Annotated in this window: 47 protein-coding genes, 2 tRNA genes and 5 pseudogenes; 31 read left to right on the top strand and 23 right to left on the bottom strand. The window is 61.5% G+C overall.

Annotated features, from left to right (window positions below; all coding sequences use genetic code 11):
* From PMI38_RS05375 to PMI38_RS05355, 5 genes and pseudogenes are all read right to left on the bottom strand, one after another.
* A pseudogene (locus tag PMI38_RS05375) lies at positions 1–576 on the bottom strand (electron transfer flavoprotein subunit alpha/FixB family protein); the annotation flags it as partial.
* Positions 576–2528: a dimethylglycine demethylation protein DgcB gene (gene dgcB / locus PMI38_RS05370; protein WP_008091520.1), complete on the bottom strand. Its 1953-nt coding sequence runs from the start codon at positions 2526–2528 to the stop codon at positions 576–578. The gene dgcB and the pseudogene PMI38_RS05375, both read right to left, overlap by 1 nt.
* A 42-nt stretch (positions 2529–2570) precedes the next feature.
* Complete coding sequence (dgcA, locus tag PMI38_RS05365; RefSeq protein ID WP_008091519.1) at positions 2571–4631, bottom strand: dimethylglycine demethylation protein DgcA; 2061 nt, start codon at positions 4629–4631, stop codon at positions 2571–2573.
* 15 nt (positions 4632–4646) lie between these two features.
* The gene (locus tag PMI38_RS05360) at positions 4647–5177 is read right to left on the bottom strand and encodes a DUF5943 domain-containing protein (protein WP_008091518.1); all 531 of its coding nucleotides are present in this window, start codon (positions 5175–5177) and stop codon (positions 4647–4649) included.
* Between the two features lie 77 nt (positions 5178–5254).
* Positions 5255–6232 carry a dipeptidase gene (locus PMI38_RS05355; RefSeq protein ID WP_008091517.1) on the bottom strand — a complete coding sequence of 326 codons (978 nt, stop codon included), beginning with the start codon at positions 6230–6232 and terminating at the stop codon, positions 5255–5257.
* 286 nt (positions 6233–6518) lie between these two features.
* Here PMI38_RS05355 and PMI38_RS05350 point away from each other — a divergent pair, with 286 nt between their 5' ends.
* Positions 6519–6920 carry a lysozyme inhibitor LprI family protein gene (locus tag PMI38_RS05350; protein WP_043273081.1) on the top strand — a complete coding sequence of 134 codons (402 nt, stop codon included), beginning with the start codon at positions 6519–6521 and terminating at the stop codon, positions 6918–6920.
* A gap of 107 nt (positions 6921–7027) precedes the next feature.
* Here the strand turns inward: PMI38_RS05350 and PMI38_RS05345 are convergent, their stop codons facing one another.
* Positions 7028–7972, bottom strand: a complete 945-nt coding sequence (locus PMI38_RS05345) for a GlxA family transcriptional regulator (protein WP_008091514.1) — start codon at positions 7970–7972, stop codon at positions 7028–7030.
* 146 nt (positions 7973–8118) lie between these two features.
* Between PMI38_RS05345 and choX the strand changes: the two genes are divergently transcribed.
* The 5 genes from choX (at position 8119) to PMI38_RS05320 (ending at position 12171) form a co-directional block, all read left to right on the top strand.
* Positions 8119–9063: a choline ABC transporter substrate-binding protein gene (gene choX / locus PMI38_RS05340; RefSeq protein ID WP_008091512.1), complete on the top strand. Its 945-nt coding sequence runs from the start codon at positions 8119–8121 to the stop codon at positions 9061–9063.
* 122 nt (positions 9064–9185) lie between these two features.
* Positions 9186–10070: a 3-keto-5-aminohexanoate cleavage protein gene (locus PMI38_RS05335; protein WP_008091510.1), complete on the top strand. Its 885-nt coding sequence runs from the start codon at positions 9186–9188 to the stop codon at positions 10068–10070.
* Positions 10071–10088: 18 nt separating this feature from the next.
* A complete protein-coding gene (locus PMI38_RS05330; protein ID WP_008091507.1) occupies positions 10089–11054 on the top strand; it encodes an L-carnitine dehydrogenase in 966 nt (321 codons plus the stop codon).
* A 10-nt stretch (positions 11055–11064) separates the two neighbouring features.
* Positions 11065–11541: a thioesterase family protein gene (locus PMI38_RS05325; protein WP_008091506.1), complete on the top strand. Its 477-nt coding sequence runs from the start codon at positions 11065–11067 to the stop codon at positions 11539–11541.
* A gap of 372 nt (positions 11542–11913) precedes the next feature.
* Entirely contained in the window at positions 11914–12171 is a 258-nt protein-coding gene (locus PMI38_RS05320; protein ID WP_008091505.1) for a hypothetical protein, read from the top strand.
* Between the two features lie 119 nt (positions 12172–12290).
* On the opposite strand, the gene PMI38_RS05315 is transcribed toward PMI38_RS05320, so the two are convergent.
* Both PMI38_RS05315 and PMI38_RS05310 read right to left on the bottom strand, forming a co-directional pair.
* Positions 12291–13397, bottom strand: coding sequence for a GlxA family transcriptional regulator (locus tag PMI38_RS05315; RefSeq protein ID WP_008091504.1), 1107 nt, complete (start codon positions 13395–13397; stop codon positions 12291–12293).
* 494 nt (positions 13398–13891) lie between these two features.
* A complete protein-coding gene (locus PMI38_RS05310) occupies positions 13892–15268 on the bottom strand; it encodes an L-serine ammonia-lyase (protein WP_008091503.1) in 1377 nt (458 codons plus the stop codon).
* Positions 15269–15710: 442 nt separating this feature from the next.
* Between PMI38_RS05310 and PMI38_RS05305 the strand changes: the two genes are divergently transcribed.
* The 3 genes from PMI38_RS05305 (at position 15711) to choV (ending at position 18764) form a co-directional block, all read left to right on the top strand.
* Positions 15711–16658 carry a choline ABC transporter substrate-binding protein gene (locus PMI38_RS05305; protein ID WP_008091502.1) on the top strand — a complete coding sequence of 316 codons (948 nt, stop codon included), beginning with the start codon at positions 15711–15713 and terminating at the stop codon, positions 16656–16658.
* A gap of 82 nt (positions 16659–16740) precedes the next feature.
* Entirely contained in the window at positions 16741–17589 is an 849-nt protein-coding gene (gene choW, locus PMI38_RS05300; RefSeq protein ID WP_176517976.1) for a choline ABC transporter permease subunit, read from the top strand.
* Complete coding sequence (gene choV, locus PMI38_RS05295) at positions 17586–18764, top strand: choline ABC transporter ATP-binding protein (protein WP_008091500.1); 1179 nt, start codon at positions 17586–17588, stop codon at positions 18762–18764. Before choW ends, choV begins: the two co-directional genes overlap by 4 nt.
* 139 nt (positions 18765–18903) lie before the next feature.
* Here choV and hisF read toward each other — a convergent pair whose 3' ends face one another.
* The 5 genes from hisF to hisB are packed head-to-tail and all read right to left on the bottom strand — an operon-like array spanning position 18904 to position 21943.
* Positions 18904–19674 carry an imidazole glycerol phosphate synthase subunit HisF gene (gene hisF, locus PMI38_RS05290; RefSeq protein ID WP_008091498.1) on the bottom strand — a complete coding sequence of 257 codons (771 nt, stop codon included), beginning with the start codon at positions 19672–19674 and terminating at the stop codon, positions 18904–18906.
* A gap of 10 nt (positions 19675–19684) precedes the next feature.
* Positions 19685–20422: a 1-(5-phosphoribosyl)-5-[(5-phosphoribosylamino)methylideneamino]imidazole-4-carboxamide isomerase gene (hisA, locus tag PMI38_RS05285; RefSeq protein ID WP_003255731.1), complete on the bottom strand. Its 738-nt coding sequence runs from the start codon at positions 20420–20422 to the stop codon at positions 19685–19687.
* A gap of 27 nt (positions 20423–20449) precedes the next feature.
* A complete protein-coding gene (locus PMI38_RS05280; RefSeq protein ID WP_008091494.1) occupies positions 20450–20710 on the bottom strand; it encodes a DUF2164 domain-containing protein in 261 nt (86 codons plus the stop codon).
* Positions 20711–21349, bottom strand: coding sequence for an imidazole glycerol phosphate synthase subunit HisH (gene hisH / locus PMI38_RS05275; RefSeq protein ID WP_008091493.1), 639 nt, complete (start codon positions 21347–21349; stop codon positions 20711–20713).
* Positions 21350–21943 (bottom strand): imidazoleglycerol-phosphate dehydratase HisB, encoded by a 594-nt coding sequence (gene hisB, locus PMI38_RS05270; protein ID WP_008091492.1) that lies wholly within the window; start codon positions 21941–21943, stop codon positions 21350–21352.
* Positions 21944–22306: 363 nt separating this feature from the next.
* On the opposite strand from hisB, the gene PMI38_RS05265 reads away from it, so the two are divergent.
* From PMI38_RS05265 to PMI38_RS05250, 4 genes are all read left to right on the top strand, one after another.
* Complete coding sequence (locus PMI38_RS05265; RefSeq protein WP_008091491.1) at positions 22307–24538, top strand: AsmA family protein; 2232 nt, start codon at positions 22307–22309, stop codon at positions 24536–24538.
* On the top strand, positions 24535–25602 hold the full coding sequence (mutY, locus tag PMI38_RS05260) for an A/G-specific adenine glycosylase (protein WP_008091490.1): 1068 nt from the start codon (positions 24535–24537) through the stop codon (positions 25600–25602). The genes PMI38_RS05265 and mutY overlap by 4 nt, the downstream gene beginning before the upstream one ends.
* Positions 25599–25871: an oxidative damage protection protein gene (locus PMI38_RS05255; protein WP_008091489.1), complete on the top strand. Its 273-nt coding sequence runs from the start codon at positions 25599–25601 to the stop codon at positions 25869–25871. Before mutY ends, PMI38_RS05255 begins: the two co-directional genes overlap by 4 nt.
* A gap of 90 nt (positions 25872–25961) precedes the next feature.
* Positions 25962–26037 (top strand) — tRNA-Phe (locus PMI38_RS05250).
* A gap of 148 nt (positions 26038–26185) precedes the next feature.
* On the opposite strand, the gene PMI38_RS05245 is transcribed toward PMI38_RS05250, so the two are convergent.
* Entirely contained in the window at positions 26186–26479 is a 294-nt protein-coding gene (locus tag PMI38_RS05245; RefSeq protein ID WP_008091487.1) for an addiction module antidote protein, read from the bottom strand.
* Between the two features lie 244 nt (positions 26480–26723).
* On the opposite strand from PMI38_RS05245, the gene ppk2 reads away from it, so the two are divergent.
* Together ppk2 and PMI38_RS05235 are read left to right on the top strand one after the other, a co-directional pair.
* Positions 26724–27713 carry a polyphosphate kinase 2 gene (ppk2, locus tag PMI38_RS05240; protein ID WP_008091485.1) on the top strand — a complete coding sequence of 330 codons (990 nt, stop codon included), beginning with the start codon at positions 26724–26726 and terminating at the stop codon, positions 27711–27713.
* A 151-nt stretch (positions 27714–27864) separates the two neighbouring features.
* Positions 27865–28308, top strand: coding sequence for a hypothetical protein (locus PMI38_RS05235; RefSeq protein WP_008091483.1), 444 nt, complete (start codon positions 27865–27867; stop codon positions 28306–28308).
* Between the two features lie 170 nt (positions 28309–28478).
* On the opposite strand, the gene gabP is transcribed toward PMI38_RS05235, so the two are convergent.
* The gene (gabP, locus tag PMI38_RS05230) at positions 28479–29864 is read right to left on the bottom strand and encodes a GABA permease (RefSeq protein ID WP_008091482.1); all 1386 of its coding nucleotides are present in this window, start codon (positions 29862–29864) and stop codon (positions 28479–28481) included.
* A 651-nt stretch (positions 29865–30515) separates the two neighbouring features.
* Between gabP and PMI38_RS05225 the strand changes: the two genes are divergently transcribed.
* The 5 genes from PMI38_RS05225 (at position 30516) to PMI38_RS05205 (ending at position 34835) form a co-directional block, all read left to right on the top strand.
* Positions 30516–31289, top strand: coding sequence for an ABC transporter ATP-binding protein (locus PMI38_RS05225; protein ID WP_008091479.1), 774 nt, complete (start codon positions 30516–30518; stop codon positions 31287–31289).
* 13 nt (positions 31290–31302) lie between these two features.
* Positions 31303–32064 (top strand): ABC transporter substrate-binding protein, encoded by a 762-nt coding sequence (locus tag PMI38_RS05220; protein WP_008091477.1) that lies wholly within the window; start codon positions 31303–31305, stop codon positions 32062–32064.
* Between the two features lie 55 nt (positions 32065–32119).
* Positions 32120–32812 (top strand): ABC transporter permease, encoded by a 693-nt coding sequence (locus PMI38_RS05215; RefSeq protein ID WP_008091476.1) that lies wholly within the window; start codon positions 32120–32122, stop codon positions 32810–32812.
* The gene (locus PMI38_RS05210) at positions 32812–33501 is read left to right on the top strand and encodes an ABC transporter permease (RefSeq protein ID WP_008091474.1); all 690 of its coding nucleotides are present in this window, start codon (positions 32812–32814) and stop codon (positions 33499–33501) included. The genes PMI38_RS05215 and PMI38_RS05210 overlap by 1 nt, the downstream gene beginning before the upstream one ends.
* A gap of 128 nt (positions 33502–33629) precedes the next feature.
* A complete protein-coding gene (locus PMI38_RS05205) occupies positions 33630–34835 on the top strand; it encodes a methyltransferase (protein WP_008091472.1) in 1206 nt (401 codons plus the stop codon).
* Positions 34836–35053: 218 nt separating this feature from the next.
* On the opposite strand, the gene PMI38_RS05200 is transcribed toward PMI38_RS05205, so the two are convergent.
* Positions 35054–35326, bottom strand: coding sequence for a DUF3077 domain-containing protein (locus tag PMI38_RS05200; protein WP_008091470.1), 273 nt, complete (start codon positions 35324–35326; stop codon positions 35054–35056).
* Between the two features lie 4 nt (positions 35327–35330).
* Positions 35331–35600 carry a hypothetical protein gene (locus PMI38_RS05195; RefSeq protein ID WP_008091469.1) on the bottom strand — a complete coding sequence of 90 codons (270 nt, stop codon included), beginning with the start codon at positions 35598–35600 and terminating at the stop codon, positions 35331–35333.
* A 425-nt stretch (positions 35601–36025) separates the two neighbouring features.
* Here PMI38_RS05195 and PMI38_RS05190 point away from each other — a divergent pair, with 425 nt between their 5' ends.
* From PMI38_RS05190 to PMI38_RS05170, 5 genes are all read left to right on the top strand, one after another.
* Positions 36026–36586: a hypothetical protein gene (locus tag PMI38_RS05190; RefSeq protein ID WP_008091468.1), complete on the top strand. Its 561-nt coding sequence runs from the start codon at positions 36026–36028 to the stop codon at positions 36584–36586.
* A gap of 52 nt (positions 36587–36638) precedes the next feature.
* A complete protein-coding gene (locus PMI38_RS05185) occupies positions 36639–36881 on the top strand; it encodes a hypothetical protein (protein ID WP_008091464.1) in 243 nt (80 codons plus the stop codon).
* 124 nt (positions 36882–37005) lie between these two features.
* On the top strand, positions 37006–37212 hold the full coding sequence (locus PMI38_RS05180) for a helix-turn-helix domain-containing protein (protein ID WP_008091461.1): 207 nt from the start codon (positions 37006–37008) through the stop codon (positions 37210–37212).
* Positions 37213–37263: 51 nt separating this feature from the next.
* Positions 37264–37512 (top strand): hypothetical protein, encoded by a 249-nt coding sequence (locus PMI38_RS05175; protein WP_008091459.1) that lies wholly within the window; start codon positions 37264–37266, stop codon positions 37510–37512.
* A 98-nt stretch (positions 37513–37610) separates the two neighbouring features.
* Positions 37611–37686: transfer RNA gene (locus PMI38_RS05170), tRNA-Thr, on the top strand.
* Positions 37687–37772: 86 nt separating this feature from the next.
* On the opposite strand, the gene PMI38_RS05165 is transcribed toward PMI38_RS05170, so the two are convergent.
* Complete coding sequence (locus PMI38_RS05165; protein WP_008091457.1) at positions 37773–38225, bottom strand: DUF2442 domain-containing protein; 453 nt, start codon at positions 38223–38225, stop codon at positions 37773–37775.
* Positions 38213–38442, bottom strand: a pseudogene (locus PMI38_RS26435) (DUF4160 domain-containing protein). The gene PMI38_RS05165 and the pseudogene PMI38_RS26435 overlap by 13 nt, the downstream one beginning before the upstream one ends.
* Before the next feature lie 727 nt (positions 38443–39169).
* On the opposite strand from PMI38_RS26435, the pseudogene PMI38_RS27475 reads away from it, so the two are divergent.
* Positions 39170–39352: pseudogene (locus PMI38_RS27475) on the top strand (integrase domain-containing protein); the annotation flags it as partial.
* A 38-nt stretch (positions 39353–39390) separates the two neighbouring features.
* Here PMI38_RS27475 and PMI38_RS27470 read toward each other — a convergent pair.
* A pseudogene (locus PMI38_RS27470) lies at positions 39391–39759 on the bottom strand (hypothetical protein); the annotation flags it as partial.
* Between the two features lie 246 nt (positions 39760–40005).
* Between PMI38_RS27470 and PMI38_RS05155 the strand changes: the two are divergent.
* Together PMI38_RS05155 and PMI38_RS27045 are read left to right on the top strand one after the other, a co-directional pair.
* Positions 40006–41118, top strand: a complete 1113-nt coding sequence (locus PMI38_RS05155; RefSeq protein WP_008091455.1) for a DUF262 domain-containing protein — start codon at positions 40006–40008, stop codon at positions 41116–41118.
* A gap of 1 nt (position 41119) precedes the next feature.
* Entirely contained in the window at positions 41120–41833 is a 714-nt protein-coding gene (locus PMI38_RS27045; RefSeq protein WP_008091453.1) for a HEPN domain-containing protein, read from the top strand.
* 491 nt (positions 41834–42324) lie between these two features.
* Here the strand turns inward: PMI38_RS27045 and PMI38_RS05150 are convergent, their stop codons facing one another.
* The 3 genes from PMI38_RS05150 to PMI38_RS05140 form a co-directional block, all read right to left on the bottom strand.
* Positions 42325–43047 (bottom strand): anaerobic ribonucleoside-triphosphate reductase activating protein, encoded by a 723-nt coding sequence (locus PMI38_RS05150; RefSeq protein WP_008091451.1) that lies wholly within the window; start codon positions 43045–43047, stop codon positions 42325–42327.
* A 148-nt stretch (positions 43048–43195) separates the two neighbouring features.
* Complete coding sequence (gene nrdD, locus PMI38_RS27705) at positions 43196–43345, bottom strand: anaerobic ribonucleoside-triphosphate reductase (protein ID WP_008091449.1); 150 nt, start codon at positions 43343–43345, stop codon at positions 43196–43198.
* Positions 43320–45071, bottom strand: coding sequence for a ribonucleoside triphosphate reductase (locus tag PMI38_RS05140; RefSeq protein ID WP_008091448.1), 1752 nt, complete (start codon positions 45069–45071; stop codon positions 43320–43322). Before PMI38_RS05140 ends, nrdD begins: the two co-directional genes overlap by 26 nt.
* 223 nt (positions 45072–45294) lie before the next feature.
* On the opposite strand from PMI38_RS05140, the gene PMI38_RS05135 reads away from it, so the two are divergent.
* The 3 genes and pseudogenes from PMI38_RS05135 to PMI38_RS05125 all read left to right on the top strand — a co-directional run.
* Complete coding sequence (locus PMI38_RS05135) at positions 45295–45513, top strand: DUF3079 domain-containing protein (protein WP_008091446.1); 219 nt, start codon at positions 45295–45297, stop codon at positions 45511–45513.
* 132 nt (positions 45514–45645) lie between these two features.
* A pseudogene (locus PMI38_RS05130) lies at positions 45646–46017 on the top strand (winged helix-turn-helix domain-containing protein); the annotation flags it as partial.
* Positions 46018–46224: 207 nt separating this feature from the next.
* The coding region (locus PMI38_RS05125; protein WP_008091442.1) for a glutamate synthase-related protein at positions 46225–46879 on the top strand (655 nt) is incomplete at its 3' end.

Here is a 46879-nt window from a genome sequence, read left to right as displayed (position 1 = left end):
CAGTTCGCCGCCGCCGCTGCGGCTGTCGGGTAACAGCCAATGGCGCGGGGTGAACTGGTTATCCACAGCCCGCAGGCCCTGAACAAGTTGCTCCGGTGCATAACCTTCGAAGGCTTCGCCCTCGATGACCAGCAAGCGGTCGACGCCGGCTGTGGAAAAGTTGTTTTCCTTGTGCTCGTCGAACACCACGGCCAGCACGGCGCCGTCGCTGCCGGCCAGGCTGTGGGCCAGGCCGAGCAGATCGCGGTCGTGGCTGCTCAGGCGGCCGCCGACCATGTCCGGCACCACGGCGATGTAGAACGCCGGCGCTGGCACCTGGTGCAGCGGCAATTGCACTTCGGCAGCCGCACTGCGCCGCCCACCGACCCCGGTGCCCTGCTGGGCGCCGCTGCGGTCGATACGCTTGATGCCATTGGGGCCGATGAAACCGGCGGCGATGGCATGCGGGTTCTTGCGCAGCAGGCCGTTGGGGCCCATCCAGCGGGTTTGTTGCGTCTGCATCGCCGCATGCAGCGGATGCAGACGGTTACGGGCGATCCACTCGGCGCGTGGGTCGCGGCGGATGATGTCGCTCATCAGTGCACCTCCGCAGGTTCACGTTTGACCGTTGGCGACTTTGCGGTCGCGGCGGTTTCCTCTTCGATCAGCACATCGGCGACCAGCTCGGCGAGGTCCTTGATCTGTGGGCGCGGTTCGACCACGCCTTCGAGCATCGCTGTGCACTGCGGGCAGCCCACGGCCACCAGCTCGGCCTCGGTTTCGCGGATGTCGTCCATGCGCATGTCGGGAATACGTTGCTTGCCCGGGATGTCGGTGATCGGCGCACCGCCGCCACCGCCGCAGCAACGGGAACGGAAGCCCGAACGCTGCATCTCGCGCACTTCGATCCCCAACGCCTTGAGCACTTCGCGCGGGGCTTCGTATTCGCCGTTGTAACGGCCCAGGTAGCAAGGGTCGTGGTAGGTGACGCTGCCACCCTTGTGCTGGCCGAGGTTGAGCTTCTTGGCCGCGATCAGTTCGGCGATATAGGTGCTGTGGTGCTGCACCTCGTAGTTGCCGCCCAGGGCGCCGTATTCGTTCTTCAGCACATGGAAGCTGTGCGGGTCGCAGGTCACGATGCGCTGGAACTTGTACTTGGCCAGGGTCTGGATATTGCGCTTGGCCAGTTGCTGGAAGGTCGCTTCATCGCCCAGGCGCCGTGCCACGTCGCCACTGTCGCGTTCTTCAAGGCCGAGCACGGCGAAGTCCACGCCGGAGGCCTTGAGCACTTTGACGAACGAACGCAGGGTGCGCTGGTTGCGCATGTCGAAGGCTCCGTCGCCCACCCAGAACAGCACCTCGGTGGTTTTCACCTCCGACAGCAGTTGCAGGTTGAGGTCGGCGGCCCAGTTCATCCGCCCGCCAGGGGCGAAGCCGCCCGGGTTGTCGGTGGCGATCAGGTTGTCCAGCACCTCGGCGCCCTTGTTCGGGGTCGCGCCCTTTTCCAGGGTGAGGTGGCGGCGCATGTCGACGATGGCATCGACGTGCTCGATCATCATCGGGCATTCCTCGACGCAGGCGCGGCAGGTGGTGCACGACCACAGCGTCTCGGCGTCGACCAGGCCGTTGACGATCGGCTGGTGCGGGCTGCCGCCGTGCTCGCCGATCGGCTTGCCTGGGTAGGGGCTGCCGGCGAACTGCGCGTCTGTGCCACCGGCCAGGCCGATGACCATGTCCTGGATGAGCTTTTTCGGGTTCAGCGGTTGGCCGGCGGCGTACGCCGGGCACATGGCTTCACATTTGCCGCACTGCACGCAGGCATCGAAGCCGAGCAGCTGGTTCCAGGTGAAGTCCACCGGCTTTTCCACACCCAGCGGCGCGTTCGGGTCTTCCAGGTCCAGCGGCTTGAGGCCGGTGGAGCGGCCGCCGCCGAAGCGTTCGGCGCGGCGGTGCCAGGCCAGGTGCAGGGCACCGGCGAAGGCGTGTTTCATCGGACCGCCCCAGGTCATGCCGAAGAACAGCTCCGACACGCCCCACAGCACGCCCAGGCCCAGCACGGCGACCATCACCCAGCCACCGGTGTTGGCCGGCAGGATGCCTGCGACCGGCAAGGTGGCGATGAAGAAGCTTGCCGCGAATACCAGCAGGCTTTTCGGCAGGCGCATCCACGGGCCCTTGGACAGGCGCGAGGGCGGATTCAGGCGGCGTTTGAAGACGAAGATGGCACCGGTGAACATGATGACCGTGGCCACCAGCAAGGCGTAGCCGAGGATCTTGCTCTGCAGGCCGAAGCCGTGCACCAGGATCGCCAGCACGGCCGACAGCACGAAGCCGCCCGCGGTGGCCACGTGGGTCTTGGACATGTACTTGTCGCGCTCGACCACATGGTGCAGGTCCACCAGGTAGCGACGCGGCATCGCCAGCAGGCCGCCGAGCAGATTGACCTGCGATGGCCGGCCACGTCGCCACATGCGCACACGGCGCAGGGCGCCGAGCACCGCCAGGCCAAGGGCAGCGAACAGCAGGATGGGTAGAAGGGTGTTCAACATGGGAGGCTCCCACAGGGGTCTACGGCGTATATGTCCGCTGGATCAGAAATCCTTGCACAGGCGCAAGGCGTCGTAGATCGCCGCATGCACGTTGCGCTGGGCCACGCAGTCGCCGATGCGGTACAGCAGGTAGCCCTCGCCCGGCTGGCTGAGGATCGGCTGCGGCTTGATGGCGAACAGCGCCTCCACGTCGATCTGGCCCTTGTTGCGCGAACCGTCCTTCAACGCGTAGTACAGCTGCTCGTCAGGACGCACGCCGTTCTCCACCACGACCTGGTCGACCACGCGTTCTTCCTTGGCGCCGGTGTACTCGTTCTCGAGCACCGCCACCAGCTTGTCGCCCTCGCGGTAGACCTTCTCCAGCATCATGTCGCCGGTCATGATCACTTCTTTCGGGTACATGCTGCGGTAGTAGGTCGGGAAGGTCGTGCCGCCCATCGCCACGCCCGGCTTGATGTCGTCGGTGACGATCTCGACCTGGCTGCCCTTGTCTGCCAGGAAGTCCGCGGTCGACATGCCGGTGAACTCGCAGATGGTGTCGTACACCAGCACGTTCTTGCCCGGTGCGACCTTGCCGTCGAGTACGTCCCAGCTGCTCACCACCAGCCCTTCTTCAGCGCCCCAGTGCTCGTTCTGCTCGACGAACGGATGGCCACCGACCGCCAGCACGATGATGTCCGGGCGCAGGTCCTGGATGGTCGCCACGTCGGCGGCGGTACCCAGGCGCAGGTCGACTTTCAGGCGGGCGAACTCCAGCTGGTACCAGCGGGTGATGCCGGCGATCTGGTCGCGCTGCGGTGCCTTGGCGGCGATGGTGATCTGCCCGCCGATCTGATCCTTCTTCTCGAACACGGTCACGTCGTGGCCACGTTCGGCGGCCACACGTGCGGCCTCCATGCCGGCTGGGCCGGCCCCGACCACCACCACCTTGCGCTTGGCCCCGGTGGTCTTTTCGATGATGTGCGGCACGCCCATGTATTCACGGGAGGTCGCGGCGTTCTGGATGCACAGCACATCCAGGCCTTGGTACTGGCGGTCGATGCAGTAGTTGGCACCGACGCACTGCTTGATCTGGTCGACCTGGCCCATCTTGATCTTGGCGATCAGGTGCGGGTCGGCGATGTGCGCGCGGGTCATGCCGACCATGTCCACGTAGCCGCCTTCGAGGATGCGCGTGGCCTGGTTCGGGTCCTTGATGTTCTGCGCGTGCAGCACCGGGACCTTGACCACTTCCTTGATGCCGGCCGCCAGGTGCAGGAACGGCTCTGGCGGGTAGCTCATGTTGGGGATGACGTTGGCCAGGGTGTTGTGGGTGTCGCAACCCGAGCCGACCACGCCGAGGAAGTCGATCATGCCGGTCGCGTCGTAGTAGGCGGCGATCTGCTTCATGTCCTCGTGGCTGAGGCCATCGGGGTGGAATTCGTCACCGCAGATGCGCATGCCCACGCAGAAGTCGTCACCGACCTCGGCGCGCACGGCCTTGAGCACTTCCAGGCCGAACTTCATGCGGCCCTCGAAGGTGCCGCCCCATTCGTCGGTACGCTTGTTGACCCGTGGGCTCCAGAACTGGTCGATCATGTGCTGGTGCACGGCCGACAGCTCGACGCCGTCCAGGCCGCCTTCTTTGGCACGGCGCGCGGCTTGCGCGTAGTTGCCGATCACGCGCCAGATCTCTTCCACCTCGATGGTCTTGCAGGTGGCGCGGTGTACCGGTTCGCGGATACCCGATGGCGACATCAGGGTCGGCCAGTTGAAGCCGTCCCAGCGCGAGCGACGGCCCATGTGGGTAATCTGGATCATGATCTTGGCGCCATGCTTGTGCATGGCGTCGGCCAGGTTCTGGAAGTGCGGGATGATGCGGTCGGTCGACAGGTTGACCGACGCCCACCACTCCTGCGGGCTGTCGATGGCCACCACCGACGAGCCGCCGCAGATCGCCAGGCCGATGCCGCCCTTGGCCTTCTCTTCGTAATACTTCACATAGCGGTCGGTAGTCATGCCGCCGTCAGTGGCGTAGACCTCGGCGTGCGCGGTGCTGAGCACGCGGTTGCGGATGGTCAGTTTGCCGATCTGGATCGGCTGGAACATTGCTTCGAATGCCATGACGCTCTCTCCGGCTTACAACGGCTTTGTAACGAACAGGCCATCTTCGTGGCCTTCTTCCGACCCGCCATAGACCTGTTCGGCCACGGTGCGGATCTTGCTGCCGCGGGCAGCGAGAATCTGGTCCATGGCACCGGCGAACCAGCCGGTGAACATGTAGTCGACCTTGCGCCCGCACTTGCCATACACGTAGACGAAGGCCGAGTGCTTGAGCTTGACGCTGCAGGTGCCCTTGTCGAGGTCGATGTCCTGGATCTCGAACAGGCCCCAGCCACGTTGCGACAGGCGCTTCATGTAGTGCTCGAACACCGCCACACCTTCAAGGCCGTGGCACTCGGCTTCTTTCTCGCACCAGTGCCAGGCCGACTTGTAGCCGGCCTTGTAGAGGATCTCGGCGTAGGCGTCGGCGCCCAGCACTTCCTCGATGCCGATGTGGTTGTTGACGAAGAAATGGCGTGGCACATACAGCATCGGCAGGGCGTCGCTGGTCCAGACACCGGTCTCGCTGTCGACTTCGATTGGCAATTGCGGGGCGATCTTGGCCATGGAAACTCAACTCCATAAAAATTTTCATGTGGGTGCCCCGGCGTTGCTGGCAGGGGCTATCAGGCTTGGAGAGCGGCTTACTCGCCCCAGACGTCCTTGAGGACGTTGACCCAGTTCTCGCCCATGATCTTGCGCACTACACGCTCGGAGTGGCCGCGCTTGAGCAGGGTTTCGGTGAGGTTGGGGAACTCGCCGACGGTGCGAATGCCCAGCGGGTTGATGATCTTGCCGAAGTTGGTCAGGCGACGGGCGTAGCCCTTGTCGTGGGTCAGGTATTCGAAGAAGTCCTGGCCATGGCCCTGGGTGAAGTCGGTGCCGATGCCGATGGCGTCTTCACCGACGATGTTCATGGTGTACTCGATGGCTTCGGCGTAGTCGTCGATGGTCGAGTCGATGCCCTTGGCCAGGAACGGCGCGAACATGGTCACGCCAACGAAGCCGCCGTGGTCGGCGATGAACTTCAGTTCTTCGTCCGACTTGTTGCGCGGGTGCTCCTTCAGGCCCGAGGGCAGGCAGTGGGAGTAGCACACCGGTTTCTTCGATTCGAGGATGACTTCTTCGGAGGTCTTGGAGCCGACGTGGGACAGGTCGCACATGATGCCCACGCGGTTCATCTCGGCGACGATCTCGCGGCCGAAGCCCGACAGGCCGCCGTCACGCTCGTAGCAGCCGGTGCCGACCAGGTTCTGGGTGTTGTAGCACATCTGCACGATGCCCACGCCCAGCTGCTTGAACACGTCGACGTAGCCGATCTGGTCTTCGAAGGCATGGGCGTTCTGGAAGCCGAAGAGGATGCCGGTCTTGCCCAGTTCCTTGGCCTTGCGGATGTCGGCGGTGGTGCGCACCGGCATCACCAGGTCGCCGTTCTCGCGGATCAGCTTCTGGCTGGCGGCGATGTTGTCGACGGTAGCCTTGAAGCCTTCCCAGACCGACACCGTGCAGTTGGCCGCAGTCAGCCCGCCCTTGCGCATGTCCTCGAACAGTTCGCGGTTCCATTTGGCGATGATCAGGCCGTCGATGACGATGCTGTCGGCGTGAAGTTCGGCTGGGCTCATCAGGCTGTCCCCTTTTTATTCAGTTGGGCTGCGCCAAACCTTCTGCCGGCGCTTTGGGGCCAGCATATGCCTGCGGCTGGAAGCGCCCCGATGCAAAAACGACAGGGGGTTTGCCGAAAGCGTCAATGCGCGACATCAGGCCGTCTGGCCCGCCGTTCGGGGATGAGAGACAGTCTCGATAACGACCTGCGCAGGTCCTGCATGAACATTTCTTCAGGAAGCTATCGTCTTGCCTTTGGCTGAGCGAGAATCCCAGCCATTCGTCAGTCTGTTAAGGGGAAAACGGATGAAATCAATGGCATGGCTGGTACTGCTGGCCGTCGTCGGTGGGGCGCAGGCCGGTGAGGAAGAAAGCACGCCTTGCGACAACGTTGAAAGCGACCAGCAGACTTACGCCTGCGCGGCGTTCAACAAGCAGACCGCCGAACGTGAGTTGAAGTCTGCCTATGACGAGCTGATCCAGCGTATTCGCGACCAGTATGCCGATGAGGCGGATCAGGCCACGTCGCTCACCGGGCGCATGGATGCGGCCGAGAAGCTGTGGGCGCAGTTGCGCGATGCCGACTGCAAGGTCGAGACCTATGCCGAGAAGCCGGGCAGCAAGGCCTTTGAAGCGGCGTGGAATACATGCGTGGCGCAGCGTAGCGATGATCGCTCGGAGTATCTGCAGACCATCGGGCAGCAGTAGTCTGCACCGGCCTCTTCGCGGGACAAGCCCGCTCCCACAGCACCTGAGGGCTGTGGAGTACTTGTGGGAGCGGGCTTGTCCCGCGAAGAGGCCAGCCCTGACACACCTCAAACCGCCCGCGCCAACCGGTCCTCCCTGGGACACCGCTCGAACCGCACCCGATAACACCGGGTGAAATACGACGCCGACTCGAACCCGCACGCCACCGCCACCTCCAGCACGCTCATGTCGGTCTGGCGCAACAGCTGCCGCGCCTTGTCCAGCCGCAGGCGCAGATAAAAGCCACTGGGCGTGTCCCCCAGGTGCAGGCGAAACAACCGCTCCAGCTGCCGCCGGGTCACCTGCACCGCATCGGCCAGCACCTGGGTATTGAGCGGCTGCTCGATATTGCGCTCCATCTCGCCAATCACCTTCACCAGCTTCTTGTTGCTGATGCCATAGCGGCTGGCGATCTGCATGCGCTGGTGGTCCTGGCGCGGGCGGATACGCCCGAGCACGAACTGCTCCGACACCTGCACCGCCAGTTCGCTGCCATGGGCCTGGGCGATCAGGTCGAGCATCAGGTCGATCGAGGCGGTGCCGCCGGCACAGGTGATGCGCCGACGGTCGATCTCGAACAGTTCCTGAGTCGCCTGCAGCCGCGGGTAGCGCTCCTTGAAGGCGTCCAGCGCCTCCCAGTGCAACGTCGCCCGGTAGCCGTCGAGCAAACCCGCCTCGGCCAGCAGCATGGCCCCGGTGTCGATACCGCCGAGGATCACCCCGTCATGGTCGAAGCGGCGCAGGCCTTGCTGCAGCGCAGGGCCGAAGTGCGCCAGCGGGTCGAACCCTGCCACCACCAGCAACATGCGCCCGGGCGCTTCCTGGGCCAGCGCGCCATCGGCGTTCACCGACATGCCATTGCTCGCCTGCACCGGGCCACCGTCCAGGCTGAGCACGCGCCAGCGGTACAACGGGCCGCGAAAACGGTTGGCTACGCGCAGTGGCTCCAGGGCGCTGATGAAGCCCATGGCGGAAAAGCCCGGCAGCAAAAGAAAGTGGATGGTGTCCGGCATCGAATGCTCCACAGTGGAGGTGGTCGCTTGCGTGCAATTGTTGGTCGCCAGGGTGCGAATTTCCACCCCGCCAGCGGCGTAGCGTATCCACACGGTCCGCAGAGGCCGCCCACCATAACAATATGCACTGCCGATGGAGAGCCACCATGCACAGCTTGATCCGCCGCAGCCTGTTGTCCCTTGCCCTGAGCAGCATCGTCGCTACCCCGCTTTTCGCCGCAGAACCCGCGGCTTGCAAGAACGTGCGCCTGGGCGTGGTCAACTGGACCGACGTCATCGCCACCAGCGCCATGGCCCAGGTGCTGCTCGACGGCCTGGGTTACCAGACCAAGCAGACCAGCGCCTCGCAGCAGATCATCTTTGCCGGCATCCGCGACAAACGCCTGGACATGTTCCTGGGTTACTGGAACCCGATCATGACCCAGACCATCACCCCGTTCATCGATGCCCAGCAGGTCAAGGTGCTCGACAAGCCGAGCCTGGAAGACGCCCGGGCCACCCTGGCCGTGCCGAAGTACCTGTATGACAAGGGCCTGAAGACCTTCGCCGACATTCACAAGTTCGAGAAGGAGCTGGGCGGCAAGATCTATGGCATCGAGCCCGGTTCCGGGGCCAACACCCAGATCAAGGCGATGATCACCAGGAACCAGTTCGACCTGGGCAAGTTCCAGCTGGTCGAGTCCAGCGAAGCCGGCATGCTCGCCGCCGTCGACCGCTCGGTGCGGCGCAAGGAAGCAGTGGTGTTCTTCGGCTGGGCGCCGCACCCGATGAACGTGAACATCGACATGGCCTACCTGGGTGAAAGCCAGGATGCCCTGGGGCCTGACGAAGGCCGTGCCACGGTATGGACGGTGACCGCCCCGGACTATGCCGACCGCTGCCCCAACGCCCACCGCCTGCTGGCCAACCTGAACTTCAGCGCCGAGGACGAGAGCCGCATGATGCAGCCGCTGCTCGACCACAAGGACGCCCTGGCGTCAGCCCGCCAGTGGCTCAAGGACCACCCCGAGGACAAGGCGCGCTGGCTTGAGGGTGTGACCACCTTCGATGGCAAGCCTGCTGCGGACAACCTCAAGCTCACCGCCAACTGACAGGGCCTCATCGCCGGCAAGCCGGCTCCCACAGGATGTCCACTGAATCAGGGTTCTGCGCAAACCCTGTGGGAGCCGGCTTGCCGGCGATAGGGCCACCACAGATACCACAAGGAACCGCCATGAACCACGACGTCATCATCACCTGCGCCCTCACCGGCGCTGGCGACACGGTCGCCAAGAGCCACCTGGTCCCCGTCACCCCCAAGCAGATCGCCGAATCCGCCGTCGAAGCCGCAAAGGCCGGCGCCACCGTGGTCCATTGCCACGTCCGCGACCCGCAAACCGGCCGCTTCAGCCGCGACGTGAACCTCTACCGCGAGGTCATGGAGCGCATCCGCGAAGCCGACGTCGATGTCATCGTCAACCTCACTGCCGGCATGGGCGGCGACCTGGAAATCGGCCCAGGCGAAACCCCCATGGAATTCGGCCCAGGCACCGACCTGATCGGCCCGCTGGAGCGCCTGGCCCATGTCGAGGCGCTGCTGCCGGAAATCTGCACCCTGGACTGCGGCACCCTCAACTTCGGCGACGGCAACGCCATCTACGTTTCCACCCCCGCGCAACTGCGCGCCGGTGCCAAACGCATCACCGAACTGGGCGTGAAGGCCGAGCTGGAAATCTTCGACACCGGCCACCTGTGGTTCGCCAAGCAGATGATGAAAGAAGGCCTGCTCGAAGACCCGCTGTTCCAGCTGTGTCTGGGCATCCCGTGGGGCGCGCCGGCCGACACCACCACCATGAAGGCGATGGTCGACAACCTGCCGGCCAACGTCACCTGGGCCGGTTTCGGCATCGGTCGCATGCAGATGCCGATGGCCGCACAAGCGGTGCTGCTCGGCGGCAACGTGCGGGTCGGCCTGGAAGACAACCTGTACCTGGACCGTGGCGTGCTGGCCAGCAACGGCCAACTGGTGGAGCGCGCGGCCGAGATCATCACCCGCATGGGTGGCCGCGTCCTGTCCCCGGCAGAAGGCCGGGAAAAAATGAACCTCAAGCGCCGCTGATCCCTTCAGGAGACCGATATGCCCTTCATCACCGAGATCAAGACCTTCGCCGCCCTGGGTAGCGGCGTGATCGGCAGCGGCTGGGTCGCCCGCGCCCTGGCCCACGGCCTGGACGTGGTCGCCTGGGACCCGGCACCGGGTGCCGAGCAGGCGCTGCGCAAGCGCATCGCCAACGCCTGGCCTGCGCTGGAAAAACAGGGCCTGGCACCTGGCGCGGCGCAGGACCGTCTGAAGTTCGTTGCCACCATCGAGGAATGTGTCCGCGACGCCGACTTCATCCAGGAAAGCGCGCCAGAGCGCCTGGACCTCAAGCTCGACCTGCATGCGAAGATCAGCGCCGCCGCCAAGCCCAACGCCATCATCGGCTCCAGCACCTCGGGCCTGCTGCCCAGCGAATTCTACGAGTCGGCCAGCCACCCCGAACGCTGCGTGGTCGGCCACCCGTTCAACCCGGTGTACCTGCTGCCGCTGGTGGAGATCGTCGGCGGTAACCGTACCGCCCCCGAAGCCATCGAGGCCGCCAAGACCATCTATACCGCACTGGGCATGCGCCCACTGCACGTGCGCAAGGAAGTCCCGGGGTTCATCGCCGACCGCCTGCTCGAAGCGCTGTGGCGCGAGGCGCTGCACCTGGTCAACGACGGTGTCGCCACCACGGGTGAAATCGACGATGCCATCCGCTTCGGCGCCGGCCTGCGCTGGTCGTTCATGGGTACTTTCCTCACCTACACGCTCGCCGGTGGCGATGCTGGCATGCGCCACTTCATGTCGCAGTTCGGCCCGGCGCTGAAGCTGCCCTGGACCTACCTGCCGGCACCCGAGCTGACCGACAAGCTGATCGACGATGTGGTGGACGGCACCTCGGAGCAACTGGGCGAACGCAGCATCGCCGCACTTGAGCGCTATCGTGATGACACCCTGCTGGCGGTGCTGGAAGCGGTGAAAACCAGCAAGGCCAGCCACGGCATGTCATTCAGCGACTGAGGAGGCCACGATGCCCGCACTGATCACCTACCGCACCCCAGTCCAGGAGGACTGGGTCGACTACAACGGGCATCTGCGCGATGCCTTCTACCTGCTGATCTTCAGCTACGCCACCGATGCGCTGATGGAGCGCATCGGCCTGGACGCCGATAGCCGTGGCCAGAGTGGCCAGTCGCTGTTCACCCTGGAGGCGCACATCAACTACCTGCACGAAGTAAAGCTGGGCACTGAAGTGTGGGTGCAAACGCAGATCGTCGGGTTCGACCGCAAGCGCCTGCAGGTGTATCACAGCCTGCATCGGGCGGGGTTCGACGAGGCCTTGGCGGCCAGCGAGCAGATGTTGCTGCATGTCGACCTGGCAGGGCCGAAGTCGGCGCCGTTCAGTGAACGTAGCGTGGAACTGCTGCAAGGGCTGGTGGATGAACAGCAAGGTCTGCTTGCCCCTCAATTCACCGGCCGTGTGATTGCCCTTCCCGCGCAGTCCTGAAATACCGTATTCGCGGGGCAAGCCCGCTCCCACAGGTTTCCATGAGTTCTTGAGAACGGCAGTATCCCTGTGGGAGCGGGCTTGCCCCGCGAAAGGGCCGGCGCAGAAAAAAAATAGCCCCGGAAAGCCGTGAGCATCCGGGGCCAAGAGAGCGAGCAACATCCACTGTGCGTGAGCGAGGGTGACCAAACCCTCTGGTACCGTGAATGGCCCCAGTGTGCTGGCTTCCCCTGCAGGGGATTTAGCCGTAAACGACCTGTTCTTAGTCAAAGCAGCCATTGCGACATTCTGCCCTTGCGGGGCTGTCGTGCTCGTCACAGAATCGGTCGTGAATCAAGCAGCACTCTCTTCGCGATAAAAGGGACAACAGCCATGATGCATGCGGATTTGATTGATCAGGACGACCTGGCAGGCCACCTGCGCGCGCGCGGTTTCGACATCCCCGCCGGGGCCACTGCCGAGCAGGCCTGCGAGGCGGTGGTACGCGGGCTGACCGAGCCCAATGCCCGTGCGCTCAAGGGCATGGTCGAGCAGATGTATACCGGTAGTGCGACGATTTTGCCGGCGGTGCGCCAGGCGATCGAAAAGCAGCTTTTGCCAGCGTTGGCGAGTTTCAACAAGCGCGCTTGAACAACTCCCTATACCGGCCTCTTCGCGGGACAAGCCCGCTCCCACAGGTCTCCCGCTGAATCTGAGTCAGCGGTGATCCTGTGGGAGCGGGCTTGTCCCGCGAAAAAGGCGACTCGGTATCAGAGCCTCACACTGGCAAACGTCGACTCGTTGCGCGCCTGGCTCAGCGCCGCCATCGGGCCACTGTGCGGCGACAGGGCCATGGCCTGCGGAATCGGCATCATCGCCACCTGCTGCGCGGTGTTGGAACCGACTCGCTCATCCCGCGGCGGAATGCCGAAATACTCGCGGTAGCACTTGGAGAAGTGCGGCGTGGACACAAAGCCACACACCGACGCCACTTCGATGATCGACATCGGCGTCTGCTTGAGCAGCTGACGCGCGCGGATCAGGCGCAGCTTCAGGTAATAGCGCGACGGCGAGCAGTGCAGGTACTTCTGGAACAACCGCTCAAGCTGGCGCCGCGATACCGCCACATACACCGCCAGCTCATCCAGGTCGATCGGCTCTTCGAGGTTGGCTTCCATCAGCGCGACGATTTCCTGCAGCTTCGGCTGGTTGGTGCCGAGCATGTGCTTAAGCGGCACACGCTGGTGGTCCTGCTCGTTGCGGATGCGCTCGTAGACGAACATTTCGGAGATCGCCGCCGACAGCTCGCGGCCGTGATCCCGGCTGATCAGGTGCAGCATCATGTCCAGCGGCGCAGTGCCGCCGGAGCTGGTGAAGCGGTTGCGGTCGAGGGTGAAAAGGCGGGTGCTCATGTTCACCCGCGGGAAGGCCTCCTGCATCGCGGCCAGGCATTCCCAGTGCACGCTGCAGTCGAAGCCGTCGAGCAAGCCGGCACAGGCCAGCGCCCAGCTACCGGTGCACACCGCGCCAAGGCGACGCGACTGGCGGGCCTGGGCCTGCAGCCAGGTAACGTGCTCACGAGTGACCGAACGCTGAATGCCAACGCCACCGCAGACGATCACGGTGTCCATGGGCGGTGCATTGCTGATGGCTGCATCCGGGGTGATCTGCAGGCCATCGCTGGCCCACACCTGGCCACCGTCGACCGTCAGGGTATGCCAGCGATACAGCTCGCGCCCGGACAGCTGGTTGGCCATGCGCAGCGGCTCGACGGCCGATGCGAGGGAAATGAGGGTGAAGTTGTCCAATAGAAGAAACCCGATGGACTGGGGTGCTGTGCGGTTCTGGGTTGGATTCCCGGAGGTGTACGACGTCATCGCGATTTCTCCTCACACAAATGCTGGGTGTGCCACAGGCGGGCACTGATTTCTTGTTATGACCCCTCGGTCACTTTCCGGGGGTTTTGCCAATCTCAACGCAAACGCCGTGCCTGAAGTTGAACGGTCATTCGAAAAAAACTGAAAACGACGTCTTTACTGGGCTGATTCAGGCTCTTGCATGGATTGGTCAGTCGTCGCAAACCGCCGAGCTAGCGCGCCTGGTGTAACTGGTGAGCAATTTGGTGACACGCGCAGTGCAGGTTTCCCAGAAACGACACTCTTGAGTGTCACCGACAACGCCCGCACCGATAGCGACATCCGACGGCCGGCAGTGCTCCAGAACAGGGCGCCACCGCGTGTAGTGCCCCCTTTAGGAATGCGGCGACCCCTTCGCGGGGCAAGCCCGCTCCCAGAGGTACCACCACAGAACCCGGGGCCTGTGATCAACCTGTGGGAGCGGGCTTGTCCCGCGAAGGGGCCAGCCCAGGGTGTCAGCATTCGATGGCGCTGACGGCCAGGCCACCGCGCGAGGTCTCTTTGTACTTGTCGTGCATGTCGGCACCGGTGTCGCGCATGGTGCGGATCACCTGATCGAGGGAAATGAAGTGCTCGCCGTCGCCCCGCAGGGCCATCTGCACGGCGTTGATCGCTTTGACCGCAGCAATCGCGTTGCGCTCGATGCACGGCACCTGAACCAACCCGCCAACCGGGTCGCAGGTCAGCCCCAGGTTGTGCTCCAGGGCGATCTCGGCGGCGTTTTCCACCTGTGCCGGCGTTGCGCCCAGTACTTCGGCCAGGCCCGCCGCCGCCATGGCGCACGCCGAACCGACCTCACCCTGGCAACCGACCTCGGCACCGGAAATGGATGCGTTCTTCTTGCACAGAATGCCCACGGCGGCGGCGCCGAGGAAGAAGTCGACCACGTTGGAGTCGTCCACCACATCGCTGAAGCGCATGTAGTAGTGCAGCACCGCCGGGATGATGCCGGCCGCGCCGTTGGTGGGCGCGGTGACCATGCGCCCGCCGGCGGCGTTCTCTTCGTTGACCGCCAGGGCGAACAGGTTGACCCACTCCATGGCGCTCATGGTCGAGCCGATCACGTTGGGCTTGCCGATCTCTTGCAGGCTGCGATGCAACTTGGCGGCGCGGCGACGCACATTCAGCCCGCCCGGTAGCGTGCCTTCGTACTTGAGGCCGTTGTTGACGCATTCCTGCATCGCCTCCCAGAGCTTGTGCAGGCCGGCGTGGATCTCCTCCTCGCTGCGCCAGACCTTCTCGTTGGCCATCATCAATTGCGACACGCTGAGGTCGTTTTGCTTGCACAGGCGCAGCAGTTCGGCGGCGCTGTTGAAATCGTAGGGCAGCACCGTCTGGTCGGCATCCAGCACGCCACTGGCGGCCTGGGCGGCATCGACCACGAAACCGCCGCCCACCGAGTAATAGGTGTCGCGGTGCAGCTCGCCCTGCTCGCCTTCGGCAACCAGGGTCATGGCGTTGGGGTGGTACGGCAGGTTCTCGTCCAGCAGGCGCATGTCGCGCGCCCAGACGAATTCGATGGGCAGGCGGCCGTCCAGCAGCAGGGTGTCGGTTTCACGCAGGTCGGCGATGCGCGGGATGATCTGGGTCGGGTCGATGGCGTCCGGCCATTCGCCCATCAGGCCCATGATGGTGGCGTTGTCGGTGCCGTGGCCGATGCCAGTGGCCGAAAGCGAACCGTACAGCTGCACCTCGATCCGTTTCACCCGCTCCAGCTCGCCGCGTTCGCGCAGGCCCTGGACGAACAGGGCACCGGCACGCATGGGGCCGACGGTGTGGGAGCTGGAGGGACCGACACCGATCTTGAACAGGTCGAACACGCTGATGGCCATTGTCGCTTCACCTCTTGCTGGGCTTGTCTCTGCGCGCCATGCGCAGGGCGGGGCAACTGCTAGGCTGAAGCTGCGAGCCGCCACGAATGCACGCATCATCGGGGTTTTGCCGCCCTCCTCGCCGTCTGCAACCGACGTACTTTTGTCCAGCAGCGCCGCGCTGTTTTGCGCCGCCTGCGCGCCGCTTTCCAGCGCTCTGGTGACGCAAAAACGCGGCCGCGGAGGTGGAAAAATCCATATGCGACATCGCCCGTACTGGATACGACCCGTTGCGTACTGGTTACGACCCCACCAGTAGGCGTAAGCCCTGTGCTGGAGGATTATCGAAAGCGACTCGTATTGCACGGCCTCGCAACCTGCCCTCTGCAGGCCTGGTCGACCGGACCCTGAGAAAGCCCGGCGACCCTCGCGAACCCGAAGATAAAATCACAGGAGTCCATCCATGAAAGGTTCACCCTCGCTGTTGCTGGTTGCGATGCTCTCAGCACCGTTGCTGGCCCAGGCCGCCGAACCCGAGCAGTGCCAGACGGTACGCTTCTCGGACGTCGGCTGGACCGACATCACCGTGACCACCGCAACCACCAGCGTCGTGCTCGAAGCCCTGGGTTACAAGACCCACACCACCATGATCTCGGTACCGGTGACCTACAAGTCGCTGGCCGCCGGCAAGGACCTGGACGTGTTTCTCGGCAACTGGATGCCGACCATGGAGAACGACATCAAACAGTACCGCGATGCCGGCACTGTCGAGACGGTTCGCGCCAACCTGGAAAACGCCAAGTACACCTTGGCCGTGCCCCAGGCGCTGTATGACAAGGGCCTGAAGGATTTCGCCGACATTCCCAAGTTCAAGAAGGAACTGGACGGCAAGATCTACGGCATCGAGCCCGGCAACGACGGTAACCGCACCATCCAGAGCATGATCGACAAGAACGCCTTCGGCCTGAAGGACGCCGGCTTCAAGATCGTGCAGTCGAGCGAGGCCGGCATGCTGTCGCAGGTCGACCGGGCGGAGAAACGTGGCGAATCCATCGTGTTCCTGGGCTGGGAACCGCACCCGATGAACACCCGCTTCAAGATGCAGTACCTGACCGGGGGCGACGACTTCTTCGGACCCGACTTCGGCAAGGCCACTGTTCTTACCAACACCCGCAAGGGCTATGCACAGGAATGCAGCAACGTCGGGCAACTGCTGAAGAACCTGTCGTTCGAGCTCAAGGATGAAAGCACCATGATGGGCTATGTCCTGGACGACAAGATGAAGCCCGACGACGCCGCCAGGAAATGGATCAAGGCCAACCCCGGCAAGCTGGACACCTGGCTGGCCGGCGTTACCACCGTGGATGGCAAACCCGGCCTTGAGGCGGCCAAGGCCAAACTGACGCAATAACGCAAGACGCTATGGCAACACCGCGGGGCGGGCCCATGCCCGCCTCGGACTGATTTCAATCATTTGCAGGTGGAAGCTCGCTATCATGCTTATCGATCAGAAAATACCCCTGGGGCAGTACATCGCCTCATTCGTCGAATGGTTGACCCAGAATGGCGCCAGCTACTTCGACGCCATTGCGCAAGGCCTGGAATTCATGATCCATGGCGTCACCAGTGCCCTTACCTGGTTCAACCCGTTCGTACTGATTGCCTTGTTTGCCGCCCTCGCGCACCTGATTCAGCGCAAATGGGCACTGACGGTATTCGTCGCCCTCTCCTTCCTGCTGATCCTCAACCTGGGTTACTGGCAGGAAACCATGGAAACCCTGGCGCAGGTCACCTTCGCCACGGTGGTCTGCGTGGCCATCGGCGTGCCGCTGGGCATCCTCGCCGCGCACAAGCCGATGTTCTATACCGCCATGCGCCCGGTGCTCGACCTGATGCAGACGGTGCCGACCTTCGTTTACCTGATCCCCACCCTGACCCTGTTCGGCCTGGGTGTGGTGCCGGGGCTGATCTCCACGGTGGTGTTCGCCATCGCCGCGCCAATTCGCCTCACTTACCTGGGCATCTGCGACGTACCGCAGGAGCTGCTGGACGCCGGCAAGGCCTTTGGCTGCTCGCGGCGCCAGTTGCTGACCCGTATCGAACTGCCCCATGCCATGCCGAGCATCGCTGCGGGCGTCACCCAGTGCATCATGCTGTCGCTGTCGATGGTGGTGATCGCCGCCCTGGTCGGCGCCGACGGCCTGGGCAAACCTGTGGTCAACGCACTGAACACCGCCGATATCTCCCTGGGCTTCGAAGCGGGCCTGGCGATCGTGCTGCTGGCGATCATGCTCGACCGTATCTGCAAGCAACCGGAACTGCCGGTAAGGGGTGAGGCATGAGCATCATTCGCTTCGAAGACGTCGACGTCATCTTCTCCAACAAGCCGCGCGAAGCGCTGGCGCTGCTCGACCAGGGCAAGACCCGCGAGCAGATCCTCAAGCAGACCGGCCTGGTGGTGGGTGTCGAAAAGGCCAACCTGGACATCAACAAGGGCGAGATCTGCGTGCTGATGGGCCTGTCCGGTTCGGGCAAGTCGAGCCTGCTGCGCTGCATCAACGGCCTCAACACCGTGAGCCGCGGCAAGCTGTTCGTCGAGCACGAAGGCAAGCACATCGACATTGCCCACTGCACCCCGGCAGAACTGAAGATGATGCGCACCAAGCGCATCGCCATGGTGTTCCAGAAGTTCGCCCTGATGCCCTGGCTGACCGTTCGCGAGAACATCAGCTTTGGCCTGGAAATGCAGGGTCGCCCGGAGAAAGAGCGGCGCAAGCTGGTCGATGAAAAACTGGAGCTGGTGGGCCTGACCCAGTGGCGCAATAAAAAACCGGACGAGCTGTCCGGCGGCATGCAGCAGCGCGTGGGCCTGGCCCGTGCGCTGGCGATGGATGCCGACATCCTGCTGATGGACGAGCCGTTTTCGGCCCTCGACCCGCTGATCCGCCAGGGCCTGCAGGATGAACTGCTGGCGCTGCAGAACAAGCTGAGCAAGACCATCGTGTTCGTCAGCCATGACCTGGACGAGGCGCTGAAGCTGGGTAGCCGCATCGCCATCATGAAGGACGGGCGGATCATCCAGTACAGCAAGCCTGAAGAGATCGTGCTCAACCCGGCTGACGAATATGTGCGGACTTTCGTGGCCCACACCAACCCGCTGAACGTGTTGTGCGGTCGCAGCCTGATGCGCACGCTGGACAACTGCAAGCGGATCAATGGGTCGGTGTGTCTGGACCCGAGTATCGACTCGTGGCTGGACCTGGGCGAAGGCGGCTCGCTCAAGCGCGCTCGCCAGGGGCAGAACGGGCTGGATCTGCAGAACTGGGCGCCGGGGGAGGATGTGGATCTGCTGGAGCGTCGGCCGACGCTGGTGAATGCCGATATCGGCATGCGCGAAGCGCTGCGGATTCGTTATCAGACGGGCAACAAGCTGGTGCTGCAGGATAACGACAAGGTGGTGGGGATACTGGGGGATACCGAGCTTTATCACGCGTTGCTCGGCAAGAATCACGGGTGAAGCTATTGGGGCTGCTTTGCAGCCCATTCGCGGGACAAGCCCGCTCCCACAGGTCCACCTCTTTTCTCAAGAGCTGCATGTAACCTGTGGGAGCGGGCTTGTCCCGCGAATGGGCCGCAAGGCGGCCCCAATCACTGAATCAGCGAACGACGATCCCGCGCGAAGCCATATAGGCCTTGGCTTCAGGCACCGTGTACTCGCCAAAGTGGAAGATACTCGCCGCCAGCACCGCACTGGCATGCCCTTCCAGAATCCCGTCCGCCAGGTGCTGCAGGTTACCCACACCCCCCGAAGCAATCACCGGAATCCCCAACGCATCGCTGATGGCCCGGGTAACCCCCAGGTCAAAGCCGTTCTTCATGCCGTCCTGGTCCATGCTGGTCAGCAGGATCTCACCGGCACCCAGGCCTTCCATCTTCTTCGCCCACTCCACCGCATCCAGCCCGGTCGGCTTGCGCCCGCCGTGGGTGAAGATCTCCCAGCGCGGGGTTTCACCCGGCCCGGACACCTTCTTGGCATCGATGGCAACCACGATGCACTGCGAACCGAAACGGTCCGCCGCCTCACCCACGAACTCCGGGTTGAACACCGCGGCCGTGTTGATCGAGACCTTGTCGGCACCGGCATTGAGCAGGTTGCGGATGTCCTGCACGGTGCGCACGCCACCGCCCACGGTCAGCGGGATGAACACCTGGCTGGCCATGCGCTCGACGGTATGCAGCGTGGTGTCGCGGCCATCGACGCTCGCCGTGATGTCGAGGAAAGTGATTTCGTCGGCACCTTGCTCGTTGTAGCGACGGGCGATTTCCACCGGGTCGCCGGCATCACGGATGTTCTCGAACTTGACGCCCTTGACCACCCGGCCGTTGTCCACGTCCAGGCAAGGGATGATGCGCTTGGCCAGTGCCATGGTTCAGTCCTCAGCCTTGGTAGTTGTCGCAGAAGGCCTGGGCCTCGGCGACATCGAGGGTGCCTTCGTAGATGGCACGGCCGGTGATGGCGCCGATGATGCCCGGGGCCTTGGCGTCCAGCAGGGCCTTGATGTCGCCCAGGTTGTGGATGCCACCGGAAGCGATCACAGGAATGCGGGTGGCTTCGGCCAGTGCCTTGGTGAACGGCACGTTGCAGCCTTGCATCATCCCGTCCTTGGCGATGTCGGTGTAGACGATCGCCGAGACGCCATCGGCCTCGAAACGCTTGGCCAGGTCGATGACCTGCACCGAGCTCACTTCAGCCCAGCCGTCGGTGGCGACGAAGCCGTCCTTGGCGTCCAGGCCGACGATGACCTTGCCCGGGAACGCCTTGCAGGCTTCGGCAACGAACTCAGGCTGCTTGACCGCCTTGGTGCCGATGATCACGTAGCTGACGCCAGCCTTGACGTAGTGCTCGATGGTTTCCAGCGAACGGATGCCGCCGCCGATCTGGATCGGCAGGTTCGGGTAGCGCTTGGCGATGGCAGTGACTACCTCACCGTTGACCGGCTGGCCTTCGAAGGCGCCGTTGAGGTCGACCAGGTGCAGGCGGCGGCAGCCACCCTCGACCCACTTGGCGGCCATGCTCACCGGGTCGTCGGAAAATACCGTGGAGTCTTCCATGCGGCCCTGGCGCAGGCGCACGCAGGCACCGTCCTTCAGATCGATAGCGGGGATAATCAGCATCTTGGGAACCTGTCTATTTGTTGGGTTTCAGGGCTTCTCGAGTGCCCACAGGTCGCTTTCGATGCTCTCGAACCGCTCCTTGAGGTGCAGCTGAACATCGGCAATCGCCCTGTTGTAGTAATGGGGTGCAATCTCTTTGCTGAACACGTCGAGGACCTCGGCCACTTCGAACGACCCCAGCTGCAACTCGAAACGGTCTTCGAGAAAACGCTTGAGGGTATCGAGCGCCTCGCGCTCCTGTTCGGGGGCCAGGGTGATGACCGGGGCCTTGGTCTTCGACCTGCTCATTTACCAGCGACCGTCCCAGGCGACGAAGTTCTGCAGCAGCTGCAGGCCATGGGTATGGCTCTTCTCCGGGTGGAACTGCACGGCAAAGCGCGAACCTTCGGCCAGCGCAGCGGCGAAGTCGACGCCGTAGTGGCCGCGACCGACCACCTGCCCCGGCTTGCCGGCATTGATGTAGTAGCTGTGCACGAAGTAGAAGCGCGCACGCTCCGGGATGTCGTGCCACAGCGGGTGGTCGATGGTCTGGCTGACCTCGTTCCAACCCATGTGCGGCACTTTCAGGTGCTCGCCGTCTTCTTCCAGGCCCTTGCCGAAGAAGCGCACCTGGCCGGGGAACAGGCCGATGCAGTCGACGCCATCGTTCTCTTCGCTGTGGTCGAGCAAGGCTTGCATGCCCACGCAGATACCGAGGAACGGACGGTCCTGGCTGACTTCGCGGACCAGGCTGTCAAAGCCCAGGCGGCGGATCTCGGCCATGCAGTCGCGAATCGCGCCGACGCCTGGGAACACCACGCGGTCAGCCTCGCGGATCACCGCGGCGTCGCTGGTGACCAGCACCTTGCCGGCGCCGACGTGCTCCAGCGCCTTGGCCACCGAGTGCAGGTTGCCCATGCCATAGTCGATTACGGCTACCGTCTGCATTTACAGGCATCCCTTGGTGGATGGCATCTGCCCGGCCATCCGCTCGTCCAGGGTCACGGCCATGCGCAGGGCGCGGCCGAAGGCCTTGAACACGGTTTCGATCTGGTGGTGGGTGTTGTGACCACGCAGGTTGTCGATGTGCAGGGACACCAGGGCGTGATTGACGAAGCCCTGGAAGAACTCCTGGAACAGGTCGACATCGAAGCCACCGACCGTGGCGCGGGTGAAGGGCACGTGCATCTGCAGGCCCGGGCGACCGGAGAAGTCGATGACCACGCGCGACAGGGCTTCATCCAGCGGCACGTAGGCGTGGCCGTAGCGGAAGATGCCTTTCTTGTCGCCAATGGCCTGGGCGAATGCCTGGCCCAGGGTAATACCGACGTCTTCGACGGTATGGTGATCGTCGATATGCAGGTCACCCTTGCATTCGATATCCAGATCGATCAGCCCATGGCGGGCGATCTGGTCGAGCATGTGTTCAAGGAAAGGCACGCCGATATCGAATCGAGCCTTGCCACTGCCATCGAGGTTGATCGAGCACTTGACCTGGGTTTCCAGGGTATTGCGCTCGACGGAAGCCTTACGTTCGACCATCACCAGCTCCGCAAAATCATTGGGCGAAAAGGGCTCCATTATAGGCCCAGAACGCTCAAGCTTGGAACGCGGATGACATATGGCAGTGCAAGGGGCTGCTTTGCAGCCCATCGCCGGCAAGCCGGCTCCCACAATTAACCCCACTGCTCTCAAGGGCAATGGGGGTCCCTGTGGGAGCCGGCTTGCCGGCGACAGGGCCATCACGGCCTGCGCGGAACTGTCAAAAATCAGGCTGTCGAAACCAGCACTACCTGATCCATTAGTAGGAAATGCCCTGTATCTCTTGTCGGATTCTCAGGGCCCACCCCGGCGGCGCTATACTCAGCCGCTTGAAATTCAAAAACGGACTACAAGGACTCGCCCATGAAAGCGTTCGGCAAAATCCTGGGACTGGGGCTTCTCGGGTTGCTGCTGATCATCGTGGCACTGGGCTTTGCCCTGACCCACCTCTTCGATCCCAACGACTACAAAGACGAGATCCGCCAGTTGGCGCGCGACAAGGCCCATGTCGAGCTGACCCTCAACGGCGACATCGGCTGGAGCCTGTTCCCCTGGTTGGGCCTGGAGCTGCATGAGGCCAGCATCGCCACCCTGAACAAGCCCACCGAACCGTTTGCCGACCTGCAGATGCTCGGCCTGTCGGTACGCGTGCTGCCCTTGCTGCGCCGCGAAATACAGATGAGCGACGTGCGCGTCGAGGGCCTGAACCTGAACCTGACCCGCGACGAGCAGGGCCATGGCAACTGGCAGGACATCGGCAAACCGCTGCCGCCTCAGGGTGATGCCACTGCCAACGCACCGGCACCTGCGGAGCAACCTGCCGCACCGTCGGACGGCGGCACCGAACGCACACTCAAGCTCGACATCGACAGCCTGACCGTGAACAACGCCCGGGTGCAGTACACCGATGCCCAGAGCGGCAAGAGCTACAGCGCCGAAAGCATCCAGCTGAGCACCGGCCCCGTGCATGAGGGCGCGAACATCGCGCTCAAGGCCAGCGCCTTCCTCGGTGCCAGCCAACCGAGCCTCAAGGCCCGTACCGAACTGGCCGGCGAGCTGCGCTTTGACCGCAAGCTCAAGCGCTACAACTTCGAAGACATGCGCCTGTCGGGCGAGACCTCGGGCGAGCCAACCGGCGGCAAGACCGTAGCCTTCGCCGCCCAAGGCCAGTTGCTGGTCGACATGGCGGCCAACGTTGCCTCGTGGAACGGCCTGAAGATCTCGGCCAACCAAATGCGCGCACTCGGTGAACTGAACCTGCGCGACCTGGACAAGGAGCCGCAGCTCAGCGGTGGCCTGTCGATCGCCCAGTTCAACCTGCGCACCTTCCTCGACAGCATCGGCCACCCGCTGCCCGCCACCAACGACCCGGCCGCCTTCGCCAAGCTGGAGCTGGTGACCCGTCTGCAGGGCACGCCGAACAGCCTGACGCTTGCCGACCTGGCGGTAAAACTGGACGACAGCACCTTCACCGGCCGCGTGGCCGTGGAAGACTTCGCCAAGCAGGCCCTGCGCCTGCAGCTCAAAGGCGACAAGTTCGATGCCGACCGCTACCTGCTGGCCAAGAGCGAAGAGGCCAAGGGCGCCACAGCCGCGCGCCAGAGCGAAGTGCAGCAGCAAGAGGCCAGCGCCGTGGCCAGCCCAGGCAACTCGCCGCTGCCAAACGCCCCGACCCAGGTGGCCTGGAGCAATGACAAGCTGCTGCCGGTGGACCGCCTGCGGGTGCTCGACCTGCAAGCCGACCTGTCCTTCGGCTCGCTGACCCTCGACAAGCTGCCGATCAGCGACGCCCAGCTGCAGGCCACCGCTCAAGGGGGCCTGGTAACCCTGCAAAGCCTGCGCGGCGGCCTCTACAACGGCAGCTTCGACGCCAAGGGCAGTGTCGACGTGCGCCCAGCGGTGCCGCAGGTTGGCGTGAACACCAAGATCACCCGCGTGCCGGTTGAGCACTTCATCAAAAGCGAAGGCAAGGAGCAGTCCCCGCCGGTCAAAGGCCTGCTGACCCTCACCAGCGATCTCACCGCGACGGGTAACAGCCAGAAGGCACTGGTCGATACCCTCAACGGCAAGGCAAACTTCACCATCAATGATGGCGTGCTGGTCAACGCCAACCTGGAGCAGCAGCTGTGCCAGGCTATCGCCACCCTCAACCGCAAGACCCTCAGCGGTGAACCGCGCGGCAAGGACACACCGTTCGAAGAGCTGCGCGGCAGCCTGGTGGTACGCAACGGCGTGGCCAGCAACCCCGACCTCAAGGCACGTATCCCCGGCCTGACCGTCAATGGCCAGGGCGACCTCGACTTGCGCGTGCTGGGTATGGACTACAACGTCGGCGTGCTCGTCGAGGGTGACCAGCGCGCCATGCCCGACCCGGCTTGCCAGGTCAACGAACGCTATGTCGGCGTCGAACTGCCGCTGCGCTGCCGTGGCCCGCTGGAGCTTGGCGCCAAGGCCTGCCGCCTGGATCAGGACGGCCTGGGCAAGGTCGCGGCGAAGCTGGCCGGCAACCGCCTGCAAGACAAGATCGATGAAAAACTCGGAGACAAAGTGAGTCCAGAACTGAAAGAAACGCTCAAGGGGCTGTTCAAACGATGAACCCTGAGCAGTTCTCCAGCGCCGTGCTGGCCTGGTACGACCAGCACGGCCGCCACGACCTGCCCTGGCAGCAGGGCATCACCCCGTATCGGGTGTGGGTGTCGGAAATCATGCTGCAGCAGACCCAGGTCAGCACCGTGCTCAATTACTTCGACCGCTTCATGCAGGCCCTGCCGACCGTGCAGGCGCTGGCCGAGGCGCCGGAGGATGAAGTGCTGCACCTGTGGACCGGCCTGGGTTACTACACCCGCGCGCGCAACCTGCAGAAGGCCGCGAAAATGGTCGTCGAGCAGTATGGCGGCGAGTTCCCGCGCAGTGTCGAGCAGCTCACCGAGCTGCCCGGCATCGGTCGCTCCACTGCCGGGGCCATCGCCAGCATCAGCATGGGCATCCGCGCGCCGATCCTCGACGGCAACGTCAAGCGCGTACTGGCCCGCTACACCGCCCAGGCCGGCTACCCCGGCGAGCCCAAGGTGGCCAACCAGCTGTGGGCCACGGCCGAGCGCTTCACCCCGCAGCAGCGCGCCAACCACTACACCCAGGCGATGATGGACATGGGCGCCACGCTGTGCACCCGCAGCAAGCCCAGTTGCCTGATCTGCCCGCTGCAGCGTGGCTGCGAAGCGCACCTGCACGGTGAAGAAACCCGCTACCCCGAGCCCAAGCCACGCAAGGCGCTGCCACAACGGCGCACGCTGATGCCGCTGCTGGCCAACCACGAAGGCGCGATCCTGCTGTACCGCCGTCCTTCCAGCGGTCTGTGGGGCGGGCTGTGGAGCCTGCCCGAGCTAGATGACATCGAGCAGCTCGACGACCTCGCCTACCAGCACGGCCTGCGCCTGGCCGACAGCCGCGCGCTGGACGGCCTGACCCACACCTTCAGCCATTTCCAGCTGACCATCGAGCCATGGCTGGTGCGGGTCGACCCGCTCGGCGCGCACGTGGCCGAGGCCGACTGGCTCTGGTATAACCTCGCCACCCCGCCGCGCCTGGGCCTCGCCGCCCCGGTCAAGAAGCTGCTCAAACGCGCGGCCGACGAACTGATTGCAGGAGACGCCCGATGACCCGCACCGTGATGTGCCGCAAGTACAAAGAAGAATTGCCAGGCCTGGACCGCGCCCCTTTCCCCGGCGCCAAGGGCCAGGACATCTACGATCACATCTCGCAGCAAGCCTGGGCCGACTGGCAGAAGCACCAGACCATGCTGATCAACGAAAAGCGCCTGAACATGATGAACGCCGAGGACCGCAAGTTCCTCCAGGGCGAGATGGAGAAGTTTTTCGCCGGCGAAGAATACGCCCAGGCGGAAGGCTACGTTCCACCGGCCGAATGACCCCAGAAATCGTAAGCGACGGAATTAATTTAAAATTTTTTCAAAAAGTCGTTGACGAGCGGTCTGGAAATCTATTTAATTCACCTCGTCGCCCAGATAGCTCAGTCGGTAGAGCAGAGGATTGAAAATCCTCGTGTCGGCGGTTCGACTCCGTCTCTGGGCACCACCTTCAAGCTTCTGGTGGTTGCAAAGTTACCCGAAGCGACAACAAGAAACCCGCCTAGTGCGGGTTTTTTGTTGTCTGTCATTTTTGCATCGAGAACAGCAGATCCCTGACTGAGATCTACTGCCTCCCGATATGCCTACCCCGCCACTTAGGGGCGGACGACTTCAGCGTGCAGCTTCACTCCGAGCGCAGCCATGACCTTCATGATAGTGGCCAAGCTGGGATTACCCTCCGCAGACAACGCCTTGTAAAGCCCTTCACGTGTCAGGCCAGTGTCGCGCGCCAACTGAGCCATCCCACGCGCACGTGCGATATCGCCCAAGGCGGCAGCGAGCAGTGCCGGATCATTTTCTTCAAGGCAGGCCTCAAGGTACAAGACCATGTCTTCTTCGGTCTTCAAGTGGTCTGCGGCATCCCACTTGCTCAGCTTGATATCAGTCATGGTGGCCTCCTAAAGCTTGTGTGCCAGCGAACTACCTTCTGTAGGTATCGGTTTGGATGAAAGTTCGCCTGCGAAAAATGTAAACCATGGTTCACATCAGCTCAATCCACACCTGTTTCAAACTGTTTATGCATACCCTGCCACACCCCACCAATACCCCCCATCTTGACCAGCATCAAAAAGCCATCCCTCGCTCGACTCCACAATTGAAGGCGGACACTCGAACCCCCTCGCAAGGACCTCCATGAGCGAAGAATCCCCCCTCCTTCTCCCCGCCCCCGACTCATCCTCGACCAACGCCTCACCCACGCCACGCTCCCGCCGCACCCGCCAGCGCAAGCCTGAAGCCAGCATCATCCAGGTCAGCCAGCAACCCGCCGCGCTCGAAGTCGCCAGCGCGCCCAGAGGCAGCCGCGAGGACAGCACCCGGGCTCGCTTGCCGGCCTGCTACCCGTACCCTACCCGCATGTGCCGCCAGGAATACGACAAGGCCAAGCATGCGCTGCAGATCGAGCTGCTCAAGGTACAAAGCTGGGTCAAGGAAACCGGCCAGCGTGTGGTCATCATGTTCGAGGGGCGGGATGCCGCAGGCAAGGGCGGCACCATCAAGCGCTTCATGGAGCACCTGAATCCGCGTGGCGCGCGGGTCGTGGCGCTGGAGAAGCCTTCCGATCAGGAACGAGGCCAATGGTACTTCCAGCGCTATATCCAGCACCTGCCCACGGCGGGTGAAATGGTCTTCTTCGACCGCTCCTGGTACAACCGCGCCGGGGTCGAGAAGGTGATGGAGTTCTGCACGCCGCTGCAGTACCTGGAGTTCATGCGCCAGGCGCCAGACCTGGAACGCATGCTGTGCAACAGCGGCATCCTGATGTTCAAGTATTGGTTCTCGGTGACCCGCGAAGAACAGCTGCGACGCTTCATCTCGCGCCGCGACGACCCGCTCAAGCACTGGAAGCTTTCGCCCATCGACATCAAGTCGCTGGATAAATGGCAGGACTACACCGCAGCCAAGGAAGCGATGTTCTTCCATACCGATACCGCAGCGGCGCCGTGGACGGTGGTCAAGTCGGATGACAAGAAGCGGGCGCGGATCAACTGCATCCGGCATTTCCTGCATTCGCTGGACTATCCGGGCAAGGACCACAGCGTGGCGCATGCGCCGGATGAGTTGCTGGTTGGGCGGGCGTCGCATGGGTTCGAGGAGGATGAAGGGCCTGCGCCTGGCCGTTGAATATTGGGGCTGCTGCGCAGCCCATCGCCGGCAAGCCGGCTCCCACATAATCCCTGTGGGAGCCGGCTTGCCGGCGATGGGCCGCACTTGGGTTTTGCGGGTAACTGCGCTTCAATACGCGCAAATTCAGTCATCTCCAAGGATTCGCCCCATGGCCACCAGCACCAAGCAACAGAAACGCGCCAAACGCGCCGCCAGCAAGGCCAAGCAGAACCGCATGGTTCGTAGCGGGCAGGCAGTCAAGGCCAGCGCCGGCGACAGCGCCAGCATCGAGCAAGTCTTCAACAAGGCCATGGAGTCGGACAGCTACAAGGAGCTGTTCGAGAAGATGAAAGCGGCGCAGGAGACCAGCCTGGTCGCGATGATTTCGGTGTTCCTGGTCGACCCGTTGCTGGCACTGGTGCTCAAGGGCCACAAGGAAGAGCACGCCACCGACTACATCGTGCTGGTGTTCAACGCCTACCGCACCTGGCTGGATGGCGCTGACGAAGACACCACCATGGCCTGGCTGGAGAGCGACGAGTTCCAGGAGGCCTATATCGCAGCCTCGGAGCTGGTGGCCAAGCAGCAGCAACAGCAAAAGCAGTTTGGCTGAGTCATCACCGGCCTCTTCGCGGGACAAGCCCGCTCCCACAGGTACACCACAGTCTTCGGCACCGCGCAGTACCTGTGGGAGCGGGCTTGCCCCGCGAAGAGGCCGGTACAGACAGACAAAAAGGCCGCGTCCTTCACAGGACGCGGCCTTTTCATTGCAGCCAGCGCGGATCAGTTATCCAGCGCCACCCGCCCAGCAGCTTCACGCTTGCGATGCACCAGCAAGCCCGCCGCCACCACACCAATGCTCAGCAGCGCAGTCGCGATGATCTCGGCACGGTGATCTTCACGCAGCGCCATCACCACCAAAATGGCAACGATGAACGCGATGGTTGCCCAGGTCAGCCCCGGGAACAGCCACATCTTGAAGTCGATCTTCTCGCCACGGGCCTCACGCTGGCTGCGCATGCGCAGCTGCGAAATGGCAATCACCAGGTACACCAACAGCGCGATCGCGCCGGAGCTGGCCAGCAGGAACTCGAACACCTGGGCCGGCGCCACATAGTTGGCGAACACGCAGAGGAACGCCGCTGCGGTCGACAGCAGTACCGCCACATGCGGGGTAGCCGCCTTGGTGGTGCGCTGGGCAATGGCCGGGGCATCACCACGCTTGCTCAGCGAGAACAGCATGCGCGACGAGGTGTACAGCGCCGAGTTCAGGCAGCTGGTCACAGCGATCAGCACGACGATGTCGACGATCAGCTTGGCGTTCGGCACGCCGATACGGCTCAGCACGGTCTGGTAGGAACCGGTCTCGGCCAGCGCCGGGTCGTTCCATGGCACCAGGGCCACGACCAGGAAGATCGACACCAGGTAGAACAGGCAGATACGCCAGATCACCGAGTTGGTGGCGCGGCTGATCTGCTTGCCCGGGTCTTTCGATTCGGCGGCAGCGATGGTGACGATCTCGGTACCCATGAACGAGAACATGGTGGTCAGCATGGCTGCCAGCACGGCGCCCAGGCCGTTAGGCATGAAGCCTTGGGTGTCGAACAGGTGGCTGGCACCGCTGACCTGGCTGCTCGGCACGAAGCCGAACATGGCAGCGCAGCCGACCACGATGAAGCCGATGATCGCCAGCACCTTGAGCAGGGCGAACCAGAACTCGAACTCACCGTAGTTCTTCACGCTGCACAGGTTGGTCGCCGTCAGCGCCAAGGTAATCAGCAGGGAGAAGGCCCACAGGTCGACCGCGGGGAACCAGGCATGCAGGATCGCTGCAGCCGCGTTGGCTTCCAACGGGATGACCAGTACCCAGAACCACCAGTACAGCCAGCCAATGGTGAAACCGGCCCAGCGGCCAATGGAGCGGTCGGCATAAGTAGAGAACGAACCGGTATCCGGCGAAGCGATCGCCATCTCACCGAGCATGCGCATCACCAGCACCACCAGGGTGCCCGCGGCAGCATAGGCCAGCAGCACGGCAGGGCCGGCGGCGGCAATGGCGTGGCCGGAACCAACGAACAGACCGGCACCGATGACGCCAGCAATAGACAGCATGGTTACATGCCGTTGTTTGAGCCCCTGAGCGAGGTCATTGGAATTGTTACCGCTCATGAAAACTACCTTTGTAAGGAGTGGACCACCCGACTGAATACGAAGCGCGCCTGGGGTTGATTTAGGCGTCGCTGCAATCGGCGGATTCCATAGGGCAATAAGCGGGCCATGTGCTGAATGCATTCGTCAGATAAAACTGGCGACCCGTAAAGGGCGCGGCTTGCAGGTCATTCGGCCAAGTCCTGACCGAAAGGTCGTCAAATCCAGAGATACAGGCAGGATTACGGAAATACCCACTTACAAACGCACCAAAGGTGCCCCTCGGTAACACCTTTGCACTATTGCAAAGCAGAAAAAGTGCAACCTTGTGGTACAACCCTGACCACGCTACCCCCTTCGCGGCTGAAGCCGCTCCTACAAGCGCCAGCGTTGCCTGTAGGAGCGGCTTTAGCCGCGATAGGGTCAAAACCGCTTCCCAGCCTTGCCCAAAGCTGGCACCATCGCGCCTTTTTTCATCAAGGCTCTGGGGCTGGGCGAGACCTTCGCGGACATCGGCGCGACGTTGCGCTGCAGCGATGCGACAAACTGCCCCGGCATTGCCCCGAGCCCCCTGCGACCCTGTTGGCCGCCCTGATGCCGCTATGCTAGCTTGGCGCACGCCAGGAAGGCCGCCAACAGCTGGGAACGCACCCGAACACATGAGGACCGCACATGGCCCAGGCCACGCCCGCGCTGGAAATCCGCAATCTGCACAAACGCTACGGCGAGCAGGAAATTCTCAAGGGCATTTCGCTGACCGCACGTGACGGTGACGTGATCTCCATCCTGGGATCGTCCGGCTCCGGCAAGTCAACCTTGCTGCGCTGCATCAACCTGCTGGAAAACCCGCACCAGGGCGAAATCCTCGTCGCTGGCGAAGCCCTCAAGCTCAAGGCCGCCAGAAACGGCGACCTGATCGCCGCCGACAACCGCCAGATCAACCGCCTGCGCAGCGAAATCGGCTTCGTCTTCCAGAACTTCAACCTGTGGCCGCACATGTCGATCCTCGACAACATCATCGAGGCCCCGCGCCGCGTGCTCGGCCAGAGCAAGGCCGAAGCCATCGAAGCCGCCGAGGCGTTGCTGAACAAGGTCGGCATCTACGACAAACGCCACAGCTACCCCGCCCAGCTTTCCGGTGGCCAGCAGCAACGTGCTGCCATCGCCCGCACCTTGGCCATGCGGCCTAAAGTCATCCTGTTCGACGAGCCAACCTCGGCACTCGATCCGGAAATGGTCCAGGAAGTGCTAAACGTTATCCGCGCACTGGCCGAAGAAGGCCGTACCATGCTGCTGGTGACGCACGAGATGAACTTTGCCCGCCATGTGTCCAGTGAAGTGGTCTTCCTGCACCAGGGCCTGGTTGAAGAGCAGGGATCGCCGCAGCAGGTCTTCGAGAACCCGACCTCGGCGCGTTGCAAGCAATTCATGTCCAGCCACCGCTAACGGAGCAACACGAATGCAGACCTACAAGAAATTCCTCCTGGCAGCTGCCGCCACGCTGGTGATGTCGGCCAATGCCATGGCCGCAGAGAAACTGCGCATGGGTATCGAAGCCGCCTACCCACCGTTCAACAACAAGGATGCCAGCGGCCAGGTCGTCGGCTTCGACAAGGACATCGGTGACGCCCTGTGCGCCAAGATGAAAGTCGAATGCGAAGTCGTCACCTCTGACTGGGACGGCATCATCCCGGCCCTGAACGCGAAGAAATTCGACTTCCTGATCTCCTCGCTGTCGATCACCGACGAGCGCAAGCAGGCCGTTGACTTCACCGACCCGTACTACTCGAACAAGCAGCAGTTCATCGCGCCGAAGAACGTCGACTTCAAGACCGACGATAAATCCCTCGAAGGCAAGACCATCGGCACCCAGCGCGCCACCCAGGCTGCGACCTGGCTGGACGATCACGGCGGCATGGACGGCAAATTCAAGGTCAACCTGTACGACGGCCAGGAAAACGCCTACCTGGACCTGACCTCCGGCCGCCTCGACGCCATCCTCGCCGACAAATACGCCAACTACGACTGGCTGAAGTCCGAAGCCGGCAAGAACTACGAGTTCAAAGGTGAGCCGGTCAACGACAGCGACAAGGTCGGCATCGCCGTTCGCAAGGGCGACGATGAGCTGCGCAACAAGCTCAATGCCGCTCTGAAGGAAATTGTCGCCGACGGCACCTACAAGAAGATCAACGACAAGTACTTCCCGTTCAGCATCTATTGATTCGCCCCGACCGGTACGCCCTTGCGGCGTGCCGGTCCCTAGAACGACCCTGCCCATGAATATCGACCTGCACGGATTCGGTCCGGCCCTGGCGGCTGGCACCTTGATGACCGTAAAACTGGCGCTCTGCGCCTTGCTGCTGGGGCTGGTCCTGGGCCTGCTCGGCGCCTTGGCCAAGACTTCCTCGATCAAGCCACTGCAATGGCTTGGCGGCTTCTACTCGACCCTGGTTCGCGGCGTGCCCGAACTGCTGTGGGTTCTGCTTATCTATTTCGGCACTGTCGGGCTGATGAACAGCCTCGGCGCAGCCCTCAACATGCCTGGCCTGGAACTCAGTGCCTTCGCCGCCGGCGTGATTGCCCTCGGCTTGTGCTTTGGCGCCTATGCCACCGAAGTATTCCGTGGCGCCATCCTGGCGATCCCCAAAGGCCACCGTGAGGCCGGCCTGGCGCTGGGCCTGTCGAAGGCGCGCATCCTGTCGCGGATCATCCTGCCGCAGATGTGGCGCATCGCCCTGCCCGGCCTTGGCAACCTGTTCATGATCCTGATGAAGGACACCGCGCTGGTCTCGGTGATCGGCCTGGAAGAAATCATGCGCCACGCGCAAATCGGCGTGACCGTGACCAAGGAGCCGTTCACCTTCTATATGGTCGCCGCCTGCATCTACCTGAGCCTGACCATCGTTGCCATGACCGGCATGCACTTCATGGAAAAACGCGCCGCTCGCGGCTTTGCGAGGGCCGAATAATGAATTGGGAAGTGATCATCAAGTGGCTGCCACGCCTGGCCCAGGGTGCCACCCTGACCCTGGAGCTGGTGGCCATCGCGGTCGTCGCCGGGTTGATCCTGGCCATCCCGCTGGGTATCGCCCGCTCGTCGCGGCACTGGTACGTGCGCGCCCTGCCCTACGGCTACATCTTCTTCTTCCGCGGCACGCCGCTGCTGGTGCAGCTGTTTCTGGTCTACTACGGCCTGGCGCAGTTCGACCTGGTGCGTTCGAGCAGCCTGTGGCCGTACCTGCGCGATCCGTTCTGGTGCACCGTGCTGACCATGACCCTGCACACCGCCGCCTACATCGCCGAGATCCTGCGCGGTGCGCTGCAGGCCATCCCCAAGGGTGAGATCGAGGCGGCCCGGGCGCTGGGCATGTCGCGTGGCAAGACGCTGTTCTACATCATGCTGCCGCGTGCGGCGCGCATCGGCTTGCCGGCCTACAGCAACGAAGTGATCCTGATGCTCAAGGCCAGCGCCCTGGCCAGTACCGTGACCCTGCTGGAACTGACCGGCATGGCGCGGACCATCATTGCCCGGACCTACCTGCCGGTGGAGATCTTCTTTGCTGCGGGTGTGTTCTACCTGGTGATCTCGTTCTTGCTGGTGCAAGGCTTCAAGCTGCTGGAGCGCTGGTTGCGCGTGGATGCCTCCCAGGGCCGTTGAGGCCGCACCGACTTCATCGCCGGCAAGCCGGCTCCCACAGGTACTCCACAGATTCAAACATTGTGGTGTACCTGTGGGAGCCGGCTTGCCGGCGATAAGGCCCTCTAATTCACCCAATAGCCAAACCCATGCCCCCTTTCCTCCACAGCCACCACCTAAGCGACCGCTTCCAGGCCCTCGACCAGTTCCTGACCGAGCACCAACACCTGTGGAAACCCCGCCCCTTCACCGCCCTGCGCCTTGATTGGGAAGCCCAATACCCCGAGCTCGCCGCCCACCTGCGCCAATGCCCCCTGGCCGACGCCGAAGCAGCGCTCAACCCGCAAGGCCTCCCTGCGCCCTTCCCGCAACTGGCCCAGCAAGCCCAGCAGCTATCGGCCGTGGGCGACCTGCCCGACATCGGCCTGCCACCTGCCGGGCACCGCCTCGACGTCAACGTCCCCGGCCGCAAATGGCAGCAGATCGAAGCCTTCAGCCGTCGCCTGAGCTTTGGCCAGCAAACCCACCACTGGCTGGACTGGTGCTCGGGCAAAGGCCACCTCGGCCGCCGTCTGCTGCAGCCCGGCCAGCAATTGACCTGCCTGGAATACGATGCCGAACTGGTCAGTGCCGGCCAGGCCCTGAGCGACCATCACCACTTGCCGGCCACCCACGTGCACCAGGACGTCATGGCCGCCGACAGCGCCCGCCACCTGGGCAGCGACAAGAGCGTGGTGGCCCTGCACGCCTGCGGCGACCTCCACGTTCACCTGCTGCGCACCGCCAGCCAGCAAGGCTGCCGCCATCTGGCCGTGGCCCCCTGCTGCTATAACCGCATCCAGAGCGAGCACCACCAGCCGTTATCCACAGCCGCGCAGCGCTCACCCCTGCAGCTGTCGCTGCTCGACCTTGGCTTGCCGCTGAGTGAAACCGTCACCGCCGGCGGGCGGGTTCGCCACCAGCGCGACTGCTCGATGGCCCGACGCCTGGGCTTCGACTTGCTGCAGCGCCAGCAGCGCCAGTGCGATGAATACCTGCCTACCCCTTCCTTGCCCACTGCCTGGCTGCACAAGCCGTTCGAACAGTACTGCCGCGACCTGGCCGAGCTGCGCGGGTTTGAACTGACCTCTAGCCCAGACTGGGCAGCTCTCGAAGCGGCAGGCTGGCAGCGTCTGGCTGAAGTGCGCAACCTCGAACGGTTGCGCAACCTGTTTCGCCGGCCACTGGAACTGTGGCTGGTGCTGGATCGCGCCCTGTTCCTCGAAGAACAGGGCTACAGCGTTCGCGTTGGCACGTTCTGCGACTATCCACTGACGCCGCGCAACCTCCTTCTGCTTGCCGAACGCGACCGTTAGCCGCAGCACAACCTGTGGATAAGTCTGTGAACAAGCTTTTGATGACTGCATCAAGCCGAGCGCTATTTAAACCCTTGCGGTTATTCCCTCCGGTGCTGCAGGCCCAATAAAAACAGGCGTTTGCGCAAAGACCAGCGGTGTTGCTCGTCGGCATGCCTTTCGCGCAAGCCGCCAATGCCTCTTGTGCATAAGCTTTGCTTGTGCCTAGGCGAGCTCCCTCAATGCAGGCGGTTCTTGGCCATCTCGATATCGTTCATCAAGGCCTTGGCCAGCGCACTGAGATAGTCGGCTGCTCCCAGCAACTTGTGGTCATCTTCCATATCGCCTTCGCGGACAAGGTGCTTGATGTAGCCCAGAAGTATCGAAACCTGCTCGTAGGCATCGTCCAAGGGGATGCCGGGTTGTACGCGCAGCAGGTCGATGGGGGGATTGCCGACCTCAAGGAAGGTTTCAACACCTGCCGTCAGGAGGGCTGTGGGTTTGTCGTTCATGGCTTCACTCCCCTTCCTTATCAGCGCTTATCCGCGCCAGCGCATGTTCGGCCAGCACCCGTGCCGAATCGGTCGCGTGCGCAGCGTTGCCGAGGATGTTCAGACCAGGTTCGCCGGCGTGGAGGTGGCAGTACTCGTCGAGGGTGTCTGCGACACCGCCTAGCAGCTCGCAGGCGTATATCAGGGCGTCGGGCGGAGTGATGTCGCTGTGGATGGAGAAGAACGGGGAGTTGAGGATTTTATGGCGGGGTGGATCGGGGACGATCTTCTTCATGGCAGTAGCTCCAATTGAAACTGCCACAGTGACCTTTCTCACGGATCAAGGCGGCAGCCAGTACACGGGGTGAGAAAACCGAGGGAGCTACAAAGCTCGGCCAGACCGAGGTCTGCCCGTGTACGGCTGCCATAACAGCAAGCTCAGTAACTCCATAGCGGGTTCTCACACCCGGTCACCAGGAATTGGCGACCCCGGAACCGTATCCCTGGGCCACTCCCCCGCCAACAGTGAAACTTCGCTAGCGTGTGTAGGATAATTCGACTGCGTTCGTTTCCCGAAGTACTTAGTTTTAATTTCAGAAATATCTTACATATAACAGTATATTTCCCGACCCGGAAAAATAATGAAATAAAGCAATTAATTATCGAACCACGATAATTATGCTTCTATGGAGTCTCACTCACTTATCGAAGAGAGAGACAATGACCCATCCATCTTCAAGTAACGGCCTTGGGCAATTCGCCACCGCCTTGGCCTTCCTCGCTGCTGCGTTCGAGTTATTAGTCATCCCGATTCAATGGCTTTTCTTCCACGCGCAAACGCTGGACATGCTCTTGCAACAACACAGCCATTCGATGCCCATGTTGCTCAGCGGCCCCCATGTACCATCAACGTTGGCACAGACGCTGATCTTCCTGCTCGACCTGCTTCCTGCATCTCTTACCTCGTTGGCCTTTGGCCTCGCTGCTCTGTTTTTCAGGAACCTTGCCAAAGGCGAAGCCTGGTCTACGCGAAATACCCGCATGATCTGGCTCGTCGGGACGCTCTGCATTTGCCTGCCATTGATCCACATGACCACCGTCGCGCTGCAGAGCCTGGCACTTGGGATAGACCTGCCAAGCGCCGAACGTGGTCTGGATCTATTCGTCGACCTTTCAGGTTTCACCCTGTCGCAAATCGTACTGGGTCTACTGCTCTGTTCCTTCTCACGGCTTATCAAGCAAGCAAAGTCGCTGAGTGACGAGCAGTCGATGTTCGTTTGACCGATGGCTGTAACGCCAGACGCTGAAGCCTTGGGAAAGGAGAGCGAATACCATGATCAAGAAAGCCACCACGCCCGCCATTTTTACGCTGCTGCTCCTGCCTCTCTACGGCTGCAGCACGCCCTCGACAGGAAGTACTGGGGAGTGGGAAGTCTCCACAATTGAGCCAATCCCGAAGAAGTCACCGCCAAAGCGCGCCGGTAAATGCCGAAAACGCGGCTGCGATAATCACAGGCTGATCTTCAACCCGGCAGAGAAGCCGCCTAGCGCCACCGATCTTCACCGCGACTGGTAAGTCGCATTGCCGAACGCGCAGGCAGCTCCAATCCATCCATCGGTGTATTATTCAAGGCTGCCGTAGGAAGATGGCAGCCTGCACCTACCTTCCCGCCTCAATACATGACGCCCAACCAACGCCTATGCCGATCATCATCCGCCTCGACGTCGTCATGGCCAGGAACAAGATACGTTCCAAGGACCTGGCTGAAACCATTGGCATCACGGAAGCGAACCTGTCGCTGTTGAAAAACAGCAAAGTCAAAGGGTTCAAGATCGAGACTCTAGAAAAGCTGTGCCGTGCATTGAATTGCCAACCGGGTGACCTTTTGGAGTTCACCCAGGATTGATCCTGCAACGCAGGCGCTGACTAAAAAGAACCATCAACGGATTTCAACATCGTGCCCCAAGCCAAACCCTTCACCCTGCTGGCCTGCGCCTTGGCCCTGACCGCGTGCGCCAGCGGTACCCCGAAGCCCCACAGCTCCAGCCTGGACTGGAACACTCCCGGCATGCAGCTGGGCGGTGACAACGGCCTGCCCCTGCGCGCGGAAAGCCCCTGCCGCAAGCGCGGCTGCGACAACGACAAGTTGTTCTTCAACCCCGCCAAGACCGAGCCGAACGTCAACACCATCCACCGCGGCTGGTAGGAAAATTCCCCTTTCAGACCGGTGACTTAGGTCATTTGCGTGCAAATGAAAGGAAGTGGTTTACAGGCGCCAACCGATCGCTATAATGACGCCCCATTGCCGGTATAGCTCAGATGGTAGAGCAACTGACTTGTAATCAGTAGGTCCCGGGTTCGATTCCTGGTGCCGGCACCATACGCAGTATCAAAAAAGGCTCACCGAAAGGTGGGCCTTTTTTGTTTGCGCTCTCCCGTGCTGACCGACTTTGCCACAGCAAGCCCTCAGGCAGCCTTCTGCTCCAACGTCTCCCAACCCAAGCAGGCCAGCGCCAATGTACGCGGCACTGGTTCTCGACCACTGCTGTATCGGCTGATGCTACGCGAACTAACACCCAGCGCTTGGGCAGCCTGGTCCAACGTCATCCGGTGCCGCAGGCGCCAGCGTATAAAAATTCGCGTGTTCTCATCCGGCGCTGTCTGGGCAAGGGCATCCAGCAACAACGTGTCTGCACCGATCTGAATATCCAGCGCCGGCCATTCCACTGACCAGCCCCCATCCCCCAAAGTGACGCCTTGGAACGCCTTGCCCTTAGCCAGAGGCGCCAACCCTGGATACACCGCAAGCGCATCGCTCATATCCAGCTCGAATTGCTGACCATTGGTAAAGGTCAGCTCCAATCGTGCACCTGACAGGGGCTGAACAGCCCGCAGGCGGGGGCGTTTCATCGATGCCATTTCATCCACTCCTTCAACAGATCGGCCTGATTGGCCGCGACCCACGCTAGGGCCTCTTGCACCACTTTGGCCGGTGCCTTGCCTTGTGTGACCGCAACAGATTCCAGACTGATCACCACATCTACACCGCCACCGGTCAGGTGCACGTGCGGTGGCAAATGGTCCCTTTCTCGTAGCTCGATTGGTATTTTTCGCGAAAATGGTATTTGGTAGAGATGAACTGAAAATATCGCCAAATTGGCGATGCCTCAAGAAAGCTCTATTCAGTGCTGGACGGCCTATCTGACTGATGAATGGAGCAAACCGGTGTCGTCGACAGGCCCCGGTGGGCCTTAACTTGGAACTGACGTCGCTTCCCTTGGTGGTTTTCCCAAAGGCGATTCACATCCGGCAACCGACTAACAGTGAAGGCTGCTCTCTATTTTTATGGTGCTCATGCGCCAGCTACACCGTTCTTTGCCGCCCTGCAGCAACCTATGCGCTTGGTCGAATATTGTGCCAACCTGCGCCCGTCTTTTTCTCCTGAAAATAATCGGGCGCCCCTACCGCTGCTGCAGTCCTAATCGCACATGGCTTTGCGGCAATTCCCCTCGTGCCAAACGCCGATGTCACCAGCATCAGCCATGCAGATGATGGTGCCGCAGACCAGGGAATGGACAGCACCTGACTGACCTCAGGCATGCCCCGGTCATCGCATTGCTGCTTGCACCCGGCTCAGGATCTCGTGGTGCTGGTCTTGTCAGCCATTACAGCCTCCACCCGCCCACCGGTAAAGGTGCTCAGGAGGCCAGATCATCAGATGCCCTTGCTCCTGGACGTAAGTAGCCGCCAGTCCCGGAGGACATCCCCACAGGTCGCAGGGGCCTTGATCCCTGATAACACTCGGTATTCTTGACGGGATGACGTGGGGCAAGGATCGGAGATCGGAAGATGAGGTAACTGACATGGCATTGATGGGTATACGCCATGGCTGCAATTTCGGTTACGGCAGGCAAATGAATTACGCAAGGCCGCAGGCGCTAAAAGACATGTTAGGCGAAGGCCACTACGGCACGGTCAAGGCGCACTGTGGTCGGTGGTTGGCATTCGTGAAATGGTGCGGCTCCGTCCAAGGGCCCGGAATCAATACTCCAGCTAAGAATAGCTCTATGTCGAATGGCTTTACTCATGCGTGCCCTCCAATGCAGGCAGCGACCACGTCGATCCGACCGTGTCCCAACTCATAGCTGATTTACCTTCGGGCCTCACGATACAGCGTCCTATCTACCTGGCAACATTGGCCGCCGTTGATGAGCGCGGGGTGTTGGGTGATTTGCTCATAGCGTTCAAATGCGTACGCCGCTCGTAGCTCGGCAGCGCGTGGCTGATGATGGCGGTAAAGCGCATCGACGATCTGCTGAATCTGTTCGCGGTCTTGGCCATGGGGCATCGACTTTCGAACCCCAGTGAGCTACATACCCAACGCCTTGCTGGGACTTGGTATCTTCATGCACTGATCACCGCGAAGCGCCGCCATGGTCCTGTTAACGCTGGATCGTTCGACGCTTAGGAAAGTCATGGGTTTTCAATCTCTGAGTGGGACCTGATCCTTATGGTCAGAACCGGCAAGAATCGGCCAGCACCGGACTGACGCCAGCCTACAAGAGACTCCGATAACACGAGTTATCCCGTCCTATTTTCCGAGCTTGGTACTCGGCTAGTATTGCTATGTAGTCGAGTAAAAGCTTGATCCTTAGGGCTCTACGAGCCATTCTAGTTGGATTTTTAGGAGATACCCACAATGGCCAGCAAGCGCACAGCAGAGCAGTTAGCAGATGTACTATTCCCTGAAGCCCTTGAACAGGAGGATTTCGCAGATGGCGTACTCTCAATACCACCTGAACAGAGAAAACTGCATACTGAGACTTACGATTTCACTGTAGAGACCATTGTTGAAAAGCTCAATGATGGATCAATTTTTATACCGAAATTTCAGCGGCGCTATGTTTGGTCTGACGCACAAGCATCCCGACTGATAGAATCGCTGATAATTCAATGCCCAATACCAGTAATCTATTTAAATCAAGAGTCAGACGAAAAGCTTTCGGTGATAGACGGAAACCAACGTCTAACCACAATGCGAAAATATTTTAGTAACGAATTTCCTCTTAAAGGTCTGACCGCATACCCTGAGCTTGACGGCAGCAGGTTTTTTGAACTGGATCCGCGCTTTCAACGCCACATTCAGAATCGCACACTAAGATGCATTGTCATTCTGAAAGACACTCACCCACAAGTTAAATTCGATGTTTTTGAGCGACTAAACTCAGGCGCAACTAAACTTACTCCGCAAGAGCTGAGACATGGGCTCTACTTTGGCGACCTAATGAGCCTCGCCACTAGAGCAGTTAAAGAATCAAGTTTCCTCACCGCCCTTGAAATAAAAAACGACAAGCGCATGAAGGCTGAAGAACTCGTTCTAAGGTTCTGGGCACTTAGTGAAAACCATGCGAACTACAAGAAGCCACTAGCGACTTTCATCAATGACTTCTCTGACTCCAACAGAAAAATCACTGATAAGCGAAAAGCAGTACTACTTAAAAGCTTTGTTGAGACTTTAAGCTTGGTTAGGTCCCACCTGGGAGATCTGACATTCAAACTATTTGATGAAAACCTCACAATAATTAGTAACTTCAACTCTGCGCTATACGATGCTTTGATGGTAGGTTTTTACGAGCTAGCCTCAACCGATACCCTTGCCAAATTAACTCAAGCACAATCTCAGTCCATACTGGGAAATCTGGTGAAAAGCGATCAAAAATTTCGTCGCTCAATAGGGGTGGCAACTAGCGACGAAACACAAGTAAAATATCGAGCCCAAGCAATACAAAACGCTTATAAGAAGCAAGATTGAAATGCCGTACTCAATAAGCGCTGCAAGAAAGACCACAAAGCTAGACTTCAAGGAAATCAAGTCAAGAATAAGGAAGTCACAAAACAAAACAATAGAACCGACCATTAGAGAATACGTGATAGCCGCGTCAATTTTTCTGGCTCACGCAACTTTAGAAAACTATATATCAGATATTTTTTCAAGTTTTGCCAATGGGCTTCAATCCTTGCCAATTAAAGGATCTGAGATCCCAGAAAACTTGCAGGCCCATCTATTTCTAAACAAAATAGACAAGACAAAAATTTATGGAACGGCGATCGGGACACATTCTGAAGTAGACTCTCTCACGTCCATTTCAAAATCGTTGAAGACTCATGCAGGTACGGTCGTTGACAACTCAACAACAATTTTTAGATTCACCGGAAAAGATATTTTTACAAACCACAAATACCCTTCCGTCGATAACATCAAAAAAATATTCCAAAGGATTGGCGAGCCGAAAATCTTTACAAAACTTGATATTATCTTGAAAAGCAACTCTCAAAGCCTATTAGAATCGTTAGGAAGCTTGAGAACTCAGCTAGCACACACAGGTCAAATCCCAGGTGTTTCGCCGGCAGACGTAATAAGACGAATTGAGGATGTAGAGCAGTTTATTTCTGCCATTGATCGAGTAATGTACAAGCTAGTGACTTCATTCTCCGACCAGAAAACATGGAAGTCACACATATGCTGACGATAACCACAAACATTGAAAGCAATTATCAAACATGCACATGAATGCAGCAACAAGCTAAAAACAGAGGAGCCATACCAGATTAAGTTGACTTTTCCACCACATGAACTCGTCCAGAAGCAACAGTGAGTCAAGGCTGTTTCTGGACGGAATAAATACCTTAATGGATTTCCGAAAACGGCTGCCGGCAGTGTATTGCCAATCAGAGCTACGATCTCGTTTCTGTCGCTAACTGCAACTAGAGTTCCGCACCTTTTGACCATGAAGGAACGACCGCCACATACTTATGTAGTAATACTCCCTAATTTAAATTTTACTACGCCAATAAATCTTCAAGACGTATCAGAGGATACTTTTAGAGATATCCTCTCGAAATCAAATGAACAAAGCTCTTATGGGTTATATTCTTATGGCGATGTTCGACTCCTGTCACATTATCAAAAAAGCTCACCGGAAGTGGGCCTTTTTTGTTCTCGAAATCGGTCAGCTCATTACGCCTCGCGCACCTCGAACCGGTCGAAGAGCTGCCCCAAGTACTGCCAAACCCGCTGTACCTCTGCCGGAGTGGCCGTATGGCTCAAGCCCATATCCAACATCCGCCCCGCCCGCGCCAACTGCACCACAAACCTGCGCACCCCCACCCCCGCCAAGCGCTCGCCCAATCGCTGCACCTGCTGCAAATCGAACAACCCCCAATGCACCGTAGTCCGGCACTCGTACTCCACCCCACTGGCCAGCAGCAACTCCAGGCTCGTCCAATTGGCCCGCCCACTGCCGCGCACGCCGGTGATCAGCTGGCAATCCTCTTCCAGCGCCTTGACGTCCATGCCCACCCAATCGCAATACGGCAGCACCCGGCTCAACGAACCGGGGCGGATACCGGCGGTGTGCAGCCCGACCTTGAAGCCGCGCTCGCGGACCGCTTGCATGGCGGCAGGGAGCGCGGGTTGCAGCGTGGCTTCGCCGCCGCTGAATACCACGGCCTGCAACAGGCCCTGGCGGCGTTCGAGCAGGTCGGTCACGTCGTGCCAGGGTACGCCGGGCTCGGTGCTGCGGTGGGTGAGCTCGGGGTTGTGGCAGTAGCGGCAGTGCCAGGCGCAGCCTTGGCAGAAGACTACGCAGGCGAGGTGGTCGGGGTAGTCGAGGGTGGTCAGGGGTTGCAGGCCACCAATGCGCAAGGCGCTGGCTTGGGATTTGGGGTTGGGGGTTGGCATGGGCGCTCCTGGGCAGAGAGGGAGAGCTGTGGTGCCTGGGCTGGCCTCATCGCCGGCAAGCCGGCTCCCACAGGGAGATCACAACCCTTACCTGTGGGAGCTGGCTTGCCAGCGATGAGGCCAGGTCAGGCAACCCGGAAAACGGCCATTAACGCTGCTCGCGGAAATGTCGGCGCTCTTGGTGCTCGGACTGTTTGCCTGGGTTGAACGCGGCTACGGGGCGGTGATAGCCCATCACCCGCGTCCACACCTCGCAGCGCTGGCGTTTTTCCTCAGGCAGTGGCTGGTTTGCATTCATGCTCATGCTCCTTTTGTGCGCTCAACAGCGCTTCGTCACAACGCGGGCAGAACTCGTGTTCCCCCGCCAGGTAGCCGTGCACCGGGCAGATCGAGAAGGTCGGTGTCACGGTCAGGTATGGCAAACGGAAGCGGCTCAGCGCACTGCGCACCAACTGCTTGCAGGCCTGGATCGATGAAATGCGCTCGGCCATGTACAGGTGCAGCACGGTGCCGCCGGTGTATTTGCATTGCAGGGGGTCCTGCAGCTCCAGCGCTTCGAACGGGTCGTCGGTAAAGCCCACCGGCAACTGCGAGGAGTTGGTGTAGTACGGCGCCTCGGGCGTGCCGGCCTGGAGCATGCCAGGGAAGCGTTTGCGGTCTTCGCGGGCGAAGCGGTAGGTGGTGCCTTCGGCCGGGGTGGCTTCGAGGTTGTAGAGGTGACCGCTGCGTTCCTGGAAGGTCATCAGACGGGCGCGCACATGGTCGAGCACGGCCAGGGCGAAGGCCCTGCCTGCCTCGCTGTGCAGGCCTTCGCGGTCGCCGGTGTAGTTGCGCAACATCTCGTGCAGACCGTTCACGCCAATGGTCGAGAAGTGATTGCGCAGGGTGCCGAGGTAGCGCCGGGTATAGGGGAACAGGCCGTTGTCCATGTAGCGCTGGATTACCTCGCGCTTGCGCTCCAGGCTTTCGAAGGCCAGTTCCAGCAGCGTGTCCAGGCGCGCGTACAAACCCACCGGGTCGCCGGGATAAAGGTAGCCGAGGCGCGCGCAGTTGAGCGTCACCACGCCCAGCGAACCGGTCTGCTCGGCCGAGCCGAACAGGCCGTTGCCGCGCTTGAGCAGTTCACGCACATCCAGCTGCAGGCGGCAGCACATCGAGCGCACCTGGTTGGGCTGCATGTCGGAATTGAGGAAGTTCTGGAAATACGGCAGGCCGTAGCGGGCCGTCATCTCGAACAGGCGCTGGGCGTTGTCGCTGTCCCAGGGGAAGTCGTGGGTGATGTTGTAGGTCGGGATCGGGAAGGTGAACACCCGGCCCTTGGCGTCGCCGGCCATCATCACCTCGATGTAGGCGCGGTTGAGCAGGTCCATTTCCCGTTGCAGCTCACCATAGGCAAAGGGCATTTCCTCGCCGCCGATGACCGGAATCTGCTCGCGCAGGTCCTCGGGGCAGACCCAGTCGAAGGTCAGGTTGGTGAAGGGGGTCTGGCTGCCCCAGCGCGACGGCACATTGAGGTTGTAGATGAACTCCTGCAACGCCTGGCGTACCTGCGGGTAATCGAGCTGGTCCTTGCGCACGAAGGGCGCAAGGTAGGTGTCGAACGAGCTGAACGCCTGGGCCCCCGCCCATTCGTTCTGCAGCGTGCCGAGGAAATTGACCATTTGCCCGAGGGCGCTGGTGAGGTGCTTGGGTGGCCCTGCCTCGACTCGCCCGGGCACACCATTGAAACCCTCGTGCAGCAGCGTGCGCAGTGACCAGCCGGCGCAGTAACCGGCGAGCATGTCGAGGTCGTGCAAGTGGAGATCACCCTCGCGGTGCGCTTCGCCAATGTCGGCGCGGTAGATCTCGTCGAGCCAGTAGTTGGCGGTGACCTTGCCGGACACGTTGAGCACCAGGCCGCCCAGCGAATAGCCCTGGTTGGCGTTGGCCTGCACGCGCCAATCCTGGCGCGACAGGTACTCGTTCATGGCCCCCGCCACGTCGATCGATCGTCGTCCGTGCGAACGGTTTTGCTCCCTCTCCATCTGGCCTCCAAGACACATCATCTAGTAATGATTTGATCTTCAACCACTATATGTTGTGCCGGTGACGACAAGCTGACCCATATCAAGGGTTAGCCACCACTGTCAGCCGCCTCTAAACCACAGGGCGCAGCCTGAGCCAGTTGCAGCAAAGCTTGATTTCGATCAAGCCTGGCGGGAGTAGCGGGAATAGTCTGGTGCAGACGGCGACTGCTGGAGGCCTGCCATGGCCAAGAAATTTCCCCACAACCCCAGCCACCCCGAGCGCATTTGCTGGGGTTGCGACCTGTACTGCCCGGCCAAGGCGCTGGCCTGCGGCAACGGCGCGGACCGGACCATGCACCCGGTGGAATTGTTTGGAGAGGATTGGGACAGCCTGGGTGATCATCTGCAGGCGGCAACGTCTGAAACGGCTACCTGCAAGCCTGACCAAACGACGGGATGAACCACCCAGGAAAGCCATTTGTGAATACTTCGTATTTGCAGATGATTTTTTGTTACGATAGCCGGCATACCCTCCACGACCTCCCTGCCGGTGTTTTACCCGATGAGCACGACCTTGCCGGTCGTTGTCGATGACGACCACATTCGCAAACCGCACAACCCTCAATGCCCGGATGCCCCTGTCGAAGGGCAGCGTTTTGCCGGCTTCAGCCTGGAGCACGCCACCCGCCAACTCACCCGTCCCGACGGCGTATCGCTGACCCTGCCCCGCTCCGACTACCAAGTGCTGTGCGAACTGCTGGCGGCCAGCAATCGTGTGGTATCACGCGACCGATTGACGCGCAGCGCGTTCGGCCGCGAACACCTCCCTGATGACCGTTCGGTGGACATGTGCATCAGCCGCCTGCGCCAGCAGCTGCGCCGTGCACCCGGCGCAGGCGTGCAGATACTCACCCTGCGTAACGAAGGCTACCTGCTGAGCATCGCCCGCACCGAGGCCGGATAGGGCTGCTTTGCAGCCCATCGCCGGCAAGCCGGCTCCCACAGGGACAGCGCAAGTCTTGAAGCCTGTGGTGTACCTGTGGGAGCCGGCTTGCCGGCGATGAGGCCAGCAGCAACACCGCAACCGTAATAGTGTTTTACCGATTCGCCAGGTTTTCCTACCGGCCAGTTTGCCTATCCTTGGCCCGGTCATCCTGTCTGCGATGGACCCATGAAACACTCTCTACCCAGCCGCTACGCCTGCCTGGCCCTCTGCCTGCTCTTCACCTTCGCCAGCCTGCCATTACTCGCCCAGCACGCCTGGCTCTGGCCACTCACCGTGGTCACCGCCCTGCTCAGCCTGGTCGGCCTCAACGACCTGCGCCAGAGCCACCACGCCGTGCGGCGCAACTACCCGATCCTGGGCAACATCCGCTACCTGATCGAAACCATTCGCCCGGAAATCCGCCAGTACCTGATCGAAGGCGACGACGACAAACTGCCCTTCTCCCGCTCGCAGCGCTCGTTGGTCTACGCCCGGGCCAAGAACGAGAGCGCCGAGAAAGCCTTCGGCACGCTCAACGATGCCTACAAACCCGGCTTCGAGTTCATCAGCCATTCGATGCTGCCAGTGGCAACTCCAGACCCGGCATCGTTCCGCATCGCCATCGGCGGGCCGAAGTGCCGCCGGCCCTACTCGGCGTCGATCTTCAATATCTCGGCCATGAGCTTCGGCGCCCTCAGCGCCAACGCCATCGCCGCACTCAACCAGGGCGCGCGCCTGGGCCGTTTCGCCCACGACACCGGGGAAGGCAGCATCAGCCCCTACCACCGTGAACATGGCGGCGACCTGATCTGGGAAATCGGCAGTGGTTACTTCGGCTGCC

The sequence above is a fragment of the Pseudomonas sp. GM84 genome, assembly GCF_000282535.1.
Classification (GTDB): domain Bacteria; phylum Pseudomonadota; class Gammaproteobacteria; order Pseudomonadales; family Pseudomonadaceae; genus Aquipseudomonas.
This window is presented reverse-complemented; position numbering and strand designations above follow the sequence as displayed.

Coding starts and splice junctions, on each gene's coding strand:
- dgcB (WP_008091520.1), bottom strand. CDS start 2,528: ATGTTGAACACCCTTCTACCCATCCTGCTGTTCGCTGCCCTTGGCCTG.
- dgcA (WP_008091519.1), bottom strand. CDS start 4,631: ATGGCATTCGAAGCAATGTTCCAGCCGATCCAGATCGGCAAACTGACC.
- PMI38_RS05360 (WP_008091518.1), bottom strand. CDS start 5,177: ATGGCCAAGATCGCCCCGCAATTGCCAATCGAAGTCGACAGCGAGACC.
- PMI38_RS05355 (WP_008091517.1), bottom strand. CDS start 6,232: ATGAGCCCAGCCGAACTTCACGCCGACAGCATCGTCATCGACGGCCTG.
- PMI38_RS05350 (WP_043273081.1), top strand. CDS start 6,519: ATGAAATCAATGGCATGGCTGGTACTGCTGGCCGTCGTCGGTGGGGCG.
- PMI38_RS05345 (WP_008091514.1), bottom strand. CDS start 7,972: ATGCCGGACACCATCCACTTTCTTTTGCTGCCGGGCTTTTCCGCCATG.
- choX (WP_008091512.1), top strand. CDS start 8,119: ATGCACAGCTTGATCCGCCGCAGCCTGTTGTCCCTTGCCCTGAGCAGC.
- PMI38_RS05335 (WP_008091510.1), top strand. CDS start 9,186: ATGAACCACGACGTCATCATCACCTGCGCCCTCACCGGCGCTGGCGAC.
- PMI38_RS05330 (WP_008091507.1), top strand. CDS start 10,089: ATGCCCTTCATCACCGAGATCAAGACCTTCGCCGCCCTGGGTAGCGGC.
- PMI38_RS05325 (WP_008091506.1), top strand. CDS start 11,065: ATGCCCGCACTGATCACCTACCGCACCCCAGTCCAGGAGGACTGGGTC.
- PMI38_RS05320 (WP_008091505.1), top strand. CDS start 11,914: ATGATGCATGCGGATTTGATTGATCAGGACGACCTGGCAGGCCACCTG.
- PMI38_RS05315 (WP_008091504.1), bottom strand. CDS start 13,397: ATGACGTCGTACACCTCCGGGAATCCAACCCAGAACCGCACAGCACCC.
- PMI38_RS05310 (WP_008091503.1), bottom strand. CDS start 15,268: ATGGCCATCAGCGTGTTCGACCTGTTCAAGATCGGTGTCGGTCCCTCC.
- PMI38_RS05305 (WP_008091502.1), top strand. CDS start 15,711: ATGAAAGGTTCACCCTCGCTGTTGCTGGTTGCGATGCTCTCAGCACCG.
- choV (WP_008091500.1), top strand. CDS start 17,586: ATGAGCATCATTCGCTTCGAAGACGTCGACGTCATCTTCTCCAACAAG.
- hisF (WP_008091498.1), bottom strand. CDS start 19,674: ATGGCACTGGCCAAGCGCATCATCCCTTGCCTGGACGTGGACAACGGC.
- hisA (WP_003255731.1), bottom strand. CDS start 20,422: ATGCTGATTATCCCCGCTATCGATCTGAAGGACGGTGCCTGCGTGCGC.
- PMI38_RS05280 (WP_008091494.1), bottom strand. CDS start 20,710: ATGAGCAGGTCGAAGACCAAGGCCCCGGTCATCACCCTGGCCCCCGAA.
- hisH (WP_008091493.1), bottom strand. CDS start 21,349: ATGCAGACGGTAGCCGTAATCGACTATGGCATGGGCAACCTGCACTCG.
- hisB (WP_008091492.1), bottom strand. CDS start 21,943: ATGGTCGAACGTAAGGCTTCCGTCGAGCGCAATACCCTGGAAACCCAG.
- PMI38_RS05265 (WP_008091491.1), top strand. CDS start 22,307: ATGAAAGCGTTCGGCAAAATCCTGGGACTGGGGCTTCTCGGGTTGCTG.
- mutY (WP_008091490.1), top strand. CDS start 24,535: ATGAACCCTGAGCAGTTCTCCAGCGCCGTGCTGGCCTGGTACGACCAG.
- PMI38_RS05255 (WP_008091489.1), top strand. CDS start 25,599: ATGACCCGCACCGTGATGTGCCGCAAGTACAAAGAAGAATTGCCAGGC.
- PMI38_RS05245 (WP_008091487.1), bottom strand. CDS start 26,479: ATGACTGATATCAAGCTGAGCAAGTGGGATGCCGCAGACCACTTGAAG.
- ppk2 (WP_008091485.1), top strand. CDS start 26,724: ATGAGCGAAGAATCCCCCCTCCTTCTCCCCGCCCCCGACTCATCCTCG.
- PMI38_RS05235 (WP_008091483.1), top strand. CDS start 27,865: ATGGCCACCAGCACCAAGCAACAGAAACGCGCCAAACGCGCCGCCAGC.
- gabP (WP_008091482.1), bottom strand. CDS start 29,864: ATGAGCGGTAACAATTCCAATGACCTCGCTCAGGGGCTCAAACAACGG.
- PMI38_RS05225 (WP_008091479.1), top strand. CDS start 30,516: ATGGCCCAGGCCACGCCCGCGCTGGAAATCCGCAATCTGCACAAACGC.
- PMI38_RS05220 (WP_008091477.1), top strand. CDS start 31,303: ATGCAGACCTACAAGAAATTCCTCCTGGCAGCTGCCGCCACGCTGGTG.
- PMI38_RS05215 (WP_008091476.1), top strand. CDS start 32,120: ATGAATATCGACCTGCACGGATTCGGTCCGGCCCTGGCGGCTGGCACC.
- PMI38_RS05210 (WP_008091474.1), top strand. CDS start 32,812: ATGAATTGGGAAGTGATCATCAAGTGGCTGCCACGCCTGGCCCAGGGT.
- PMI38_RS05205 (WP_008091472.1), top strand. CDS start 33,630: ATGCCCCCTTTCCTCCACAGCCACCACCTAAGCGACCGCTTCCAGGCC.
- PMI38_RS05200 (WP_008091470.1), bottom strand. CDS start 35,326: ATGAACGACAAACCCACAGCCCTCCTGACGGCAGGTGTTGAAACCTTC.
- PMI38_RS05195 (WP_008091469.1), bottom strand. CDS start 35,600: ATGAAGAAGATCGTCCCCGATCCACCCCGCCATAAAATCCTCAACTCC.
- PMI38_RS05190 (WP_008091468.1), top strand. CDS start 36,026: ATGACCCATCCATCTTCAAGTAACGGCCTTGGGCAATTCGCCACCGCC.
- PMI38_RS05185 (WP_008091464.1), top strand. CDS start 36,639: ATGATCAAGAAAGCCACCACGCCCGCCATTTTTACGCTGCTGCTCCTG.
- PMI38_RS05180 (WP_008091461.1), top strand. CDS start 37,006: ATGCCGATCATCATCCGCCTCGACGTCGTCATGGCCAGGAACAAGATA.
- PMI38_RS05165 (WP_008091457.1), bottom strand. CDS start 38,225: ATGGCATCGATGAAACGCCCCCGCCTGCGGGCTGTTCAGCCCCTGTCA.
- PMI38_RS05155 (WP_008091455.1), top strand. CDS start 40,006: ATGGCCAGCAAGCGCACAGCAGAGCAGTTAGCAGATGTACTATTCCCT.
- PMI38_RS27045 (WP_008091453.1), top strand. CDS start 41,120: ATGCCGTACTCAATAAGCGCTGCAAGAAAGACCACAAAGCTAGACTTC.
- PMI38_RS05150 (WP_008091451.1), bottom strand. CDS start 43,047: ATGCCAACCCCCAACCCCAAATCCCAAGCCAGCGCCTTGCGCATTGGT.
- nrdD (WP_008091449.1), bottom strand. CDS start 43,345: ATGAATGCAAACCAGCCACTGCCTGAGGAAAAACGCCAGCGCTGCGAG.
- PMI38_RS05140 (WP_008091448.1), bottom strand. CDS start 45,071: ATGGAGAGGGAGCAAAACCGTTCGCACGGACGACGATCGATCGACGTG.
- PMI38_RS05135 (WP_008091446.1), top strand. CDS start 45,295: ATGGCCAAGAAATTTCCCCACAACCCCAGCCACCCCGAGCGCATTTGC.